Below are 53107 nucleotides of genomic sequence, written 5' to 3'. Positions count from 1 at the left end.
AGTAGGACACCGCCGGACACCATTCACGATGGCCACCCAGAAATGGGTGGCCATCGCTGTTTAACCCGCCCTCCGCACCACCAGGCCCTGCACACGCAGAAGAGCCGGGGTTAGGGTGGACGGTACGACGGCTTCGCGCCGTCCGCCGCTTCGAGCGGTTCAACTCCACAGTGCACGATCACGACAGGCGAGGAACGCATGGACGACAGAGCACCCGACGGCGACGACCGGGGAGCCGGCAAGCGCGACCAGCGGTCGGATCGTGCGGGAGGAGCGGATCGCTCCTCCGCACCGCGCAGCAGCGGGCGCGATGACCGTCCGCGCGGCGACAGGGAGTCGCGACCGCGGCGCGAGGGCGACTTCCGCCCGCGTACGGATGGTCCGTCGCGCCCTCCCTCTGACGGTGGTGCTCGTCCCCAGCGGGACGGCGATTCCCGTCCGCGTCGCGAGGGAGACTCCCGTCCGCGCTCCGATGGGGATTCGCGTCCTCGTCGCGATGGGGACTCGCGTCCTCGTCGTGAGGGAGACTTCCGTCCGCGTACTGATGGTGATTCGCGTCCGCGACGGGATGGGGATTCGCGTCCTCGTCGTGAGGGCGACTTCCGTCCGCGTACTGATGGTGCACCGCGTCCGCGTCGCGATGGGGATTCGCGTCCTCGTCGTGAGGGCGACTTCCGTCCGCGTACTGATGGTGACTCTCGTCCGCGTCGGGAGGGCGACTCCGGTTCGCGTCGTGAGGGTGGGTTCCGTCCTCGCATTGATGGTGACTCTCGTCCGCGTCGCGATGGGGACTCGCGTCCTCGTCGTGAGGGCGACTTCCGTCCGCGTACTGATGGGGATTCGCGTCCGCGTCGCGATGGGGACTCCGGTCCGCGTCGCGAGGGCGGGTTCCGTCCCCGCACCGACGGGGACTCTCGTCCGCGTCGTGACGGGGACTCGCGGGGAGGACGCGACGGCGGTCGCTCCTTCTCGGACGATCGGCGTGGTGGCGGCGACCGTCAGGGCGGGCGCGGGTTCGCCGGCCGCGGGGCTCCGCGCGAGGAGCCGGAGATCACGGAGGAGGAGCGGGAGCGCCGCTCCCTCCAGTCGGTCCGGCCGCGCCACGACGATCCCGAGCTGCCCGACGACGTCCAGGCGAAAGATCTCGACAAGGTCGCCCGCAACGAGCTCAAGACGCTGACCAAGGAGAACGCCGACTGGGTCGCGATGCACCTGGTGATGGCGGGCCGGCTCCTCGAGGAGGATCCGGAGCTCGCGCACCGGCACGTGCTCTCGGCTGCTCGACGAGCGGGTCGGATCGCCGTCGTGCGCGAGTCCCTCGCGATCTCGGCGTACGCGATCGGGGACTTCGCCCTGGCGCTGCGGGAGCTGCGCACCTACCGCCGGATCTCCGGCTCGGACGAGCAGGTTCCTCTGATGGTCGACAGCGAACGCGGTGTGGGGCGGCCCGACAAGGCGCTCGAGCTCGGACGCTCGATCGACCGCAGTGCATTGACGGTCGGGGCTCAGGTCTCGCTCGCGATCGCGATGTCGGGAGCGCGACTCGACCTCGGTCAGGCCGAGCTGGCGCTGATGGAGCTCGAGATCCCTCAGCTCGACCCGAACAAGGCGTTCTCGTACAGCCCGGACCTCTTCGCCGCCTACGCCGCCGTGCTCGAGGAGCTCGGGCGCACCGAGGAGTCCGCTCAGTGGCAGCGCCGCGCGGATGTGGCCGCGCGAGCGGTCTTCGCGGCCGAGGGCGGTGGCGACGACGAGACGATCGAGGTGGTCGAGGAGGAGGGCGAGGCCTTCGCGGACCTTCCGGGCGACGACGCTCCCTCCGCTGCGCTCGACGACGAGTCGGAGAGTGCTGAATCGACGGACGACGACGACGAGGACGACGACGAGGACGACCTGGACGAGCCGAGCGAGGCGGACGAGCCGATCGAGCTCGACGACCCCGCCGATCCGGACGCCGCTCTCGATCAGGACGTCGCCGACGTCGAGCTCGACGACTCCGGACTCGACCCGGTCCACTCGGACTCCGTTCATATCGAAGCCGCGACGGACACCGACTCCGACGCCGCGACCGACGCCGAGTCGAGCGACCGCGCCGCCGCCGACGCCACTGACCCCGACGAGGAGCCCCGTGTTCAGAACCCCGAAGACTGACCCGTCCCCGCTCGAGGGCCGCGACGCGGTCCTCGCCGACCTCGACGGAGTCGTCTACAAGGGCGCCGACGCGATCCCCTTCGCCGTCGACAGTCTGAACAAGGCAGGCGAGACGCTCCGCGTCGGGTACATCACGAACAACGCGTCCCGCACCGACGCCTCCGTCGCGGCGCACCTGTCCGACCTCGGGCTCGTCGTGGCTCCGGAGGACGTCGTCACGTCGCCGCAGGCGGCCGTCGTGCTCCTCGCGGGCCTCGTGCCGGCCGGCTCGACGATCCTCGTCATCGGTGGAGAGGGTCTGACCACGGAGGTGGAGCGTGCCGGATTCCGGCTCACCCGCAGCGCCGAGGACTCCCCGGCCGCGGTGATCCAGGGCTTCGCGCCCACGGTCGGCTGGGAGCAGCTCGCGGAGGCGTCGTTCGCCCTGCGCACCGGGATCCCGTGGGTCGCGACGAACACCGACTGGACGATCCCCGTCGCGCGGGGCATCGCTCCCGGCAACGGCACGCTCGTCTCGGCGGTGCACACCGCGGTCGGCCGACTGCCCGTGGTCGCCGGCAAGCCCGAGCGCGCCATCTTCGACGCGGCGACGGCGCGGTTCGGCTCCGCGAATCCGCTGTTCCTCGGCGACCGGCTCGACACCGACATCAAGGGTGCCAACGCCGCCGGGATGGAGAGCGCGCACGTGCTCACCGGGATCGACCGGGCGAAGCAGCTCCTCGCGGCCGACGCGACGCTGCGCCCGACCTACATCCTGGGCGACCTGCGCGAGCTGCACCTCCCGTACCCGGCGACGTCGATCGCGCGGAACGGGACCCACTCGGTGCGCTCCGCGAAGGTGCGCCTCGAGGGCGACTCCGTCGTGATCGTCGATGCGGGCGACGACGAGCTGGATCTCCTCCGAGCCGCGTGCTCCGTCATCTGGAGCTCGGGCCGGGCGATCTACGGGCTCGAGGTCCCGGAGTCGCTCTACAGCTGATCGCCGACGGTGGACTCCTCGGCACGGAGGAGTCCACCGAGGCGGATCGCCAGTAGCACCGCGAGCAGGGCGATGACGGCTCCGTAGGCGAACGTCGCCGTGAAGACGACCGAGCCCGCGCCGGCGAGGCCGGTCACGGTGGCGGCGAGGAGGCCGGTCAGCGCGAGCGAGACGGACGCTCCTCCTGAATCGGAGATCTGCAGGGCCGAGCTGTTGAAGCCTTCGCGTCCGGGTGCGGATCGGGCGAGCGTCAGCGTCCCCATCCGGGGGAACATCGTGCCCATGCCGCCCCCCGCGGCGAACCAGCCGACGGCGGCGAGGTACGGCGGGAGCGCGAGCGCCGCCGTGAGCAGCACGATCAGCACGCCGACCAGCAGGAGCGACGTGCCCCGACGCATGGCGCCCGCGTGGGTGAGCCGTGTTCCGGGCCGCCCCTGCAGGTTCGAGCCGAGCGCCCACGAGACGGCGCCGGCGGTGAGGACCGCCCCGGCCAGCCACGGCGGCAGGCCGTACTGCTCCGACAGCAGCAGCGGCAGATAGACCTCGGTGCCGAAGAAGGCGGCCGCGACGGCTCCGCGCAGGAGGATCGTGGACGGCAGGACGCCCCGCGCGCGCAGCGTGCCCGGGGGCAGGAGCGCGCGGACGGCGAGGACGACGACCACGATCGCCGCGACGGCGAGCACGCCGGCCGCGTCGGGAGCGATCTCGGCGCTGGTGCTCAGCACCACCACTCCGCCCGCCACGATCACCGCGCGGACGATGCGCACCACGGCCCCGCGATCGAACGGCCGCCGCTCCTGCCGCTCGAGCGCGCGCAGGGTCGGCGTCACGATCGCACTCGCGACGGCCACCAGCAGCACCACCCCGAGGAACACCCAGTGCCAGCTCGCGAGCTCGGCGACGACGCCGGCCGCGAACGGCCCGATGAGCGACGGCACCACCCAGGCTGCGGCGAAGGCGCCGAAGATCCGCGGATGCAGCTCCGCCGGGAAGACCCGCGCGACCAGGACGTACAGGGTGACGGTGATGCCTCCGCTGCCGAGCCCCTGCAGCAGGCGCGCGGCCACGAACACCTCCATCGAGCCGGCGAGACCGGCGGCCACGAGCCCGAGGGTGAAGAGCAGGATCGCCGTCACCAGCGCCGGGGTCGGTCCGCGTCGATCCGCCGACGACCCCGCGGTGACCATGCCGACGATGCTCGCGGCGAGCGTCGCGGCGAAGGCCAGCGGGTAGAGGTCGCGTCCGTCGAGGTCGGCGCTGACGATCGGCATGATCGTCGTCACGGCCAGCGCCTCGAAGGCGCAGAGGAAGACCAGGCTCGTCGTGCCGACCGTGGTCAGGAGGTAGGGCGCGGAGGTGATGCCGCGGCGATCGACTGCACGCACCCGCTCCACACTGCGCCGGGCGCGGGCGCTCAGCGGTAGACGGCCCAGTCGTCCTTGGCGAGGACGGTGGGGGTGCCGTCGACCTCGACGAGCCAGCCGGCGTCGTCGCGCTCGAGGTAGCGGCCCTGCAGGATCTCGGGGGCCCAGCCGCCGTCGCGAGACGAGACCCAGCGCACGAAGCGCACCGTTCCTCCGCGGCGGAAGAGTGTGCCGTTGTGGTCGCTCATGTCTGCACTGCTCTCGCTCGGGACGGGTCGAGCTCCGTGGTCGGCTCGGTGACGAGGTGGAGTCCGCGGCGCCCGTTGGCGGCGGCCGAGAGCTCGCGCAGCCAGTGCGCGTTGACCTCGGGTCCGAGGGGAGCGTCGTACTCGTACTGCAGCGGGATCGCGGGATGCAGCCACAACTCGCTGTGCCTGCCGTCGGCGTCCGCGTCGATCGACAGCACGAAGGCCTCGCTGCGGCGGAGTTTCGCGGTGATCACGAGCTGCAGGTGAGCGAGCGCGCGGTCGTCGAACGGATGCGCGCTCGGCGGCGTTCCGTACAGCAGACGACCCATCACGCTGCCTTCCTCATCCGGGCGCACGGGGAGGGATCCCGCAGCGTCTCTGCAGGACTCTAGGTACTTGCTAAGTCGGTTAGCTAATCAATACTGGTCCCAGTGCGCTTTCGGTACAGAAGCCCCGGAGGAGTGCTCGAGGTGGTTCGATGGAGCCCGCGAGTACCCGCCCGGGGCGCCTGCCTCGTCCCAGGAAGGCGCACACCCATGGACGTCCGTCCCGATCTCTTCGCCCTGCTCACCCGGCTCCGCTCGGCCGAGCGCGAGTACGACGGACGCGTCGAGTCGAGGCTGGGCATCGGCACCACGGACCTCGCGGCTCTGCGCCTGATCGGGATCGGCGCCGATCGCGACGAGGTGGTCCGCGCGGTCGACCTCGCCGCCGCGATCCGCATCACCACCGCCGCGGTCTCGCTGATGATCGACCGTCTCGTGCGCGCCGGCTACGTCGACCGCGTGGCGGACCCCTCCGACGGCCGTGGCAGGATCCTCTGCCTGACCGAGAGCGCGCAGGCGGCGATCCGCGGCACCGACGAGCCGACCTACGGTGCGATCCGCTCGCTCTCGGCCGGCATCCCCGACGCCGAGGCGGTGCGGTTCGCCGCGCTGCTCACCGGTGTCAGCGACATCCTCGAGGGCCACCCGCCGCCCCTGGCCGCCGCCTGATCCGTCCGCCGCGGTCTCAGCGCTGCAGCGTGGCGCTGGGGTACTCGCCGAAGCGCGCGAGGTAGGCCGAGCTGAAGCGGCCGGGATTGCCGAAGCCCCAGGAGTGGGCGATCGCGGTGACGCTCGCCACGCGCGGATCCGCCGCCGCCAGCTCGGCGTGCGCGGCGTCGAGCCGCACCGTGCGGATGTAGGCGATGGGCCGCACCCCGAGCACCCGCTGGAACGCGGACTGCAGACCGCGGACGCTCAGCCCGGCGACGACGGCGACCTCGGTGGGGCCGATCAGCTCCGACGCGTGCGCGTGGATGAACTCGACCGCCCGGCGCAGGCGGGCGTTGCGCGGGAGCAGCAGCTCGGGCGGCGCGACGGCGGCCTCCGGCGGATAGAGCTCGAGCAGCGCCGTGATGGTGCCGCGCGTCAGCTCGTCCCAGAGGAGGTGGCTGACGCGCTCGCTGCGCAGAGCCTGCGCCGAGGCCGACACCGCGGAGCGCCAGTGCTGGACCGCCTGCTCGGTCGGGACGGCGCGGTGATCGAAGCGGAGCGGCCCCAGGAGGCCCTGCTCGGCGGCGACCTTCTCGACGGACTCACGGCCGAGGTGCACGAGCTTCTGCTCGTAGTCGACGTACTCGAAGCCGAACGCGCGGCCGACGGGGAACAGCTGCGGCCGGCCGGGCACCATCGCGAGCGGCTCCGAGCCGTCGTCGACCGTGGCGCGCCCGCCGACGATCCACTGCACGACGACCTCGTCCGTCACTCCGACCGCGCCGCGGAGCTCGCCGGTCATGCGCGAGGTGCGCAGGGTCATGGCGGCGTCGCCGAGGGCGGCGTACCGGTACGAGAAGGCGCTCTCGCTGGGCAGCGCCGACCACTCGTCGCCGTTGTAGAGGGTGGCGAGGCGGTGGCGGGCCTCGTCGGGGTCGCCGCCGCCGGTGTCCAGCCGGACGCGGGTTCGCTCGTCGTTCACGGGTCGTTCCGAGCGGTCGTCAGTGGGTCAGGCGCTCGATGAGCTCGCGGTAGCGGGCCGCGGTCCGCTCGACGATCTCGTGGGGGAGTCTCGGAGGGAGGCCCTGGCCGTCCCAGTTGTCGCTCAGCCAGTCGCGCACGATCTGCTTGTCGAAGGACTGGCCGCGGATGCCGGCGTCGTAGGCGTCGGCGTCCCAGTAGCGGGAGGAGTCGCTCGTCAGCACCTCGTCGCCGAGCGTCACGATGCCGTCGCCGTCGACGCCGAACTCGAACTTGGTGTCGGCGAGGATCACTCCGCGGGCGAGGGCGATCGTCGCCGCCTCCTGGTACACGTGCAGGGAGAGGGTGCGCAGCGCCTCCGCCGCCTCCTCGCCGACGATCTCGACGGTGCGCTCGAAGGTGATGTTCTCGTCGTGCTGACCCTGCGGCGCCTTCCACGCGGGCGTGTAGATCGGCTCGGGGAGGGCGTCGCCGTCGGACAGTCCCTCGGGGAGCTCGACTCCGCAGACAGTGCCGCTCGCGCGGTACTCCTTCCATCCGCTGCCCGAGAGGTAGCCGCGCACGACGCACTCGATCGGGAACATGTCGAGGGTGGTGACGAGCATCGCGCTACCGGCGACCGGCTCCGGGATCTCGCCGCGGACGAGGTGGTTGGGGACGTCCTTCAACTGGTGGAACCACCAGAGGGAGAGCTCGGTGAGCAGCTCGCCCTTGCCGGGGATGCCCGGCTCGAGGACGTGGTCGTAGGCGCTGACGCGATCGCTCGCCACGACCAGCATGCGGTCGGCTCCGAGCACCGGGTCGGCGTCGACCGGGGTGTAGAGGTCGCGGACCTTGCCCGAGTAGGCGTGCTGCCAGCCGGGCAGGGGGATCGAGGAGTCGAAGGAGACGGTCACCGCACCATTCTCCCGGTTTCCGGCGGCGGAGAGGAGCGCTCTCTCGGAACCGGGGCGCTGTCAACCACCGGCGCTCGACGGGGGAGCGCGCCTACCGTCGAAGACATGACTTCCGAGAGCACTGCAGACCAGTACACGTTCCAGGACCCGACGAAGATGTACTCCGAGATCGACACGGAGGAGCAGTACCAGGAGGGCGCCGGCCTGGACTCGAAGATGGACGACCTCGCCGACCGCGGCGAGTCGACCTACCGCGGCTCCGGTCGCCTGACCGGCCGCAGGGCGCTCGTCACCGGCGGCGACTCCGGCATCGGCGCGGCCGTCGCGATCGCCTACGCCCGCGAGGGCGCCGACGTCGCGATCGTGTATCTCCCCGAGGAGGAGAGCGACGCGAAGAAGGTCGTCGCGCTGATCGAGGAGGCGGGCCGGAAGGCCGTCGCGATCCCCGGCGACATCACCGACCACGACTTCGCCGTCGGCGCGGTGGCCACGGCGGTCGAGGGCCTCGGCGGACTCGACATCCTCGTCAACAACGCGGGCAAGCAGCAGTTCGTCGAGGACTTCCTCGAGCTCTCGGACGAGCAGTTCGACGAGACCTTCAAGACGAACGTCTACGCCATGTTCTGGATGACGAAGGCGGCCCTGCCGCATCTCGCTCCCGGCTCGGCGATCATCAGCACCTCGTCGATCCAGGCCTACCAGCCGTCGCCGACGCTGGTCGACTACGCCAGCACGAAGGCCACGATCAACACGTTCTCGAAGGCGCTCTCGCAGCAGCTCGCCCCCAAGGGCATCCGCGTGAACGTCGTCGCGCCGGGCCCGATCTGGACGCCGCTGCAGACCGCGGGCGGCCAGCCGCCCGAGAAGCTGCCCGAGGTCGGCTCGCAGACGCCGCTCGGACGCTGGGGCCAGCCGGCGGAGCTCGCCCCCGCCTACGTGTTCCTCGCGTCGCCCGAGTCCAGCTACGTCGTCGGCGAGACGCTGCACGTGAACGGCGGCATGCCCACTCCGTGATCGCGCTGTAACACTCGACGGCGCTGAAGGCCCGGCGGGCACCCGGGGACCACGGTCCTCCGGGTGCTTGCTGGGTCTTCGCTTTTGGTTGTCGTAACAATCGCTCCGGAGAAGGCGAACTGCGCAAGGCTTTCCCCATGACCGATTCCCTGCCGATCCTCGACCTCTCCCGCCTCGACCAGGGCGAGGAGGAGGCCGCCGCCTTCCGCCGCGACCTGCGCGAGACCACCCACGACGTGGGCTTCTTCTACCTCGTCGGTCACGGCGTGCCGCAGGAGCTCCTCGACGACGTCGTCGCCGTCTCCCGTCGCTTCTTCGACCTGCCGGAGGAGGACAAGCTCGCGATCGAGAACACGGCCAGCCCGCAGTTCCGCGGCTACACCCGCTTCGGCGCCGAGCTCACCAACGGCGACGTCGACTACCGCGAGCAGGTCGACATCGGCATCGAGCGCGAGGTCGTCCCGGCCGGCCCCGACGTGCCCGACTACCAGCGTCTCGAGGGCCCGAACCTGTGGCCCGAGGCCCTGCCCGAGTTCCGCACCCTCTTCGAGCGCTGGCACGCGGAGCTCGCGGCCGTCGCGATCCGCCTCCTCCGCACCTGGGCCGTCGCCCTCGACGCGCCGGCCGACGTCTTCGACGAGGCCTTCGCCGAGAAGGCGTTCCCGCTGGTCAAGGTCGTCCGCTATCCCGGCACCTCCGACCCCGAGCCCAAGCAGGGCGTCGGCGCCCACCGCGACGGCGGCGTGCTGACCCTGCTGCTGGTCGAGCCCGGCAAGGGCGGCCTGCAGGTCGAGCACGACGGCGAGTGGATCGAGGCGCCCGCGCTGCCCGGCGCGTTCGTCGTCAACATCGGCGAGATGCTGGAGCTCGCGACCGGCGGCTACCTCAAGGCCACGCTGCACCGCGTGATCTCGCCGCTGATCGGCACCGACCGCATCTCGATCCCCTACTTCTTCAACCCCTCGCTCGACTCGACCATGCCGTCGCTGCCGTTGCCAGAGGAGCTCAAGTCGGGCCTGTCGGTCGATCCGACCAACAGCCCGATCCTCGAGACGTACGGCGAGAACGCGCTGCGCTACCGCCTGCGCGCGCACCCGAACGTGGCCGAGGTGCACCACGCCGATCTGCTGGCGCCGACCCGCTGACGCAGGGTCTCCTCCGGGACGGGGCGTCCCTCCTCCGCTGCGTGCGGGGCGAGGGGCGCCCCGTTCGCCGTTCCCGCGCCACCGTTCGGCAGGATCCGCTGCTTCTGCGGGTGCGGAGCAGCGAGAAGTGTCCAGCGGTGCCGGCGACTCAGAGCCAGAGCACCACGTGCCGGCCCGCGATCGGCTCGACCGCGACCGGGGTGTCGTAGAGCGCCTCGAGATGCGGCGCTGTCAGCACCTCGGCCACGGGGCCGTGGTGCACCACCCGGCCGTCGCGGATCGCGACGATGTCGTCGGCGAACTGCGCGGCGACGTTGATGTCGTGCAGGACCACGACCACGGTCATCCGCTTCTCGTCGGCGAGACGGCGCAGCAGCTTCATCAGCACGACGCCGTGGCGCGGATCGAGGTTGTTGAGCGGCTCGTCGAGGAGGAGGTGGTCGGTGTCCTGCGCGAGGGCCATCGCGACGAAGGCGCGCTGGCGCTGGCCTCCCGAGAGCTCGTCGAGATAGCGCTCGCGGACGGCGCCGAGGTCGAGGGCGTCGATCGCGGCGTCGACCAGGGCGCGGTCCTCGGGGGTGCGGCCCGTTCCTCCGTGCGGGAAGCGGCCGTACGCGACGAGGTCGTCGACGCTCAGGCGGATCGCGAAGTGGTTGTCCTGGCGGAGGATCGCCAGGCGCTTCGCGATGTCGCGGGAGCGGGTGGTCGCGACGTCGAGGTCGTCGACGGCGACGGATCCGCTCTCGGCCTTGAGCAGGCGGCCGATGGTGGAGAGCAGCGTCGACTTGCCGGAGCCGTTGGGCCCGATGATCGCCGTGAGGCCGGTGCCGAGCTCGAGCGAGACGTCGTCGACGGCGAGGGTGCGGCCGTGGCGGGTGGTGACGGAGGTGGTGCGGATCATGTCAGCGAGCCCTTCCGGTGAGCACGAGAAGGATGAAGAGGACGCCGCCGACGAACTCGACGACGACCGGCAGCTCGGTGCCGAAGCCGAGCACCCGGTCGAGGACGAGCTGCCCGCCGACCAGCGCGACGACTCCGATCGCCACCGCGGCGGGGATGCTGCGCGCGTGCCGGTGGCCGGCCGCTCCGTAGGCGACGTTCGCGACGATGAGCCCGAAGAAGGTGACGGGACCGACCAGTGCGGTCGACGCGGCGACCATGAGGGCGATCGCGACGATCGTGTGCAGCACGACCCGGCGGTGCTCGACTCCTAGCGACACCGCGGTCGCCTCGCCGAGAGCGAGCACGTCGAGGGAGCGGCGGATCGGCCACAGCGACGCGATCGCGGCGACGACCACGAGGCCGGTCGGCAGGAGCAGCTCGCGGTCGACCGAGGTGAAGCTCGCGAAGGTCAGGTTCTGCACGATCGCGAAGGTGTCCGGATCGAGGAGCCGCTGGAGGAACGACGTGACCGACCGCAGCAGCACGCCGAGCACCAGGCCCGCGAGCACGATCACGTGCAGGTCGAGCCTGCGGCGCACGAACAGCCAGGAGTAGAGGGCGACGACGACGCCGGCCATCAGCAGGAGCTCCACCAGCCACGACGCGAGAGGCGGAGCGGCGACGAGGATCGTGGGGCCGATCGCGAACGCGCTCACGACCTGGATCATCAGGAAGACGGCGTCGAAGCCCATGATGCCGGGGGTCAGGATGCGGTTGGCCGTGACGGTCTGGAACAGGACGGTCGCGACTCCGATCGCCGCCGCCGCGATGACCATGCCGAGCACGGTGCGCCCGCGGAGGCCCAGCGCGTACTCCCACTTCCCGGGCAGGTCGGTGAGCAGGTAGAGCGCGATCGCGAGGGCGGCGGCGCCCGTCAGGAGGGCCAGGCGGACGGAGGGGGAGCGCAACGCGGTCACGGGGCGACGCTCCTTCGGCGGCGGCGCGCGGTGTCGGCCGGACCGATGAGCAGGCGGAGGAACACGACTCCGCCGACGACGCCCATCACGAGCGAGATCGGCAGCTCGAAGGGGAAGCGGACGGTGCGGCCGATGAGGTCGCAGAGCAGGACCAGCGCGGCCCCGAGCAGGGCGACGAGCGGGACGGAGCGGCGCATGCTGTCGCCGACCATCCGGCTGACGAGGTTGGGGACGATGAGGCCCAGGAACGGGAGGGCTCCCGTGACCACGATCATCACTCCGGTGACCGCGGCGATGATGACGACGCCGGTGAGCATGACCGCCCGGGTGTCGAGACCGAGACCGCGGGCGGTGTCCTCGCCGAGGGCGGCGACGGTGAAGCGGTCCGCCGCGATCCAGGCGACCGCCGCGGCGGCTGCGGCGACCCAGAGCATCTCGTAGCGGCCGCGGAGGATGCCCGAGAAGTCGCCGATGCCCCAGTTGAGCAGCTCCTGCAGCGTGTCGGTGCGGTAGGCGACGAACGCGGCGACGGCGCCGATCACTCCGCCGTAGAGGATGCCGACGACCGGCACGAGCACGCTCGAGCGCGACGGGATGCGGCGCGCGAGCGCGAGGAAGCCGAGCACGCCGGCGAGGGCGCCGAGCGCGGCCAGGGCGGCCTTCGCTCCGACGGGCAGCTCGGGGGCGAGGAGGAGGACCGCGAGCAGGGCGAGGGTCGCGGCGTCCGTGGCTCCGGTCGTGCCCGGCTCGACGAGGCGGTTGCGGGTGAGCAGCTGCATGATGAGGCCGGTGACGGCGAAGGCCGAGCCGGCGAGCACGAGCGCGAGGGTGCGGGGGAGGCGGCTCTCGACGAGCACGAACGCGTCGAGCTCGGCGACGCCGAGGAACAGCGAGATCGTCGCGAGGACGGCCACGAGGACCGTCCCCGCGACGATCAGCGCGCGGGGGGAGGGGCGGGTCACGCTCGGGAGCGGCTCCGGTCAGCTCTGCATCGCGTCGTGCACGGTCTCGAGCACGTTCTGCACGGCGGTCAGGCCGTTGATGACGATGTAGAGCTCGCTCGCGGGCAGCAGCACGACGTGGTCGTCCTGCGCTGCGGGCGTCTGGGCGACGAGCGCGTTGTCGAGCGTCTGCTCGGCGGTGCTGCCCTCGCCGGTCGCCGCACCGCGGTCGAACGCGAAGATCCACTCCGGAGCGGCGCTGAGGAGGAACTCGTTGGTCACGGTGTCGCCGTGCGGCGATCCCTCGGCGCCGGGCAGCTCGGCCGCGGCGACCGCGGGGGTGAAGCCGAGTCCGTCGAAGAAGTAGCCGAAGCGCGAGCCCTCGCCGAAGGCGCCGTACTCGCCGCCCGAGACCGAGAGGACGAGGGCGGTGCCCGAGGCGTCGGTGGTGATGGAGTCGACGAGCTCCTCGGTCGCGGCCGCGGCCTCGGCGACCTCGTCCTCGCGCTCGAAGATCTCGCCGAGCTGCGTGGCGCGCTCGAGCGCCGCGGCGGGGTCGAAGGTTCCGGCGTAGCTGCCGGTCAGGTCGATCGTGGTGGCGATCTCGGACAGCTCGTCGTACTGGCCGGTGCTGCGGGCCGCCGTGACGATGAGGTCGGGCTCGAGCTCGGCGACGGCCTCGAAGTCGGGCTCGAACAGGGTGCCCACCTTGGGCAGGTCGGCGTACTCCGAGAGGTAGTCGGGGAGCGTGGCGTCCGGGATCGCGACGACCGCGTCTCCGGCGCCGATCGTGTGCAGCGTGTCGAGCGTGGCGATGTCGAAGGTGACGACGGCCTCGGGGGACACGGGCACCTCGACCGACGTGCGGGCGGTCTCGCGGTCCTCCTGGTACGACTGCTCACCGTCCTCGTCGACGAGGACGAGGGTCGGCTTCGCGTCCTCGACGACGATCGTCTCGGCGGTCGCCGGGGCGGCTTCGGAGGCGCCGGAGGAGCACGCCGAGAGGGCGAGCGCGGCGACGGCGAGGCCGGCGAGGGGCAGGGCGGAACGGAGTCTCGATGAGGGGTGCATGAGGGTAGGCTACCCTAAGTGTGAGAGCGGCTCTCAGGGTGCGGCGCCGGATGCGCGGGCTCGGTCGCCGACGGGACGCCGAGGATGTGCGACGGATGAGTGGGCGCGGAACGGGGTTCGCGCCGCCTTCGGAGCCCCTTCCGCGACCACTCATGAGCCGGCGGAGCCGCGAGTGGACGCGAGACGGGCTCTGCAGATGTGTCGGGCCCCTTCCCGCGTCGTCTCGTGCGTGCATGCGGCGCGCTCGCCGGCGATCGGCCTGAACGGGGGACGCCGCCGCGATCGCGGAAGCGGCAGACTCAGGTGCCGCCGCTCGGCGCCCCCGCAGGAGGAGACCGCCATGACCGCGACCGGCCAGCGCCCCGCCGACGACGGCATGGCCGAGTTCGGCTACCGGCCGTCGCTGCGACGCGGCATCGGGCGTTTCGGCAGCTTCGCGGCCGGGGTCAGCTACATCTCGATCCTGACCGGCACGTTCCAGCTCTTCTACTTCGGCTTCGGACTCGGCGGCCCCGCCTACTGGTGGTCGTGGCCGATCGTGTTCGCCGGGCAGCTCATGGTCGCGCTCTGCTTCGCCGAGCTGGCCGGCCGCTACCCGGTCGCCGGCTCCGTCTACAACTGGAGCAAGCGCATCGCGGGGCCGACGGTCGGCTGGCTCGCGGGCTGGATGATGGCCACGGCCTCGGTCGTCACGCTCGCGGCCGTAGTGCTCGCGTACCAGGCGACGCTGCCGCGGATCTGGAGCGGCTTCCAGCTCGTCGGCGACGGCACGGGCACGAGCTTCGGCGTCAGCGCGGTCATCTGGGGCGCGATCCTCATCCTGTTCACGACCGTCGTGAACGCGGTCGGTGTGAAGCTGATGGCCCGGATCAACAGCACCGGCGTGCTGATCGAGCTGATCGCGGCCGTGCTGCTCGTGGTCGTCCTCGCGGCGAGCATCGTGAATCCGCCGACGGTGCTGCTCGACACGGCGGGCTACGGAGACGCGGGCGGCTACGCGGGCGCGTTCCTGATCGCCGCGATCGCCTCCGCCTATGTGATGTACGGCTTCGACACGGCCGGCTCGCTCGCGGAGGAGACCGTCGACCCGCGCAGGACCGGCCCGGCGGCGATCCTCCGCGCCGTGATCGCCTCGTTCGTGCTGGGCGGGCTGATCCTGCTGCTCGGGATCCTCGCGGCGCCCGACCTCGGCGATCCGGCGCTCGGCGAGGCCTCGGGCGGACTGCAGCTGATCGTGCTGCAGGCGCTCGGCGGACCGCTCGGCACGGTGTTCCTGCTCTGCATCGTGGTCGCGATCACGGTCTGCGCGCTCGCGGTGCACACGGCGGGCATCCGGCTGGTGTTCGCGATGGCGCGTGACAACGCCCTGCCCGGAAGCGCGGTGCTCGCCCGCATCGATCCGCGGCGACGCACCCCTCTCGTGCCCGCGATCGTGATCGGCGTGCTCGCGGTGCTGATCCTCGCGGTGAACATCGGCACGCCCGAGATCTTCACGGCGGTGACGAGCGTGGCTGTCGTGCTCATCTACCTGGCGTACCTGCTGGTCACGGTGCCGCTGCTCGTGCGGCGCCTCCGCGGAGAGTGGCCGCGGGTCACGGGCTCGTTCTCGCTCGGGCGGCTGGGGCTGCCGGTGAACGTCGTCGCCGTGCTGTGGGGCGCGGCGATGACGGTGAACCTGGCCTGGCCGCGCGTCGAGGTCTACGGCGACGCGGGGGCGCTGCAGTACATCGCGCTGATCGCGGTCGCGGCGGTCGTGGTGCTCGGGCTGGGCTGGTACCTGCTGCGGGGCCGCCACCGCCTGGGCACGCTGCCGGAGCACGCTCGGGAGGAGTGACGCGGGATCGCTGCGCTGCGCCGGACGTCGCGCCTCAGTCCTGCAGCTCTTCGTTCGGATCGAGCAGCCGCCACGCGGTGACTGACACCGTGGACCCGTCGACCACGTCCGTCTGCACCGGCCAGGAACCGCGCTCGGCCGAGGGGTAGGGCGCGGCGAAGAGGGTGCTGCCCACCAGCGCCCCCGCGGTCGAGTTCGCCTTCCAGCCGAGGAACGCGACCGCGGATCCCTGCGCGGGGATCTCGATCCGCTGAGCGCCCGGATCCGTGGTCATCGTCGTGCTGCCGGGCTCGAAGACGACCGGCAGCTCCGACCCGTTCTGGTCGGCGAACGCGAGGTCGATGTAGCCCTCGATCGTGCAGGGAGCCTCGGAGAAGTTCAGCAGGGTGATCGAGAGGCTGCGGCTCCCAGCGGCGGCGTCCTGTCCTCCGAGCAGGAGCGTCGAGACGTCGCTCGTGCAGAGCGTCGGATCGGCGGGGGGCTCGCCGGGCGCAGCCGTGGGGGGTGGCGTGCCCTCGGCGTAGGGGTCGGGCAGAGCCCCGTCCGCCTCGTCGAAGCCACCGGCGATCGCCTCCGCCTGCACGGCAGCAGTCAGCGCACTGCGATAGCCCCCGACGCCGACCACGACGACCGCGAGGAGCGCGAGGACGGCAGCGAAGGGCACGAGAGGTCTCCTCGTCGGCGTCCCCGTGGGAGCGGATTCGAGGCGTTTCGCGAGCACTGCGGGCAGCCACCCCAGCACGAGCCCCCAGTACGCGCCCAGTCCCGCTTGAGTGCCGAGCCCGTTCAGCAGCCACTGCAGCCGGGGGGCGGGGAGCGAGACGAGGATCGTCACGAGGTCCGCGGCCAGCCCGACGACCGCTCCCGCGATGATCGCGGCGAACCACCCGCCGACGATCGTGGTGCTCGTGCGGTCGACGACACGCGTGGTCGCGAGGTGGACGAGGGCCACGGCGACGGCTCCGATCGCCGCGGCGACGAGGGGCCAGGGGAGCGGTTGCGCCCACACGGTCGTCGGGATCGTGGCGGGGAGCGCAGCCCCGATCGAGCCGCTGAGATACCCGTTCCAGGTCATTCCGCCGTTCACGGCTCCGCTCGCGATCCAGAGGACCCCGGCCGCGACCGCACCGATCCAGTTGCTGTTCCTCAAGCGCACCTCCGCCCGCAGGCTAGTCGACCCGTCCCGCGTGTCCGCCGCCGTGCGTCAGCGCCGACTGGCGCCGAGTTGCCCGGAACGGTTGTCGCTCGCGGCGTGTCGGAGACCTTTTCGGGCGACTCGGCGGAGGTGGGCGCTCGCGCCAGGCAGGGGTCACTCCGGGCGGACCTCGCTCGCGGACTTGTCGGCGCGCCAGCCGCGCCAGACGGGTTGGCGGAGGGTGCCGGAGGAGGTGCGCTCGCGGTAGCGGACCTCGCCGACCAGCACCGGGTCGACCCAGTGCACGCCGCGGGCGTCGAGCGGCGGCACCGACACGGCGGGCTCCTCCGTCTCGTGCTCGCCGAGGCGGGCGACGAGGCCGCGGCGCTCGCGGTCGCTGAAGCCGGTGCCGACGCGGCCGGAGTAGGCGAGGCGGCCGTCGTCGGCGGGGATCGCGGTGAGGAGCGAGCCCACCGAGCCCTGCAGGCCGCCCTCGCCCGGGCGCCAGCCGACGATCACGACCTCCTGCACGCGGTGGTGGGTCAGCTTGACCCAGTCGCCCGAGCGCGCGCCGACCCGGTAGCGGGAGTCGCGGCGCTTGGCGACGACGCCCTCGAGACCGAGCGTGAGGCTCGTGGCCATCGCCTCCTCGAGGTCGCCGTCGAAGACGTCGGGCACGTGCACGCGCTCGTTCTCGGCGACGAGCTCGACCAGGGCCTCGCGGCGAGCGGAGTAGGGGGAGCCGGTGAGGTCCTCGCCGGCGCGCTCGAGCAGGTCGAACACCATCAGGTGCACAGGGGTCGAGCGGGTGGCGACCTCGATCTCGCGCGCCTTCGTCAGGCCGCCGCGGGTCTGGAGGGCGCCGAAGTCGGGGCGTCCGCGGGCGTCGAGCGCGACGATCTCGCCGTCGAGAACCGCGTCGTCGACGGCCTCGGCGAGCGGGGAGTGCAGGTCGGGGAAGGCGGGGGTGAGGTCGTTGCCGTTCCGGCTGGTCAGGGTCACGGTTCCGTCGTTCACGCGCACGATCGCGCGGTACCCGTCCCACTTCATCTCGATCGCGGAGTCGTCGCCGATGTCGAGCGGACGGCCCTTGGTCGCGAGCATGGGGCGGTACTCGCGGCGCGGCTCCGATGCCTCGTCGTCGACGGGAGACTCGTCGAGCGCAGCCTTCGGGGTCGCGGCGGCGCGTCCCTTCCCCGCCGCCGGCCGCCCGTGAGTCCCGTGCCCCCCGTGCGCCCCCGGCGCCATCAGGTGCAGCAGCCAGTTCTTCTCGTCCCCGCGCCCGCCCTTCGCCCCCGTGTGCAGCAGCGCGTACCGCCGCGGCTCGCCGCCGAGCCCGCCGTCGGGCCGCCCCGTCAGCACCGCGATGACCTCCTCGCCCTCGCGCCACTTCTCGAGCGCGAACGTGCCCTCGTCCCAGATCCGCACCTCTCCGCCGCCGTACTCGCCCGCCGGGATCGTGCCCTCGAAGGTCGCGTACTCGAGCGGATGGTCCTCCGTCTGCACGGCGAGCCGGTTCGGATCGCCCTCGAGCGGCGGCCCCTTCGGCACCGCCCAGCTCACGAGCACCCCGTCGTGCTCGAGCCGGAAGTCGTAGTGGAGGCGCCGCGCGTGGTGCTCCTGGATCACGAACGAGTCGCCCGACGAGGTCGCTCCGGTACCCGGCTCGGGGACGGGCTCGGGCGTCTTCGCGGAGTCGCGCATGCTGCGGTAGGCGGCGAGGCGGTCGGCGGAGGCGTCCGTCGCCGCGAACCCGGCGAGCCGCTCCGGACTGGGCTCGAGTCCCGCCTCGCGCGCGGCGAGCACCGGCCGCAGCAGGTCGCCGCTCTCGCGCAGGCGCTCGACGACCTCCTCCGGCGCGAGATGGCGCAGTCCCTCCGCGCCGATCTCCTCCCAGGTGCGCGGTGCCGCGGCGAACGGCCGCAGCCGGCCCCGGAGGGAGTAGGGCGCGATCGTGGTCTTCGCCGCGTTGTTCTGGCTCCAGTCGACGAGCACCTTGCCCTCGCGCAGGGTCTTCTTCATGTCCGAGACGACGAGGTCGCGGTGGTCGGCCTCGAGCGCCTTGGCGAGCTCGTGCGCGACGGCCGAGATCTGGTCGCTCGAGGCGGAGGCGTCGAGCGGGCAGTAGAGGTGGAGGCCCTTGCTGCCGCTGGTCACGGGAGAGGGCTCGAGTCCCATCCCCTCGAGCAGGTCGCGGGCGAGGAACGCGACCTCGGCGCACTCCGCGAGCCCCGCGCCCTCGCCCGGGTCGAGGTCGAGCACGAGGCGGTCGGGCGGGCGGCGCTCGCCGCCGGATCCGACCCGCCACTGCGGCACGTGCAGCTCGAGTGCGGCCTGCTGCGCGAGCCAGGTCAGGCCCGCGACGTCGTCGACGAGCGGGTACTCGACGTCGCGCGAGCTGTGCGCGAGGCGCGTGCGGCTCAGCCAGTACGGGGCGGAGGAGGGCAGGTTCTTCTCGAAGAAGACCTCACCCGGGTGCTCGGCCGTGCCCACTCCGTCGACCCAGCGCTTGCGGGTCACGGGCCGGCGGGCGAGGTGCGGCAGCAGGGCGTCGGCGACGGACGCGTAGTACGCGAGGACGTCGGCCTTGGTGAAGCCCGCCTCCGGGTACACGATCTTGTCGAGGTTGGTCAGCTTCAGCCGCCGCCCGCCGACCGAGACGAGCTGCTGCGGGGATGCCATCCCCTCATGGTGGAGCCCCGCACCCGCCGTGGGAACCCCGCCCCGCCCTCGAGGGAACCCCGGATCGTCGAGGGAGCCCCGGCCTGCGGGTTCCCTCGACGGTTCGGGGTTCCCTCGGCGACGGCGGGTAGCGTCGAGCCACCACTTCGAAGGAGACCCCGTGCTCACCGACATCCCCCTGACCACCATCGACGGAGCCGCGTCGACCCTCGCCGACTACGCGCCCGTGAAGCTCATCGTCAACGTCGCCTCCCGCTGCGGCCTCGCTCCGCAGTACGAGAAGCTCGAGGCGCTGCAGAAGACCTACGGCGACCGCGGATTCACGGTCCTCGGCTTCCCGAGCAACCAGTTCCTGCAGGAGCTCAGCGACGAGGACAAGATCAAGCAGTACTGCTCGACGACCTGGGGCGTGACGTTCCCGATGTTCGAGAAGGTGCGGGTGAACGGCAAGTCCGCTCACCCCCTCTACGCGGAGTTGACGAAGGCCGAGGACGAGGCGGGCAAGGCCGGCAAGGTGAAGTGGAACTTCGAGAAGTTCCTGGTCACGGCGGACGGCACCGTCCACCGCTTCCGCCCCACGGTCGAGCCGGACGACCCGCGGATCGTCGAGCTGATCGAGGCATCGCTGCCCGCGCAGTAGTCGCTGCAGAACGACTGCCGAGAAGGGGAGGTGACGGCTGACAGCCGCTGCCTCCCCTTCTCAGCTGATGTTCTGCAGCGCAGGGACGCGTGAGCCCGTCAGCCCGCCCGCAGCCCCGCCTCGACGCGGGCGTCGGCCGGTGCCGTGCCCTCCGGGCAGACGATGTCGGTCACCTCGAACGGCGTCCGCCGTGTGATCGGGATCATCTCGATCCCGTCCACGTGGCGCAGCAGCACGAGTCCGCCGTCGCCCGCCCGCAGGCTCCGGCGCACCTGGCGCAGGAAGATGCCCGCCATGTCGAGCTCCACGACGAAGCTGCGCCCGTTGATCGTGATCCTCGAGCCGATGACCGGCTGCGACGAGGTCGAGACCGAGTCAGGGAGCCGGCGCACGTCCGACGCGTCCTTCCGCGAGAACGGTGCGGGAGCGGTCAGGGTGCCGGGTGCGGTCGCCCGTGCGGTGTCGGTCATCGTCGTCTCCGTCCGTGACGCGCCCGGTGTGGATCTCGACGAGCGCTGTCACCTCAGGCTAGGATCCGGGCCCCCGTCGCGGCACGGGCTTGACGGATGCGCGAGCGCGAGGCAGCGGGGTCAGCCCCGCGGCTCCTGCGGCTCGGGAGTGACGGCGAGCTCGCCGTGCATGCTCGCGGCGCTGAGCATCTGCTCGATCCAGGCGCGGTTCAGCTTCTGCTGGTGGGCCTCCCGGAACCGGAAGTGCAGCGGCACGGCGGGGTGCAGCCAGACGGAGCTGCGGCCGTGGCCGGTCGAGGCGTCCTCGGTCCAGGACAGGGAGAAGGCCTCGTTGCGCCGGAGCTTCGAGAGCACGGCGACCTTCAGGTGGGCGAGGACGCGCTCCTCGAACTCGATCTCGAGGTTCTGCGGTCCGTAGGTGAGAGTGGCCACGGGCCCCCTTCGTGTCTGCGGGCGGCCCGGCGCGGGCGGCTCCGCAGGGAAACTAACGTCTCGAGGGCCCGGGGCGGGAATCGGCGCACAGACACGCCGTAGCCCCATTGACACCCCGCGGCGGATGCCGCAATCAGCCCTCGTCCCACCCCGTCTGCGGAGTGGCGCACGTGCCGCGGAACACGTACTGCGACGCCGCCTTGCGCTGGTGCGAGGACCAGTCGATGGCCGGGCGCCGCTGCTCCGGAGGCAGGTAGCCGAGCCGATAGACCGCCATCAGCTCCAGGTCGTCCGGCACCGCCAGGAGCGACTCGATCCTCGCCCAGGCGCCCGGCACCTCCATCGGGAACGAGACGAACTGGATGCCCATGCCGAGCTCGACCGTGCTCAGCCAGACGTTCTCCATCGCCGCGCCCATGCTGAAGACGGAGTAGAAGGACGACAGCTCGCCCGGCCGGTACTCGGAGCGGTCGAGCATCACGCCGAGCAGCAGCGGCGATCCGGCGACGAGCTTCCGGTTCTCCTCGCCGAGGGTCTGCGGCACGCGCAGCGAGTTCATCAGGAACTGCCCGCGCTTGGTGAACACCTGCTTCGTGAACGGGCGCAGCGGAGCGGGCAGCTTGTCGAACAGCATGCCGTCGCGGCGCTGCTCCATCTCCTCCTGGCTGAAGCGGAAGTAGGGCTTGTAGCGCTCGAAGAAGGTGCCGTTCGACATGGCGGTGGTCATGCTCGAGCCGCTGATCTCGGCGATCCGGTCGATCGTGTCCCGCTCCTCGATCAGCACGAAGCGCCACGGCTGGCTGTTCAGCTGCGAGGGAGCGCGTCCGGCGACCTCCATCAGGAGGCGCTGGTGCTCCTCGGAGACGGGATCGGGCAGGAAGGGGCCGTTGGTGGTCTTGCGGCGGCGCACGACGTCGAGGAACTCCATGCCCTCATCCTGCCCACCCGTCCCGGGAGGGGGCAGGGGGTCGGACCGGGTACGATTTCGGAGCCCGCGCCTCGGCGGGCCGACAGGAGCGGTGCCCGATGAAGAACTCCCGAGTGGTCTTCTACCTCATCGGAGGCGTCCTCATCCTCGGCTCCGGCATCTCGTCGGCGATGCGGGGCGACGTGTCCGTCCCCGACATCATCACGATCGTGTGCGGACTGGCGATCCTGGCGCTCGCCGCGTGGGAGTACTTCCGCGCGCAGAAGCGCGGGTCGGGCTCGGACGAGCCGAAGGTCGGGCCTCCGCACTGAGCCGCCCTCCCACGAGTCAGCGCCTGGAGAGCACGACACCGGCGACCACGAACGGAGCCGCGGCCAGCGCGATCGCAAGATGCCGGCGTCCGTGCGTCCCCGCGAACGGGATGACCGCGAGCGGCACCACCGCCGGAGCGAGTGCCGCGGCCGCGCGCGGATCCGACCTCAGCAGGGCGGCGAGGGCCGCGCCGGTCAGCGCCGACGTCGCGATGTACAGCGCGTGGTGGATCCAGTGCCAGCGCCCCGTCCGCACGGCACCCGTCGCGACCGCGGTCCCGAGCGCGCAGTTGGCGGAGTAGCTGACGGCGGCCGCGCTCATCCAGCCGCGGGCGGCGCTCACTCCGCAGGGCCCCGCGTCAGCAGCAGCCGGTACGGAGCCGCCCGCTCCACCCGCCAGCCCTCGGGCGCGACGGCGCGCAGCTCCGCCGCGGTGTAGCTGCGGCGCACCGACAGCGAGCCGTCGTAGTGCAGGAACGAGCCTGAGGCGAGCGGGCGCGTGGCGACGGAGTAGGCCGTGTAGGCCAGGCGCGAGCGCTCGATGTCGTTGTGGAGCGCGCGGGGAGCGAGCCGCGCGCTGTCCTCGAGGAGCGACGCGAGCGCCTCGGGAGTCAGATGGTGCAGCAGGTGGTTCGACACGACCAGGTCGAACTCCTCGCCCTCGTCGACCAGGTCGGCGCTGCTCGCCCGGCGGAACTCGACGCCCGGGGTGCCCGGCCGCGCGGTCGCGAAGGCGAAGGCGCGCTCGTCAGGATCGACGGCGGTGATCGCGAGTCGCATCCCGTCCTCGCGAGCCCAGCCCGCGAGGGCGAGAGCGACGTCGCCGCCGCCCGAGCCGATGTCGAGCAGCCTCGTGGGCTCGTGCTCGTCGAGCAGCGGGCGGATGCGGGAGCGGTACAGCCCGCGCCAGCCCGACACGAGGCGGTTCACGGCGCCGAAGCGCGCGTAGGTCGCGTCCAGGAGCGCCCGGTCGCACGCCGGGTCGTCCATCAGCTCCTGCGCCTCGAGCTCGCGGTGGCGGAGGTCCGGGGCGAGCGGCGCCCTCACTCCCCGCCCCGCTTCGTGAGCAGGCCCATCTCGACGGTGAGGCCCGGCCCGAACGCCATGGCGCCGATCCGCTCGCCGTCGGCCGCCTCGCCGTGCAGCAGGCGACGCAGGATGAACAGCACCGTCGCGCTCGACATGTTGCCGGCCGTGCGCAGCACCTCGCGCGACGGGTGCATCTGCTCGTCGTCGAGCTCGAGCGCGGTCTGCACGCGGTCGAGGATGCTGCGCCCGCCCGGGTGGACGGCCCAGCGCTGCACGCCCCGCGGTCCGGCCTCGCCGAGCAGCGGGGCCAGGGCCCCCGTGATGTTCTGGCCGATGATCGCCGGCACGTAGGTGCTCAGGCGCATCGTGAAGCCGTGGTCGCCGATCGTCCAGGCCATCTCGTCCTCGCCCTCGGGGGTGAGGGTCGTGTCGAGCGCGTCGATCTCGAGGACAGCGGTGCCCGGCTCCGGAGCGCGCGCGGTGACGACGGCCGCCGCGCCTCCGTCGGCGAACACCGAGGTGGCGACGATCTGCTCGGGATCGTTGGAGGACGTCAGGTGGATCGTGCAGATCTCGACGGCGACGACGAGGACGACCGCGTCCGGATCCGCCTCGCAGAACGCCTTCGCGGCGCGGAGCCCGGGGAAGGCGCCGTAGCAGCCCATGAAGCCGAGGTGGAAGCGCTGCGTCGACGGCGACAGGCCGAGGGCGCGGACCAGCTGGTAGTCGGGGCCCGGCGCGTAGAAGCCGGTGCACGAGACGGTGACGACGTGGGTCACGTCGTCGGCGGTCAGCGCCGCGGCCTCGAGGGCGCGTCGGGCGGAGTCGGCGAACAGCTCGGGCGCGCGGGCGGCGTAGAGCGCGTTGCGCGCCGCGGTGCCCGGATTCAGCACGGCGTTCGAGCGGGCGTCGTAGAAGACGCTCGCCCCCTCCCGCACCTCGCGGTCGAGCTCGTCGACCACGGTGTGCCGGGTCTCGATCGCCGACGCGTCGAACGCGGCGCCGAGGAGCCTCGAGCCGAGCCGGCTGATGCCCTCCTGCGAGGCGAAGAGGTCGCGCACGTCCCCCTGGCGCAGCACCGTCGCCGGTACGGCCGTCTCGATGCTGCGGATGTGCACGCTCACCCGCAGGAACCTATCCCAGGAACCTGCGGGTGAGCGCCGGTCGCCCGGATCAGAGGATCGGCTTCCCGCCGGTGACGGCGATCGTCGCCCCGCTCATGTAGCTGCCCTCGTCGGACGCGAGCAGGACGTAGGCGTGCGCGACCTCGGCCGGCTGGCCGGGACGGCCCAGCGGCACGTTCTCGCCGAACGAGGCGACCGCCTCCGGAGGCATCGTCGACGGGATCAGCGGGGTCCAGATCGGCCCGGGAGCGACCGCGTTCGCGCGGATGCCCTTCTCGCCGAGCGCCTGCGCGAACGAGCCGGTCATGCTGAGCATCGCCGACTTCGTGGCGGCGTAGGGGAGCAGCTGGTACGACGGCTGGTCGGACTGCACCGAGCTCGTCGCGATGATCGACGCGCCGGGCCGGAGGTGCGGGATCGCCGCCTTCACCAGGTGGAAGTAGGCGCTGAGGTTGGTCGCGATCGTCCGGTCCCACTCCTCGTCGGGGATGTCGGTGATCTCCTCGTGGCTCATCTGGAAGGCCGCGTTGCTGACGAGGACCTCGAGGTGGCCGAGGGTCTCGACGGTCTGCGAGACGGCGGCGCGGCACTGGGCGGGGTCGCGCAGGTCCCCGGGGAGCAGGAGTGCCTCCCGGCCCGCCTCGCGGACCCACTTAGCGGTGTCCTCGGCGTCCTCGTGCTCGTCGAGGTAGGCGATGGCCACGTCGGCGCCCTCGCGCGCGAACGCGATCGCGACCGCCTTGCCGATGCCGCTGTCCGCGCCGGTGACGAGGGCGACCTTGCCGCTGAGGCGGCCGGTGCCGCGGTAGCTCTCCTCGCCGTGGTCGGCCTTCGGGGTCAGCTCGGCCTCGGTGCCGGGCGGGGTCTGCTCAGGGGATTCCGGAGTCATGACTCTCCCTCTCGTGTCGGTGGGTGGGTCGTTCCATGGAAGCCGACAGCGGAGGGGGAGGGCAGGGGGTTGACGCTCCTCCGGGCTCGCACGAGCGGTGCGGATACGGACCGGAACGCCGCCGTTCCTCGTCAAGCCCGCGACACCGGGGCCCTGCAGGGCCTTGACTGTGCTCACCGCCGAACCCCGTCGGCGGTCCCCCAGGAGGTCGTCATGAGCATCCCCACCGACTCCGGTCGCGACAGCAGCGACCCGCGCCGCGACGACACGACGGCGCACGCCGCCGGAGAGACGCGCCGCTTCGAGACCGCCCCGCAGAGCGGGAGCGCGTCGAGCACCACCTCGTCGAGCACATCCGACCGGTCCGACTCATCGGGCGCCCCCGAGCACCGCGCGCCCGTAGATCGCGACTCGGCCGAGGCCAAGCAGGCCCGCGCCGCCACCCGCAAGGACATCCACGACCGCGAGCGCGAGCGCTTCGGCGGGCTCAAGATCGGCTGCGCCTTCTTCGGCTGGCTCGCCGCGACCGGCCTCGCGGTGATCCTCACCGCCCTGGTCACCGCGATCGGAGCGGCCGTCGTCGGCACGCAGGACGTCACCGCCGACCTCGCCGCCGACCCGGTCGCGTTCGGCTGGGCGGGCGCGATCGCGCTGCTGGTCATCCTCTTCGTCGCGTACTACTGCGGCGGCTACGTCGCCGGCCGCATGGCGCGCTTCAGCGGAGCGAAGCAGGGTGTGGCCGTGTGGGCGTGGGCCGTCGTGGTCACGATCCTCGTGGGCATCGCCTCGGCGCTGACCGGAGGCACCCAGGTGCTCTCGGCCGTCAGCAGCTTCCCGCGCATCCCGCTCGACGGGAGCGACGCGACCATCGCCGCGGTGCTGACGGCGCTCGCCGCCCTCGTCGTCGCGCTGATCGCCGCAGTGCTCGGCGGACTCGCCGGCATGCGCTTCCACCGCCGCGTCGACCGCGAGGGACTGGCCGGCCTCACCGTCTGACGCCTTCCGCGAGATGCCACTTCAGTACGGCCCGCCCGGCGGGTCGCGTACCGGAGTGGCATCTCGCCTACGCTCGCGGAGTGATCCCCCGCGCCGGTTCTCTCGCCCTCGACCTGCAGGAGTGGGCGGCCCCTGCTCCGCTCCTCGGCCTCCGTGACGAGTACCTCGCGTTCGTCGCCGAGCACGGGGAGGGGGCTCTCGAGCGCAGCCTCGGGCCCGAGCACATCACCGCGAGCTGCTTCGTGCTCTCGCCGGAGCTCGACCGCGTGCTGCTGTGCTTCCACGGCAAGGGCCGCTTCTGGGTGCAGCTGGGTGGACACATCGAGCCGGACGACGCCTCCGTGGCCGAGGCGGCTCTGCGCGAGGCGCGTGAGGAGAGCGGAGTCGCATCGCTCACTCCGCTTCGATCGCTGCCCCTCGACCTCGACCGGCACGGACTCGGCGACGGCTTCGGACGCTGCTCCCGGCACTGGGACATCGGCTACGGTGCGATCGCGGACCCGTCGGCACTCGTCGTGGTGAGCGACGAGAGCGAGGACGTGGCCTGGTTCCCCGTCGACGCCCTGCCCGAGGAGGTTCCGCCCGGATTCGCCGAGAGGCTGGCGGGTGCGGTGCGGGCCGCTCACGCGATCGAGCGTTCGTAACCGAGGACGGATCGCGCCGGACCAGCGCTGAAGAGGGCCTCAGCCACGCTCACCCTCGGTTGCGGGCGGGTCGCGCATCGCAGGTGGAGGACGATGGGGCGATGAGCACCCCGCAGCGCCCCGTCGTCGTCCTCGCGGGAGCGAGCGGCTTCCTCGGCACCGACCTCTCCCGCCGCTTCGAGCAGGCGGGCTGGACCGTGCGCCGCATCGGCCGATCGGGTCCGGATGCGCGCTGGGGCGACTCCGCCGGGCTCGTCCGCGCGGTCGACGGCGCACGCCTGCTCGTGAACCTGGCGGGGAAGAGCGTCGACTGCCGCTACACGGCCGCGAACCGCGCCGAGATCCTCCGCTCGCGCGTCGAGACCACCGCCGAGCTGCACCGCGCGGTCGCGGCGGCCGCGACTCCGCCGCCCGTGTGGATGAACTCGAGCACCGCGACGATCTACCGGCACGAGGAGGAGCGCGCGAACACCGAGGCAGACGGCGTGATCGGCGAGGGCTTCTCGGTCGACGTCGCCACGGCGTGGGAGCGGGCGTTCTTCTCGGGCGAGACGCCCGGCACGCGCCGCGTCGCGCTCCGGATGGCGATCGTGCTGGGCGACGGACCCGCGACCGGGATGCTGCTGCGCCTCGCGCGCCTCGGCCTCGGCGGACCGCAGTACGACGGCCGCTGGCCGGCGACCCGCGCGCGCCGGGCGGCGGGGGTGCACCACGAGTACCGAGCGACGCACGGCCGCCAGCACTTCAGCTGGATCCACGTCGAGGACGTGTTCCGCTCGATCCTGTTCCTGGAGGAGTCGTCGCTCGAGGGCCCGGTGAACCTCGCGTCCCCGAATCCCAGCGACAACACGGAGCTGTCGCGCCTGCTGCGCGCCGCCGTCGGTCGGCGGATCGGCCTGCCCGCGCCGCGCTTCGTCCTCGAGCCCGCGATGCTGCTGCTGCGCACCGAGCCCGAGCTCCTCCTCAAGAGCCGCTGGGTCGTCCCCGGCCGCCTGGAGGACGCCGGCTTCGCCTTCACCCACCCGGACCTCGGTGAGGCCCTTCGCGACGTCGCCGCCCCCGCCTGACCCGTCGTCTTATTCCGAGAGCCCGCGCAACGAAGGCCCACCGCTCCGATCCCAACACTTCCCCCGCTTCCGAGCCGCCCAGCCTTACTTCTGCAGCTCCGCCGTCGCGCGAGGCATCGGCCAGGCGAGCCGCCAGCCTCCGCAGGCACCAGTTCCTGGCTGCACCAGTCCCGGAAACCAGTAGTCCCGGGAGGCACTCGTCCCGGGCTGCATCAGTCCCGGGAGGCACTCGTCCCGGGCTGCATCAATCCCGGGTGGCACTAGTCCCGGGCTGCATCAGTCCTTGGGAACCTCTAGTCCCGGTAGGCACCGGTCCCGGGTTGCATCAGTCCCGAGAGGCACTAGTCCCGGGAGGCTCGAGTCCCGGGAGGCTCGAGTCCCGGGAGGCGCGCCTCCCGAATCCCCGCCCCGCGACGAGGCGAAGCCGAGAACGCGTGCGAGCGTTGTCGGCGAGCCGGACGCAGGACGCTCCTAACAACGCAACCGCTTTGAGAAGCCGACTGCGCCACGCCGCACAGGGGGCGGCGTGGACGACATCACGCGAAGCGGTCGCGCTACTGCGCGACGCGAAGCGCGATGTCGCGACGGTACTGCCCGCCGTCGAGGTGGATCAGGTCGAGGGCCTTGTAGGCGCGCGCCCGGGCCTCCGCGAAGTCCGCGCCCCGCGCGACCACGTTGAGCACGCGTCCGCCCGTGGCCACGAAGCGCCCGTCGACCAGCTGCGTCGCCGCGTGGGCGATGGTGACGCCGGGGACGGCCTCGGCCGCTTCGAGTCCGCTGATGCCGCGGCCGGTGACGGCGTTCTCGGGGTAGCCCTCGCTGGCGAGCACGACGGTCACGGCGACCTCGTCGGTGAAGGCGGGCCAGGGCACTGAGGCGAGCGAGCCCGTCGACGCGGCGAGGAGCAGCGCCGAGAGGGGCGAGGCCAGGCGCGGCAGCACGACCTGCGTCTCGGGGTCGCCGAAGCGCGCGTTGAACTCGATCACGCGGATGCCGGCCTCGGTGACGATGAGTCCGCAGTAGAGGAGTCCGACGAAGGGGGTGCGCTCGCGCTCGAGCTGGCGGATCGTCGGGATGGCGACGGTGTCGATGACCTCGTCGACGAAGGCGCGCTCGCTCGCCCAGCGGTCGGCGAGCCAGGGGAGGGGGGAGTAGGCGCCCATGCCGCCGGTGTTCGGGCCCTCGTCGCCGTCGCTGAGGCGCTTGTAGTCCTGGGCGGGGGAGAGCGGGACGACGTCGTGTCCGTCGGAGAGGAGGAAGAGCGAGACCTCCTGGCCGTCGAGGAACTCCTCGATGAGGACGTCGCCGGACTGCAGCCAGAACTCGGCGTGCGCGACGGCCGCGCTGTGCGACTCCGTCACGAGGACGCCCTTGCCGGCGGCGAGGCCGTCGGCCTTGACGACATACGGGGCGCCGAAGCCGTCGATGACGCGGGTCGCGTCGACCAGGGTCGAGACGCGGGTGGCGCGGCCGGTGGGGACGCGTGCCATGTCCATGACGCGCTTCGCAAAGGTCTTGGAGCCCTCGAGGGCGGCGGCGGCCTTGTCGGGGCCGAAGGTGGGGATGCGGCGCTGACGGAGGGCGTCGGCCACTCCGGCGACCAGCGGCGCCTCCGGGCCGATGACGACGAGCTCGATGCCCTGCTCGAGCGCGAAGTCGGTGACGAGGCGGGGGCTGTTGGTGTCGAAGTGGATGACCTCGACGTCGCGCGCGATGCCCGCGTTGCCGGGCGCGGCGATGATCTCGTGCTGCTCCTCCTCTGCGAGGAGAGCCGTGATGATGGCGTGCTCACGGGCACCCGAACCGAGGACGAGGATCTTCACCTGAACAGGATAGGCCCGGGTCGTCGCGGGGCGGACTCACTCCGTCACGCCTCCTTCATGCCGGGATCGCACGCCCGCGAGATGCCACTCCGGTACGCCTCCTGCGGCGTGTCCCGAGCGCAAGTGGCATCTCGCGGAGCGGGATTCCCGGGCGGTGGGCACGGCAGGATGGACGCATGGCCAAGGGGAAGATCGACGAGGCGTCCGGTCAGGGCGCGGTGCGCGCGGCGCTCGCCGGAGCGACGGACCGCACCACCACCGCGACCGCCGTGCGGTTCCTCCTGCAGATCATCGAGACGCGGGTGCCCGGCCGCAGCGTCGAGGTGCGCGTCCCTCCGTTCGGCGCCGCGCAGTGCGTCGAGGGCCCCGGGCACACCCGCGGCACCCCGCCCAACGTCATCGAGATGGATGCGGCGACCTGGCTGCGCCTCGCGACCGGCGACCTGCCCTGGGCCGAGGGCCTCGCGAGCGGCCGGATCCACGCGTCGGGGGTGCGGGCGGACCTCACGCCGTTCCTCCCCCTCCTCCGCGTCGGCTGACCGCGAGCGCACTCCCTCCGCGTCGGCTGGGAGAACCCCGGCAGTCGTCGGATTAACTTCTCGTAAACGACCCCCGCGGACCGCGGACAGGCGTTTGACCTGAGGCCGACCCTCGGCTTGGCTGGGAAAGTTCCCCTCATGCGGCCGGAGTCCTCTCCGAATCGCCGCTCGACGCTTGGAGATCTCGACCAGATGCGAAGCACTACCCCCGGCCGTCGACGCGGCCTGATCAGAACACTCTCGGTGACGGCAGTCGGTGCCGTCGCCGGCGCCGCGATGCTCGGCGCCGCTCCTGCGATGGCCGCCGAGGGCGACATCGCGATCGACGTCCTGTCGATCAACGACTTCCACGGCCGGATCGAGGCCAACGGCACGGTCGCCGGCGCGGCGGTCCTCGCCGGCGCGGTCGACTCCTACCGTGCCGCCAACCCCAACACGCTCTTCGTGTCGGCCGGCGACAACATCGGCGCCTCGACCTTCACCTCCAAGGTGCAGGACGACCAGCCGACCCTCGACGTCCTTAACGAGATGGGCCTGGACGTCAGCACGCTGGGCAACCACGAGTTCGACAAGGGCCGCTCGGACGTCGACGGCCGCGTGAGCGACGAGTCCGACTTCCCGTACGTGAACGCGAACCTCTTCGACACCGCGACGGGCGAGCGCGCGTACGACCCCTACTTCCTCGCCGAGCAGGAGGGCGTCTCGGTCGCCTTCATCGGAGCGATGACCGAGGACCTCGGCACGCTGGTCAGTCCCGGCGGCATCTCGACCCTCTCGATCGAGCCGATCGTCGAGAACGTCAACGAGGTCGCGACCGCGCTCCAGGACGGCGACGACGCCAACGGCGAGGCCGACGTGATCGTGCTGCTCCTCCACGAGGGCGCCGACGCCGGTGCGGCGGACGCGGGCACCCCCGCCGCCGACCCCAAGTTCGGTGCGATCGTCACCGGAGTCGCTCCGAACGTCGACGCGATCGTCTCGGGTCACAGCCACCAGGAGTACAACGCGACCGTCGACGGCGGACGCGCGTTCCCGACGATCGTGTCGCAGACCGGCAGCTACGCCGAGAACATCGGCCACATGGCGCTGACCGTGGACCCGACGACCAAGGAGCTCACCTCGCTCACCAGCGAGGTCGTGCCGCTGACCGTCGAGGTCGACGACCCCGAGTCCGACGACGCCGCCGACACGATCTTCGTCGGAGCCTTCGACGCCGATCCCGCCGTCACCTCGATCGTCGAGGCCGCTCAGGCCGTCGCCGTCGACGAGGGCAGCGTGAAGGTCGGCACCATCACCGATGACATCTCCCGCGCCTACCGCGAGGACGGCCAGACCAACCGCGGCTCCGAGTCGACGCTGGGCAACCTCGTCGCCGACGCGCAGCTCTGGGCCACCAGCGAGCTGGGCACCGAGATCGCCTTCACCAACGCCGGCGGACTCCGCGACGACCTGCTCTTCGCGGGAGACTCCACCGTGCCCGGTGACGCCGACGGCGTCGTGACCTACGCCGAGGCGTCCGACGCCCAGCCGTTCGCCAACACGCTCGTCACGCTGCAGCTGACCGGCGCGCAGATCAAGGCCCTGCTCGAGGAGCAGTGGGTCGGGAGCGCCGCGCACCCGCAGCTCAAGCTCGCCACCTCGGCCGCGCTGACCTACGTCTTCGACCCGGCCGCCCCGCAGGGCGAGCACATCTCGGAGGTCTTCTTCGAGAACGTGCCCGTCGACCCGGCGCAGACCTTCACCGTCGTGACGAACAACTTCCTCTCGACCGGTGGCGACGGATTCAGCACCTTCACCGAGGGGACCGGCACCGCCGACTCCGGCCGGATCGACCTCGACGCGTTCGTCGCCTACATCCAGGACCTCGGCACCGTGAGCCCGGACCCCGTCCAGCGCTCGATCGGCCTCACCGAGAACATCCCGGACTCGGGTGAGTACGCCGTCGGCGACACGATGACGGTCGACCTCTCGTCGCTCCTGTTCAGCACGGGTGCGCCGACCGACACCACGGTCACCGCGAGCGTCGACGGCACCGAGGTCGGCACCGCGCCGATCGACCCGACCCGCGCCGTCACCGACGACTCGACCGGCCGCGCATCGTTCAGCGTCCCGATCGCCGAGAGCCTGGCCGGCGGCACGCACACCGCGTCCTTCGCCCTCGAGGAGACCGGCGTCACCGTGAGCGTCGACTTCGCGGTCGCCGACGCGGGCGTCGCGCCGGCCCCGGTCCCGGAGCCGACCGAGACCACGGTCCCGACGACTCCCGCCGCCCCGACGAAGCCCGTCGCCGGCAGCCCGACCGGCGGTGGCGCGCACCAGCTCGCCGCGACCGGATTCGACACGACCCCGGCCCTGCTGGCCGGTGCCGTCGCCCTCCTGCTCGGAGCGGCGATGAGCGTGGCGCACCTGCGCCGCCGCACCGTCTCGAAGTAGTACTGCAGCGCACGACGACGGGCCCTCGACTCCGGTCGGGGGCCCTTCGTCGTCCCGGGAACGCGGAAACGCCGCCTCCCCGAGGGGACGGCGGCGTTCGGGCGCGAGTGCTGTCGCGGAGCGCGGGGCTCAGCGCTGCGTCGGGACCTGACGGTAGCCGTCGCGGCGGGTGACGAGCACGGTCGCGACGGCGCCCCAGGCGGAGACTCCGGCGAGGAGGGCGACGATTGCGATGCTCATGACTGTTCTGCCTTTCGTTGTGGCGGAACGTGATCCATCCGCCGGGATGCTGTGTACAACGTCCACTCTGGCCACTCCTGTTCCTTAGGACAATCGACGTGTTCTTGCCCTGACGTGTAGCGTTGCTTCATGGACGTGCGGCGGCTGGAACTGCTCAGGGAGCTCTCGATGCGGCGCTCGATCACCGCGGTCGCGGAGGCGACGCACCGCACTCCCTCCGCCGTCTCGCAGCAGCTCAAGGTGCTCGAGCGCGAGGCGGGCGTGCCCCTGATCGAGCGGTCGGGCCGCGGAGTGGTCCTCACGGGAGCCGGCCGCGAGCTCGCCCGGAGCGCCACCGAGATCGCCATCGCGCTCGAGCGCGCGGACGCCGTCTGGCAGACCTTCAAGAACAACCCGATCGGCGAGGTCACGATCGCCACCTTCCCGACCGCGGGGCAGATGCTCCTGCCCGAGGCGCTCGTGGCGCTGCGGAGCGTGGAGGGACTCGTCGTGCAGTGCGAGGACGTGGATCCGGGCACCGACGAGTTCGCCGACCTCACCGCCGACTTCGACATCGTGCTCGGCCACTCGCCGACCGGCCGCAGCGCCTGGGCGGGCCGGGGTCTCGCGATGGCGGAGCTGATGGTGGAGCCGCTGGACATCGCCCTTCCGATCGGGCACCGGCTCGCGGAGCGGGCCACGGTGACGGCCGCGGACCTGGTCGGCGAGACCTGGATCGGCGTACCGGACGGATTCCCGTTCGAGAGCGTCATGCAGGAGATCGAGACGGCGTCGGGCGAGGCCGTGCGCGTCGAGCAGCGCTTCGCGTCGACCCGCGTGACGGAGGCGTTCGTCGCGGCCGGGCTCGGCATCGCGGTGCTGCCGCGCTACACCGCGGGCGCTCCCGGTATCGTCGTGAAGCCCCTCCGCGGGGTCAGCTCGGTGCGGCACATCGTGGCGCTCATGCGGCCCGACCGCGCCGAGCGGCTGTCGGTCCGGACGGTCGTGCGCGAGCTGCGCGCGCAGGCGGGGCGCCTGGTCCACGCGATGTGAGCCGCTCCTTCGCTGGGTGCGGGCTGTCGTGCCGACCGCCGAGGGACTGATGGACGCCCGGTCGCCGAGGTGCGCGGGCGAGTGGTCGCGGAACGGGGCCTGCAGTGTCGACCGAGCCCGTCGGGCGTCCACTCACGGCACCAGGTCGGGCCGAGTGGTCGCGGAACGGGGCCTGCGGTGTCGATGCAGCCCGTCGGGCGTCCACTCGCGGAGCCGGACGGTGCCGAGGGTGGAAGCGGCCCGATGCCGCGCGCTGTTCGCCCGCACCGGACACGGTCCCCTCCGAGGCCGGCACAGGGGAGAATGGAGGCATGACCGATCCGCTCGACACTCCGCAGCACTCCGACGACGTCGAGGTGACCCGCGAAGAGGTCGAGGTGCGCCGGAGCCCGCGCATCTGGCGCATCCTGGCGCTCGGCGCCGGACTCGGCGCGATCACCGCGTTCGTGCTCACCTTCGCCCTGCCCGAGACGCAGGGCTTCTCGCAGGGCCAGGTCTTCGGCTTCAGCCTGCTGCTGTTCGTGACGCTCTTCGGGGCCCTCGCGGGGCTGATCGTCGTGATCCTCGACCGCGTCGTCGGACGCAAGGTGGTCCGCCGGACCGCCGAGCGCACGGTCGCCCGCGAGGGCGCCTCCGAGGACCCGGAGGCGGACGGCGGCTCCGCGCAGGAGCCGGGCACCGCCGTCCGCTGACGGATCGGCTCAGCGGCCCTTGCGCGCGGTCCTGCGCGCGGCGTTCTGCATCGTGCGCTTCGCCTTCTGCGACTTCGTCAGCTTGCGTGCGATGAACATCAGCACGTAGGGGATCAGGCGGTAGATCACGGGAGGCTCCTCGTCTGCGCGCCCGGGTGGCGCACGCAGACGAGTCTGGACGCCGCGGAGCCGACCGGGCACCCGGTTGCGGAGGCTCGGAGCGTGTGCTGGTGGCGAGCGCGCTCAGCGGCCTCGATGCGCGGGATCAGCTGAGCTGCGTGCGCTCGACCCAGTCCAGGTACTCCGGAGTCACGGTGCCCGTGATGTACTCGCCCGTGAAGCAGCTGGTCTCGAGATCGGTGACGTCGGACCCCTCGAGGATCGCCGCCTTCATGTCGGCGACCTCCTGGTAGATCAGGTAGTCGGCGCCGATCGCCTCCGAGATCTCGGGGATCCGGCGGTTGTGGGCGACGAGCTCCTGCCGCGAGGGCATGTTGATGCCGTACACGTGCGGGTAGCGCACGGGCGGGGCGGCGGAGGCGAACGTGACCGTGTTCGCTCCGGCCGTGCGCGCCATGTCGACGATCTCCTTCGAGGTCGTGCCGCGCACGATCGAGTCGTCCACGATCAGCACGTTCTTGCCCTTGAACTCGCTCGACATCGCGTTGAGCTTCTGGCGCACCGACTTCTTGCGCACCGCCTGCCCGGGCATGATGAACGTCCGGCCGACGTAGCGGTTCTTGTAGAAGCCCTCGCGGTACTCGATGCCGAGCTTCTGCGCGACCTGCATCGCGGCGGGGCGGGACGAGTCCGGGATGGGCATGACGACGTCGATCGCTCCGCCCGGCGTGTAGGCGGCGATCGTGTCGGCGAGGCGGTCGCCCAGGCGCAGGCGCGCCTCGTAGACCGAGATGCCCGACATCACGGAGTCGGGGCGCGCGAGGTAGACGTACTCGAACGAGCACGGGATGAGGCGGGGGTCCTTCGCGCACTGGCGGCTCGCCATGCGGCCGTCGGGAGTGATGAAGATCGCCTCGCCGGGAGCGACGTCGCGCACGATCTCGAAGCCCTGGGCCTCGAGCACGAGCGACTCGGAGGCGACGACCCAGTCGTCGGTCGCGCCGACGTTGGAGCGGCGGCCGACGATCAGCGGGCGGATGCCGAAGGGGTCGCGGAACGCGAGGAGGCCCACCCCGGCGATCAGCGCGATGGTGGCGTAGGAGCCCTCGACGCGCTCGTGCACGCGGGCGACCGCGTCGAACACCTCGTCGGCGTCGAGGTCGCGGCCCGAGATCGACGCCTGCAGCTCGTTGGCGAGGACGTTGACCAGCAGCTCGGTGTCGGACGTGGTGTTGAGGTGGCGGCGGTCGACGCGGAAGAGCTCCTCGGTGAGCTCTCGCGTGTTCGTCAGGTTGCCGTTGTGGACGAGGATGATGCCGTACGGCGCGTTCACGTAGAACGGCTGCGCCTCCTCCTCGCGCTCCGCGTTTCCCTTCGTGGCGTAGCGGACGTGCCCGAGGCCCATGGTTCCGAGCAGCGAGCGCATGTCGCGCGTGCGGAACGCCTCACGGACCTGCCCCGCCGCCTTCTTGATGTGGAGGGTGCTGCCGTCGGCCGTCGCGATGCCGGTCGAATCCTGACCGCGGTGCTGCAGGAGCGACAGGCTGTCGTAGATGGACTGGTTGACGGGTCCCGAGGAGACGATTCCTACGATTCCGCACATGCCGGATGGGCTCCCAATCGGGTAGCAGGGGGGGATGACGGTCCATCCTGACACGTGGGGGACGCATCCCCTAATGGTTCGCCCTGGGCGGATCGGCCGGTGCGCGGCGGTGCGGAGGCACCCTGTCGGGCGGATCCGCCGGGCCTGCGTCGAGGCGGAGGAGGCCCCTCGCGGACTCTCGGCGAGGCGGGCCAGTCGGTAGGGTCGTCGCGTGAGTGATGAGACGAGCAGCTACGCCCGCGCCGGAGTCGACACCGCGGCGGGTGATCTCGCGGTCGAGCTGATGAAGTCGGCCGTGTCGGCGACGCACGACCGCCACGTGCTCGGCGGAGTCGGCGGGTTCGCCGGCCTCTACGACGTGTCGTTCCTCAAGGACTTCCGCGCGCCGCTGCTCGCGACCTCGACCGACGGCGTCGGCACGAAGGTCGCGCTCGCGCAGGCGATCGACAAGCACGACACGATCGGCCAGGACCTCGTGGGCATGGTCGTCGACGACATCGTCGTGGTCGGCGCCCGTCCCCTCTTCATGACCGACTACATCGCCTGCGGCAAGGTCGTCCCGGCGCGCATCGCCGACATCGTGGCCGGCATCGCGCGGGCATGCTCCGCTACCGGCACCGCGCTCGTCGGCGGCGAGACGGCCGAGCACCCGGGGCTCCTCGGGCCCGACGACTACGACGTGGCCGGAGCGGCGACCGGAGTCGTCGAGGCGGACGCCGTGCGCGGGGCCGACCGCGTGCAGGACGGCGACGTCGTGATCGCGATGGCCTCCTCCGGACTGCACTCGAACGGGTACTCGCTCGTGCGCCACATCCTCGCCGAGCGCGGCATCGGCTTCACCGACCGCTCGGCCGAGCTCGGCGGAGTGGTGGGCGAGGTGCTGCTCGAGCCCACCCGCCTCTACACGCGGCCGCTGCTCGACGTGCTCGAGCACGAGACGCTCGGGTCGGCCGTGCACTCGATCAGCCACGTGACCGGAGGCGGCATCGCCGCGAACCTCGCTCGCGTGCTCCCGCGGGGCTCGTGGGTCGAGGTCGAGCGGTCGACCTGGAGCCCGTCGGACGTGTTCCGCGCGCTCGCCGGAATGTCGGGCGCGACACTCGAGAGCACGGAGGGCACCTGGAACCTCGGCATCGGGATGTTCGCCGTGGTCGACGCGGAGGCGGCGGCGCCGGTCATCGCCTCACTCGAGGCGTCGGGCGTGCCGTCGTGGATCGCGGGGCGCGTGTCGACGAGCACCCGCTCGTTCGAGGGCTTCGAGCAGGGCGCCAAGGGCGTCGACGGCGGCGCGGTGCGCCTGGTCGGGGCGTACGCGGGCTGACGCCGGGGCAGTTCTCGCTGGTCGAGTAGCCGCCGCAGGCGGCGTATCGAGACCGGCGTCTCCGGGAGGGTGGATCTCGATACGCCCGCTAGGCGGGCTACTCGATCAGCAAGGACGGGCGGGCGTCAGGCCGGGCGGTGGTGCTGGGAGCGGGCGTGCGCACGCTCCCAGGCGTGCTCGTGGCGGGTCAGCAGCCAGGAGCCCCAGGCGCAGAGGGCGAAGGCGGCGGCCGTCGCCAGCAGCACCGTGATCCAGGTCGGAGCGTCCCGGCTGACCAGGAGTTTCGCCGCCGCGATGAGCACGCCCAGGGCCGAGCCCGAGCTCGTGCCGAGCACGAACGCGGAGTCGCTGCGGTTCACGGCGCGGACGGACACCATGCCCGCCACCGCGCCGACTCCGCCGCAGAGGCCGATGCCCGCTCCCGAGAGGACGCCCATCAGCATCCCGAAGCTCACGAGCGCCGACGGGTCGAGCGGACCGGACGCGAGCGCGGCCGGCAGGTAGAGCACCAGGGCGACGGCGGCGCCGACAGCGCCTCCGACGAGGACCGCACCCACCAGGAGGGCGGCGGTGACGTAGCTGAGCCGTGCGACAGGGTGCACGGATCCTTCGGGTTCGAACATCGCGGCTCCATCGACGCGAGCGCGCGGACCGTTCCACGCGCCGTCCTCGGACACTACGCCGGGCGGAGTCGGCGCGGAACGGGCTTGCGGCGGCGCCGGGTCACTCTTCCGTCTGCCGCGGGGGGCTTCGGCTGCTCCTCGAGGCGCTGGGTAGTTCCCCGTGATGCACGAGCAGCGCGCGCCGGAGCCGGACGACGGGCTCGCTCCGATGCTCCGAGTGCGTCGGGCACCCGGATCCCCTGACGAACCAGGCGGTTCCGCGATGCCGACCGCGGCCCCCTGAGAGGACGCACCCCTCCGGAGCGATGCCGAGCGGCCCCCTCTGTCACGGCGGGAACGACACGGGGGAGAGCGCTCCCAGATACGGCCGAAAGGGGGGTCGGTCGCCTCCTCATTCCGCCGATAGGTTGTGGCCCGCGCGGTCGGAAGACGTTGTCCTCGAGGTCCGTCCCCCGCGTCCCCACCCTCTCGCCTCCCGCTGATCACCCGATCGCAGCGGGCGGCGCTCACCCGATGACTCGACGGCGCGCAATTATGCGCCGCTCGTCGCGCACGCTGATTTGGAGACGAACCCATGGAGCGAAAGCCCCTCATCCCGCGATGGCTCACCGCCGTCGCCGCTGCCGCCGCGCTCGCGCTGGCGGCGCCCTCCGCGGCGGTGGCCGCGGAGGTGGAGCCGACCGCGCTGAGCACCGCCGCCGTCACGGCTCCGACCGAGGCGGCCACGTCGGCGGCCCGTGCCGGCACTCCGTGGGAGCCGCTCAACGTCTACTCCTCGGCAGACGGCTCGACGCGCTCGACGACCCTGTACTGGGAGGCGCCCGACTACGACGGCGGATCCGCCATCACCGGCTACCGCGTGTCGCGCAACGGGACGGATGCCTCCGGCGCCGGACCGTGGTCGACCATCGTCTCGGCCTCCGCTCGGTCGCAGAAGTTCACCAACCTCGAGGCGGGCTCGGAGTACTACCTCACCGTTTCCGCGATCAACGCCTACGGCACCGGCTACGCCTCGGCGTCCTGGTCGTACATCCCCTACGTGAGCGCGCCCGACACCCCGGCGAACGTCACTGCGACCAAGAACGACAGCGCTCGCACCGCCACGCTGACCTGGGACGCCCCCTACGACGGCGGCGGAGCCATCACCGGCTACGAGGTCTCCCGCAACGGCGTCGACGCGTCGGGCAACGGCCCGTGGTCGATCATCGTCTCGGCGTCCACCCGCTCGCGCACGTTCTCGAACCTCGCGCTCGGCTCCACCTACACGCTCTCGGTCCGCGCCATCAACTCGGCCGGCTCCAGCATCGCCTCCTCCAGCTCGGTCCGGATGGGGAGCGCCGCTCTCACGGCCGCGACCCCGACCGTCACCGGCACCGCGAAGGTCGGCTCGACCCTCACCGCGAACCCGGGCGCCTGGGGTCCGGCTCCCGTCGCCTACGCGTACCAGTGGAAGGCCGACGGCACGGCGCTGAGCGGCGCCACCGCCTCCACCTACAAGCCGACCAGCGCGACGCTCGGCAAGCGGATCACCGTCACCGTCACCGGCAGCAAGACCGGGTACACCGCCGCGAGCCGCACCTCTGCCGCGACCGCCGCGGTCGCCAACGGCACCCTCACCGCCGTGAAGCCGACCATCAGCGGCACCGCGAAGGTCGGCTCGACCCTCACCGCGAACCCCGGCGCCTGGGGTCCCGCCCCGGTCTCGCTCGTCTACCAGTGGATGTCGAACGGCACGGCCATCAGCGGCGCGACGGGATCGACGTACAAGCCCACGAGCGCCGTGCTCGGCAAGACGATCACCGTCACGGTCACGGGCAGCAAGACCGGCTACACCCGGGTGACCCGCACGTCCGACGCGACGGCCGCGGTCGTCGCCGGCACGCTCGTCGCCCCGACGCCCATCGTCTCGGGCACCGCCAAGGTCGGGTTCACCCTCACTGCGAACCCCGGAGCATGGGGTCCCGCTCCCGTCACCCTGACGTACCAGTGGAAGGCGAACGGCGTCGCGATCAGCGGAGCGACGTCGTCGACCTTCAAGCCGACCAGCAGCACCGTCGGCAAGAAGGTCACCGTCACCGTGACGGGCAAGAAGACCGCGTACACGACGGTCTCGCGCACGTCCGCGGCGACCGCCACCGTCGTCAAGTAGCCGCTCCGGGCCCGCGGTCCTCCTCCCTTCCCTGCGGAGGAGGACCGCGGGCCCGCGTGCGCCGCACGACCCCTCCCCGTTCCACTCCGATCTCGATGCGCCGGCCCTCGGGGTCGACGTGGAGGCACCTGTGCGCTCGCTCCCCTTCCTCCGCCGCGGACTCGCCGCGCTCGCCGCGGTCGTCCTCGTCGCGACTCTCGCTCCGGCCGCGCCGGGAGCCGTTCCCGCGGGCAGCGCCGTCGCCGCGAGCACCGCCGTCGCCGCGAGCAGCGCCGTCGCCGCGGGCAGCGCCGTCGCCGCGGGCAGCGCCGTCGCCCAGGCCGCGGACGTGTCCGCGAGCGCCGTCATCCCGGCGAAGTTCACCGACACCCTGGTCGCCGACGTCCCGTCGCCGACGGCGCTCGCCTTCGCCCTCGACGGGCGGGCGCTCGTCGCCTCCCGCGGCGGGCCCATCCGCATCGTCAAGAACGGCGTGCTGCTCGCCACTCCGGCGATCGACCTGCGCGCCAAGATCTGCGCCAATGGCGAGCGCGGCGTGCTCGGGCTCGCGGTCGACCCCGACCCCTCGACCCGCGCGGTCTTCGTCTTCTACACGGCACGCGGATCCGATGCGGCCTGCCCCACGAATGCGAACGGCACGAAGATGCCGACCGGAGCCCCGCGCAACCGCGTCTCGCGGTTCGTCCTCGGCGCCGACGACCGGATCGACCCCGCCTCCGAGACGATCCTCCTCGACGGCATCTACTCCCCGGCCGGGTACCACAACGCCGGCGACCTCGCCGTCGGCAAGGACGGCCTGCTCTACGTCAGCATCGGCGACGGCGGCTGCGACTACCGCGGCGGCGTCGGCTCGACCGGCGGCAGCGGCTGCGGCGGCAAGAACGACGCGGCGCGCGACCGCAACATCCTGAACGGCAAGATCGCGCGGATCACCAAGTCCGGCGGCGTTCCCGCGAGCAACCCGTTCCTCGGAACCGGGACCGCCTCGTGCCGCCTCGCCCCGGTCGCGAGCGGCACGGTCTGCCGCGAGATCTTCGCGCAGGGCCTGCGCAACCCGTTCCGCATGGCGTTCGACCCCAACGCGACCGGCACCGTGTTCCGCATCAACGACGTCGGCCAGGACGCGTGGGAGGAGATCGACGCCGGCATCAAGGGCGCCGACTACGGCTGGAACACCCGCGAGGGGCACTGCGCCCAGACCGGCTCGCCGACGAACTGCGGAGCAGCGAAGCCCGCCGCGTACACCGATCCCGTCTTCGACTACTCCCACGCCGACGGCTGCGCCTCGATCACCGGAGGCGCGTTCGTGCCGAACGGCGTCTGGCCCGCCGCCTACACGGGCGCGTACCTCTTCGGCGACTACGTCTGCGGCAAGATCCGGACGCTCAGCCCGAGCGGCACCGCGACCGACCTCGTCAGCGGTCTCGGCACCAGCAGCGCCGTCGCCATGGCGTTCGGACCCTCGCGGGGCACGCAGGACCTCTTCTACACGACCTACGCGAACGGCGGCCAGCTGCGCCGACTCGCCTACACCGGCACCGCGAACCGCGCGCCGACCGCCGTCCTGACCGCCTCGCCGGCGTCCGGATCCGCGCCGCTCGCTGTGACGCTGAAGGGTGCGGGGAGCAGCGACCCGGACGGCGGCGCGCTCACCTACCTCTGGTCGTTCGGCGACGGAACCGCCTCGAAGACCACGACGGCCTCCAGCTCCACCCACACCTACGCCCGGGGCGACTGGACGGCGACGCTGCGGGTCCGCGACTCCGCGGGCGCCCTGTCCGCTCCGGTGACGCAGCGGATCTCCTCCGGGAACCGCGCCCCGACCGTCTCGATCACGTCGCCGGCCGCCGGAGCGACCTTCACCTCGGGCACCACCTACCGGCTGCGGGCCACCGCGACGGACCCGGAGGACGGCACGCTGCCCGCGTCGTCGCTGTCGTGGACCGTGCAGCGCCGGCACGCCGAGCACACGCATCCGTTCTTCGGTCCCGTGACCGGCAACGACGTGCCGTTCACCGCGCCGGGCCCCGAGGATCTGGCGGCGGCCGGGAACAGCGATCTGCTCGTCACCGTGACGGCGACGGACTCGAAGGGCCTCGTGCAGACGTCGACCCGGGTGTTCGCGCCGAAGAAGGTGTCGGTGACGATCGCGACGAGCCCCGCCGGTCGAACGGTGCTCGTGAACGGCACGCCGTTCACCGGGCCCGCCACCGTCGTCTCGTGGGCGGGGTCCCCGCTCCAGCTCGAGGTGCCGGCCCAGTCGACCGCGTCGGGCACGCCCTACGTCTTCTCCCGCTGGTCGGACGGCGGCGCCGCGGCGCACAGCATCACGACACCGGGCGCGGCTGCGACGTACACGGCGACGCTGCGGCCGGCCGTGCTCGCGGGCCCGCCGACGGCGGTGACCGCGACGGCCTCGGGATCGGGAACGGCCGTGCTGTCCTGGGCGCTGCCCTCGGGCGGGCCGACCGTGACGGGGTACCGGGTGTCGCGCGACGGAGTCGACGGGAGCGGCGCGGGACCGTGGGCGGCGGTGGTCGCCTCGACGAAGCGCTCGCAGACCTTCACGAACCTCGTCCCCGGGCAGAGCTACCGGCTGTCGGTGCAGGCGGTCACGGCCGACGGCGCCGGCGGGGTCGCCGGCGCGACGGTGCTCGCGAAGTAGCGGGCGTCAGCGGCGCAAGGTCTGCCGGGGGAGCTCGCCGAAGCGCTGCGCGTAGTGCTGGGCGAACCGGCCCGCGCCGACGAAGCCCCAGCGGGCGGCGACGTCGCCGACGACGAGCTCTCCGGGGGAGGCGGTGCTCAGCTCGTCACGGGCGCGGTCGAGGCGCACTCCGCGCAGGTAGTGGCGCGGAGTGGTGCCGAAGGAGCGCTGGAAGGCGAGCTGCAGCCCGCGGATCGTGAGGCCGGCGGCCTCGGCGATGTCGGCCACTCCGAGGGGCAGATCGGCGTTCGCGTGGACGAACTCGACGGCGCGGCGCAGGCGCCGGGCGCTCACCGACGGCGGAGTGACGGGCATCGGAATGATCCGGTGGGCGAAGGTGCGCAGAGCGGCCTCGGCCGCGAACCTCGATGCGGAGTCGCGCTGCAGCTCGGAGGGGGCCGCCGACACGGCGAGGGTGTCGCGGAGTCCGCGCACCGCGGCCCACCACGGAGCCGGATCGCCCGCCACGGGCGAGAAGCGGATCGGGCCGGGCTCGCTGCCGTGCAGCTCGGCCGCGGCGCGCTCGAGGTAGGCCGCGTCGAAGTGCACGAGCGCATCGCGGTACTCGAGCGCCTCGAAGCCGAAGGGCCTCCCCGTCGGGAACATCGCGGGGCGCCCCACGACGAGTCGGTTCTCGTCGCGCCCGAGATCGACCGAGGCGCGGCCCTGCGTGAGCCAGAGCACGACGTAGACGCCGCTGGGATCGACCGTGCCGCGCACGTGCCCGAGGAACGAGGCCGAGTGCAGGCTGACCGGCCCGCCGCCCGTCGAGGCGTAGCGGTACTCGAACGGGGTCGTCGTGCGCTCGGCGCGGAAGCCGGAGCCGTTGTACCCGCGCTGGTAGAAGTCGCGGGCCTCGTCGAGATCGGCACCGCGCCGGTCGCTGCGCCAGACCGGGAGGCGCGCGCCGCGAGAGCCGCCGGAGGGGGCGCTCGGAACGGCGACGGGACTCATCGCCCCAGCGTGGCAGAGACCACCGACATCGACCGTCCGGAGCGGGTCGGGGGCCCGGAATCGGGGCGGATGTGCACGTCGGGAGCCGATCCCGCTAAGGATCCGCTCACGGGACCAGGCCGCGGTCCATCCAGAAGAGCCCGAGTGCCGCGACCGCGGCCGTCTCGATCATCGCGCCGCTGCGGATCAGCTCGACGACCTCGTGGTCCGGGAACCACTGCTGCACCATGTCGGACTCGGTGGCCTCGCGGGCGTGCTCGCCGTGCTCGAGCTCCTCGGCGAGGAAGACGTCGACGGACTGGGCGACGAAGCCGTACGCCTCGCTCAGCCGGCCGAGGTGCCGGAGCCGTCCCGCCCGCAGACCCGTCTCCTCGCGGAGCTCGGCGCGGGCGAGCGCGAGGGCGTCGCCGCCGGGGGAGCCGTGCGGCCAGCCGCCCGCTGGGAACTCCCAGGCGCGGCGGCCGATCGGGTAGCGGAACTGCTCGACCAGCCAGAACCCATCGCCCTCACGGGGGAGGACCAGGGCGTAGTCGTCGCGTTCGACGACGGAGTAGACGCCCGTGCTGCCGCCGGGCCAGAGCACCTCGTCCTCGCGGACGCGGATCCACGGCGTCTCGTAGGCGACGCGCGTGGACAGCTGCTCGACCACTCCCGAAACGACATCGGGGCCGCCCGAACCGGACGACCCCGACGACGACGATGCGTCACGCACGCTTCTGGTGCTGCTCCTCGACGAAGTCGGTGTCGTCGCCGTCGTCCTCGGCGTCGATCCACTTCGAGTAGTCCGGCTCGTCCGGGTGGCTGAGCTCTCGCTCCAGCGCGCTGTAATCGACCGCCGGGCTGAACGACTTCAGCTCACGGGCGATCTTGGTGTTCTTCGCCTTCTGACGGCCGCGCCCCATGGGTGACCCCCTCACGATGACAGGCCAGACGGGCGATGAAGCCGGCTGGGGAAGTGGTTATCAACGACGTGGTTACGAACGATGAACTGAGAACAGTGAAATCTACCCGGTAGTTTAGCAGACGGGGCACACGCCACTCCGGGCCCTGGGCATCCGGATCGAGGCGGCCCCTCGACGACGGGGGGAGCAGCGTGGACCGTGCCTCCGCGCCGCGCTCCGTCGTGGTGATCGGCGCCGGTCAGGCCGGTCTCGCCGTGGCCTACTACCTGCGGCGTCTGGGGCTCGAATCCGGCCGTGACCTGGTGGTCCTCGACCGCGGGCCCGAGCCCGGCGGTGCCTGGCAGTTCCGCTGGGAGGCGCTGCGGCTGGGGTCGGCGCACCGCGTGCACGATCTGCCCGGCATGGACCGGATGGGCCTCTCGTTCTCGACCGCCGATCGGCGCCGTCCGGCGCGCGACGTGGTCACCGAGTACTACGGCGCCTACGAGCGGGCCTACGAGCTGCCCGTCCGGCGTCCCGAGGCGGTGCGGAGCGTCACGAGTGCGACACCGGGCGACCGCTCCTCCGCTCTGGTGATCGAGACGGACCGCGCCGTCGAGCACGCCCGCCTCGTCGTGAACGCGACCGGGACCTGGGGCTCGCCGTTCGTGCCCTACTACCCGGGCCGCGACCGCTTCAGGGGCGTGCAGATCGACACCACGGAGTACGTGCGGGCCGAGGACTTCGCGGGCAAGCAGGTCGTCGTCGTGGGCGGCGGCACCTCGGCGATCGGCTTCCTGCTCGAGCTCGAGCGGGTCGCCCGCTCGGTCACCTGGGCGACGCGCCGCCCGGTGGAGTTCCGCGACGGCGAGCAGCTCGCCTTCGAGTCGGCGGTGGAGGCGGTGGCCGAGCAGGACCGCGCGGCGCGAGCCGGCCGCGCGCTGCCGAGCATCGTCGGCGGCACCGGTGTGCAGCGCACCCGGAGGGTCGTGGCCGGGATCGAGCGCGGGGTGCTCCGCGAGCGGGGCGTGTTCCGCTCGATCGAGGAGGACGGCGTGCGCTGGCCCGACGGGAGCTTCACGCGCGCCGACGCGATCATCTGGGCGACCGGGTTCCGACCGGAGCTGCGCCACCTGGCGCCGCTCGGGCTGCGCGAGCGCGAGGGCGGAGTCGCCGTCGCGAACGGCGCGTCCCTCACCGACCCGCGGGTGTTCTTCGCGGGCTACGGACCGACGGCCTCGACCATCGGGGCGAACCGCTCCGGTCGCACCATCGCGCGCGCGGTGGTGGCGCGGCTGCCGTGACGACGGCTGCCGTGACGAAGGCTGCCCTGTCGGCCGGGGCTCAGACGCGCCCGTCCCAGTCGACCGGCACGACGGACCCGCGGTGGCGGATCCCGTCGACCCGGATCGGCCCGGCGAGGGCGGGCGAGATCGGAGCGACGACGAGCGACTCCCCGCCCGGCGCGAGCCCCAGTGCCGCCGACAGCACCGCGACGGCCGCGGCCGCCGACCAGGCCTGCGGACGGCAGGCGGCGGGGTAGGGCACCGGCGCGGGTGCCTCGGCGGCGGAGTCCCCCGAGTGCAGCTCGGGCATCCGGTAGTCGAAGCCCTCGGCGGCGGCGAGCAGGCCCCGCGCGAGCGTCGTCGCCTCGGCGCCGAAGCCCTCGCGGGCCAGCCCCGTGACGGCGATGGCGGTGTCGTGGGCCCAGACCGTTCCTCCGTGGTACGAGAGCGGCCAGTAGCCGTCGGAGTCGGTCGACATCGTGCGCAGCCCGTAGTCGGAGGAGAGCTCCGGCGAGACCAGCAGCTCGGCCACGCGCGCGGCGCGGTCGGGCGGCAGGATCCCGGTGCCCAGCAGGTGGCCGATGTTGCTCGTGACCGTGTCGACGGGGCGCTTCCGCGCATCCAGTGCGATCGCGGGGTAGCCGCCGTCGGCCGTGTCGATCCAGAACGACTCGGCGAACCGCTCCTTCAGGTCCGCCGCCCAGTCGCGCCACGCGGCTCCGTCGCGGCCGAACCGCTCGAGCAGCGCCGCGCCTCCGATCGCCGCCTCGTAGGCGTAGGCCTGCACCTCGCAGAGCGCGATGGGGCCCTCGGCCAGGGTGCCGTCGCGCCACTGGATCGAGTCGCCCGAGTCCTTCCAGCCCTGGTTGGCGAGGCCGTGCCCGGTGGTGTCGACGTACTCGAGCAGGCCGTCGCCGTCGGAGTCGCCGTCGTCGCGGAGCCAGCGCAGCGCTGCCTCGAGCGCGGGCAGCAGCGCCTCGACCTCGGAGTCGGGGAGCCCCCAGCGCCAGGCGTCGTGCAGCAGGCAGACCCAGAGCGCGGTGGCGTCGACGGTGCCGAAGTAGAGCGGCGGGAGCGAGACGCCCTCGCCCGGGATCTCGAGGGTCGTCGAGCGCAGCTCGTGCATGATCTTGCCGGGCTGCTCGGCGGTGCCGGCCACGTGCTCGGTGCCCTGGAGCCCCGCGAGCACGCGCAGGGTCGAGCCGGCGATCCCGGTTCCCAGCGGGAGGAGCATCCGCGCAGCCCAGATCGAGTCGCGGCCGAAGAGGGTGAAGAACCAGGGGGCGCCGGCGGCCAGGAACGGCTCGTCGGGACGGTCGACGGTGACCATCCGCAGGGCGTCGAGGTCGTCGAGGGCGACGCGGCACCAGGACGCGAGGCGCGAGTCGCCCGCCTCGACCGTCGTGCCGCTCCACTCCGCGGGGCCGGGGGCTCCGGCGACGACCGCGGCGGAGTCCTCCATCGCGACGCTCCACTCGACCTCGACGGTGCCGCGGGCCGGGATCACGACGTCCCAGGAGAGCGTGGTGCCCGCTCCGATCGCGATCACGGCGCCCGGGGCCCGCACCTCGGCGCGGGCGCTGCCCGAGGTCCACACGACGGAGCCGTCGCCCGCGTCGGTGCGCACCTCGACGTCGTCGCGCAGCCCGGCCTTCACGACGTGCACGAGGGAGAAGTCGGGCTCGAGGGCGAGGTCGAGTCGCGTGGCGACCTCCTCGGCCAGGGCGGACTCGAGGCGGATGCTCTCGCGGAGCGATCCCGCCGAGACGGTGCGCGTGCGGACGATGCGGAACCGGGGGTCGGCCGAGGAGTCGTCGAGGCGGCGGGCCAGGCCGGTGAAGCGGGCGGAGGAGGCTCCGTCGCGGCCGGCTGCGATCGGCTCGAGGGGGAGTCCGCCGACGAGGAGGGACGCTGCGGCGAGCACGCGGACGTCGCCGTGGTAGAGCCCGTGGATCGGCTGCGCGCCGAGCTCGCCCGTCTCGTCGCACCACAGCTGCGAGGGGGCGCGGAGGAGGACGACGGCCTCGTGGAGGAGGGGCTGGAGGGGCGTGCTGCTGCGGTCGTCGCGCTCGGTCGTCACGGTCGACTCCTCACTGAATCATCGGTGCGGGCCGCGTCGTGCAGCGCCTGCGGGATCGGGCCGTCGGTGGCTGCCGGTTGACAGCATCGCGGTCGGAGGTAATGTAGCACTCGCATTTGATCGATCAAATCGGCGCTCGCCGCGTCGTTTGAACGATCGAACCGCACCCGGACCCGTCGAGGAGGACGCATGGCACTGCCGACCGTCGAAGACGTGGCCCGCGCCGCCGGAGTCTCGCGCCAGACCGTCTCGAACGTGCTCAACAGCCCGTCGATCGTGCGTCCCGGCACCCGCGAGCGCGTCGAGAAGGCCATCGCCGACCTCAAGTACCGGCCGCACGCCTCCGCCCGCCGCCTGCGCACCCGCAAGTCGGGCACCATCGGCGTGCGGATGGACCGCGTGCTCGACGGCATCTCGGGCAGCCTGCTCGACCGGTTCCTGCACGCCGTGACCGAGCAGGCGGATGCCCGCGGCATGCGGATCCTGCTCTACACGGCGAGCACCCCCGAGGACGAGATCGCGCAGATCGGACGGCTCCGCGACGGTGCCGACGTGGACGCCTTCGTCCTCACCTCGACCTTCTACGGCGACCCGCGCACCGCGTGGCTCCGCGAGCAGGGCGTGCCCTTCGTGACGTTCGGCCGCCCCTGGGGGCTGGACGACCAGGGCGATCCGCAGCACCTCTGGGTCGACGTCGACGGCGCCTCCGGAGTCGCGCAGGCCAGCCGGCACCTCGCCGATGAGGGATGCGCGACCGTCGCGTTCTTCGGCTGGCCGAGCGGATCCGCGACCGGCGACGACCGCCGCAGCGGCTGGGAGCGGGTGATGGGGGAGCGGTCCCCCGGAGTCGCGCTGCTGCAGGCCGAGGCGGAGGACGACGTGCAGCAGGCGCGGTCCGCCGCGATCGCGTTCCTCGAGGCGAACCCCGGGATCGACGGACTCGTCTGCGTCTCCGACTCCCTCGCGCTCGGCGCCTCGATGGCCGCCGTCGCCGTCGGCCGCCCCGACCTCTCGATCGTCGGCTTCGACAACACCCCGGTCGCCGCCGCCGTCGGCCTCTCGAGCGTCGAGCAGGACCTCGGCGCGGTGGCGGCCGGCGCCCTCGAGCTGCTCCTCGGCGAGCGCGGCGACGACATCGTGCACCGCGAGCTCGCCTCCGGAGAGGCCCACCGCCTCGTCGAGCCGCACCTCGTCGTGCGGACTCCCCTCCACCTCTGACTCCCACAGCCCCGAGCACCTCCCGGTGCACCTCCCGATCACGAAAGGTCAGGCCATGACATCCACCTCCACCGCGGCACGCTGGGGTGCCGCGATCCTCGCGAGCGGCCTCGCGGTCACTCTCGCCGCCTGCTCGAGCGGCGGCTCCTCCTCCGACTCCTCGTCCGACGCCGGACTCACGGTGATGATCGGCTCGTCCGGTGACGCCGAGACGACCGCGGTCACGGATGCGGTGAACGCCTGGGGCGAGGAGAACGGCGCCACGGTCGAGGTCGTCGCCGCCAGCGACCTGACCCAGCAGCTCGGCCAGGGCTTCTCGGGCGGCAACCCGCCCGACCTCTTCTACATGAGCTGGGACCAGTTCCAGACGTACGCGAGCAACCGCTACCTCGAGCCCTACGCGCAGGACGCCGGCAACGCCGACGCGTTCTACCCGGCGCTGCGCGAGGCGTTCACCTACGACGACCAGTTCTACTGCGAGCCGAAGGACTTCTCGACGCTGGGCCTCGTCATCAACACCGACCTCTGGGCGGCCGCCGGTCTCACCGACGCCGACATCCCGACCGACTGGGCGGGCCTCGAGTCCGCTGCGGCGAAGCTGACCGCGAACGGAGTGACCGGACTCTCCTTCGGCGCCGAGTACGCGCGCATCGGCACTTTCATGAACCAGGCCGGCGGCTCGCTGCTGTCCGAGGACGGCGAGACGGTCACCGCGGACACCCCCGAGAACGTGGCCGGACTCACCGAGGTGAGGAAGCTGCTGACCGACGGGACGCTGAAGTTCCCGGCCGACCTCGACTCCGGCTGGTCCGGCGAGGCGTTCGGCAAGGGCGCCGCAGCGATGGTCATCGAGGGCCCGTGGATCAACGGCGCGCTCGAGGCCGACTACCCCGACGTGAACTACACCGTCGCCGAGCTCCCCGCGGGCCCCGGCGGGAAGTCGACCTTCACCTTCAGCAACTGCTGGGGCATCCCGGTCGGCAGCGAGACGGCGGAGCAGGCGCAGTCGCTCGTCGAGTCCCTCACCGCCGACGAGCAGCAGCTCGCCTTCTCGGACGCGTTCGGAGTGATTCCCTCGACCGAGACGGGCGCCGCGGAGTACGCGACGAAGTACCCCGAGAACGCCGCCTTCGTGTCGGGCAACGACTACGCCGTCAGCCCCGTCGCCTTCGCGGGCGCCGCCACCGTGATCACCGACTTCAACTCGGCCCTCGAGGGCCTGGCGTCGGGCGACCCGGAGGCGATCCTCGCCGACCTGCAGACGAACCTGCAGGACGCGCTCGACACCGCGAACGCGAAGTAGCCGCGGGAGGGCCGGGGCTCCCCGCTCCGGCCCTCCTCCCCGAGGCACGGCGGTCCACCCGAGGGCCGCCTCCGACACGTCGAAGGAGACGCATCGATGACCGCCCCCGCACCCGCCCGCAGGCGCCGCTCCGGCATCCGCGGGCACGAGGCCCGCTACGGCTGGCTCTTCACCCTCCCCGCGATCCTCGTCATCGGCGTCTTCCTCGTGCTGCCCATCGGCCTCGCGCTGTGGGTCAGCGTCAGCAACTGGAACGGCCTCGGCTCGCCGCTGGGTCCGACCGCGCAGTTCGTCGGCGCCGACAACTACCAGGCGGTGCTCACCGAGCCGGGCCTGGCGCAGAAGGACTTCGGCACCTCGATCCGCAACAACCTCTACTACGTGCTGCTCGTGGTGCCGCTGCAGACGGCCCTCGCGCTGTTCCTCGCGGTGCAGGTGAACCGGCGCATCCTGCGCGGGCGCGGGTTCTTCCGCACCGCCTTCTACTTCCCCTCCGTCACCTCGTCGATCGCGATCACCGTGATCTTCCTGTTCCTCTTCAGCGCCTCCGGCGTCGTGAACGCGGTGCTCGGCTGGTTCGGCGCCGACGGCCCCACCTGGATGGCCGACCCGTCCGGGATCCTGCACAGCGTCCTCGGCGCCGTGGGGGTCGACGGCTCCGGCCCGCTCGCCGCCGCAGCTCCGCTCGGCCTCACCTGGTGGGACTGGCTGTCGGGCCCCTCCGTCGCCATGTGCGTGCTGATCACGATGGCGGTGTTCACGACCTCGGGCACCTTCATGCTGCTGTTCCTCGCGGCGCTGCAGAACATCGGCGCCGAGATCGACGAGGCGGCGCTGATGGACGGAGCGGGGGCGCTCCGCAAGTTCTTCTCGGTCACCCTGCCGATGCTCAAGCCCACGCTCTTCACGGTGCTGACCCTCGGCCTCATCGGCACGTGGCAGGTCTTCGACCAGATCTACCTGACCGGAGGAGGCTCGCCCGGCAAGACGCTGCTCACGCCCGCGTTCCTCGCCTACGAGTCCTCGTTCACGGACCTCCGCTGGGGCCAGGGCGCGGCCATCGCGTTCATCCTCTTCTTCATCATCGTGGTGCTCACGCTGCTGCAGCGGGCGCTGCTGCGAGACAAGGGCGAGCCCCGCAGCCGCCGACGTCGCGCGGCCCGCGCCGATGCTGCCACGACCCTCACCACGGGAGGCGTGCGATGAGCACCCTGATCGACTCCGGCACCCGGGCCCTCGACGAGACGCCCGCCGCACCGCTCCCGCGCCGCCGCGTGCACCTCGGGGCCCGCGGACGCGCCTCGCTGATCGGCGGTTACCTGCTGCTGATCGCGCTCGCGCTGGTCTACATCTACCCGTTCCTGATCTCGGTGGCGTCGTCGTTCAAGACCGATGCGGATGCGACGTCGAACCCGCTGTCGCTGCTCCCCGCGACGTGGTCGTTCGCGTCGTACGAGCGGCTCTTCACCGATGTGCCGCTGCCGCTGTGGACGCTGAACTCGGTGATCGTGACGGTGTTCGTGACGATCGGGCGCGTCTTCTTCGACTCGCTCGCCGGGTACGCGCTGTCGCGGCTGAACTTCCGCGGGCGGGGCTTCCTGTTCGCGCTGTTCATCGGAGTGATGAGCGTGCCGGCGGTCGTCCTGCTGATCCCGCGGTTCCTGATCCTCAAGCAGCTCGGGCTCTACGACAGCTACGCGGGGATGATCGTGCCGCTGATCGTGGACGCGGCGGGCATCTTCATCATGAAGCAGTTCTTCGACTCGATCCCGCTGTCGATCGAGGAGGCCGCGCGGATCGACGGGGCCGGGGTGTTCCGCACGTTCCGCTCGATCGTGGTGCCGATGGCGCGGCCGGCGATCGTGACGCTGTTCATCCTGTCGTTCCAGGGCTCGTGGAACGAGTTCTCGCACTTCGTGGTCTCGCGGCAGTCGCCGGAGCTGAACACGCTGACGACCGGAGTCGCGTCGCTCGTCTCGGGGCAGCTGGGCACCGGCAACCAGTACCCGTTGCAGCTGGCGGCGGCGGTGCTGATGTCGATCCCGGTGGCGGTGCTGTTCTTCGTCTTCCAGAAGCGGATCATGAACACCACCGAGGGCGCCGAGAAGGGCTGACGCCGCGACTGCGGGCGGTGGTGGATCTCGATACGGCCGCTGCGCGGCCTACTCGATCAGCGGGAGGGGGGTGGCGCGCCCGCTGCTCCCGCTCGGGTGGGCGCTGCTTCCTTGCTGGTCGAGTAGCCCCGGAGGGGCGTATCGAGACCTACGGGCACCGGGCGGTGGTGGATATCGATACGGCC

48 protein-coding genes are annotated in these 53107 nt (G+C 72.2%); 23 read left to right on the top strand and 25 right to left on the bottom strand.

What is annotated here, in order from left to right; genetic code table 11:
• Positions 1 to 1218 precede the first annotated feature (1218 nt).
• Both ASF46_RS19800 and ASF46_RS16485 read left to right on the top strand, forming a co-directional pair.
• A complete protein-coding gene (locus ASF46_RS19800; RefSeq protein ID WP_235576980.1) occupies positions 1219 to 2151 on the top strand; it encodes an MSCRAMM family adhesin SdrC in 933 nt (310 codons plus the stop codon).
• Complete coding sequence (locus ASF46_RS16485; protein WP_056868528.1) at positions 2129 to 3130, top strand: HAD-IIA family hydrolase; 1002 nt, start codon at positions 2129 to 2131, stop codon at positions 3128 to 3130. Before ASF46_RS19800 ends, ASF46_RS16485 begins: the two co-directional genes overlap by 23 nt.
• Here the strand turns inward: ASF46_RS16485 and ASF46_RS16480 are convergent.
• Genes ASF46_RS16480 through ASF46_RS16470 form a run of 3 tightly spaced genes read right to left on the bottom strand, consistent with a single transcriptional unit; the run spans position 3121 to position 5074 of the window.
• On the bottom strand, positions 3121 to 4515 hold the full coding sequence (locus ASF46_RS16480; protein ID WP_056868527.1) for an MFS transporter: 1395 nt from the start codon (positions 4513 to 4515) through the stop codon (positions 3121 to 3123). The genes ASF46_RS16485 and ASF46_RS16480 overlap by 10 nt on opposite strands.
• A 29-nt stretch (positions 4516 to 4544) precedes the next feature.
• The gene (locus tag ASF46_RS16475; RefSeq protein WP_055789142.1) at positions 4545 to 4742 is read right to left on the bottom strand and encodes a hypothetical protein; all 198 of its coding nucleotides are present in this window, start codon (positions 4740 to 4742) and stop codon (positions 4545 to 4547) included.
• Positions 4739 to 5074 (bottom strand): hypothetical protein, encoded by a 336-nt coding sequence (locus ASF46_RS16470; protein ID WP_416351498.1) that lies wholly within the window; start codon positions 5072 to 5074, stop codon positions 4739 to 4741. The genes ASF46_RS16475 and ASF46_RS16470 overlap by 4 nt, the downstream gene beginning before the upstream one ends.
• Positions 5075 to 5278: 204 nt before the next feature.
• Here ASF46_RS16470 and ASF46_RS16465 point away from each other — a divergent pair, with 204 nt between their 5' ends.
• The gene (locus ASF46_RS16465; RefSeq protein WP_056868525.1) at positions 5279 to 5737 is read left to right on the top strand and encodes a MarR family winged helix-turn-helix transcriptional regulator; all 459 of its coding nucleotides are present in this window, start codon (positions 5279 to 5281) and stop codon (positions 5735 to 5737) included.
• A gap of 16 nt (positions 5738 to 5753) precedes the next feature.
• On the opposite strand, the gene ASF46_RS16460 is transcribed toward ASF46_RS16465, so the two are convergent.
• Both ASF46_RS16460 and ASF46_RS16455 read right to left on the bottom strand, forming a co-directional pair.
• Positions 5754 to 6701, bottom strand: coding sequence for an AraC family transcriptional regulator (locus tag ASF46_RS16460; RefSeq protein WP_056868524.1), 948 nt, complete (start codon positions 6699 to 6701; stop codon positions 5754 to 5756).
• Positions 6702 to 6720: 19 nt separating this feature from the next.
• A complete protein-coding gene (locus tag ASF46_RS16455; RefSeq protein WP_056868523.1) occupies positions 6721 to 7596 on the bottom strand; it encodes a phosphoribosylaminoimidazolesuccinocarboxamide synthase in 876 nt (291 codons plus the stop codon).
• 105 nt (positions 7597 to 7701) lie between these two features.
• On the opposite strand from ASF46_RS16455, the gene ASF46_RS16450 reads away from it, so the two are divergent.
• Together ASF46_RS16450 and ASF46_RS16445 are read left to right on the top strand one after the other, a co-directional pair.
• Positions 7702 to 8610 carry a glucose 1-dehydrogenase gene (locus tag ASF46_RS16450; RefSeq protein WP_055789161.1) on the top strand — a complete coding sequence of 303 codons (909 nt, stop codon included), beginning with the start codon at positions 7702 to 7704 and terminating at the stop codon, positions 8608 to 8610.
• Positions 8611 to 8747: 137 nt separating this feature from the next.
• On the top strand, positions 8748 to 9755 hold the full coding sequence (locus ASF46_RS16445; RefSeq protein ID WP_056868522.1) for an isopenicillin N synthase family dioxygenase: 1008 nt from the start codon (positions 8748 to 8750) through the stop codon (positions 9753 to 9755).
• Positions 9756 to 9903: 148 nt separating this feature from the next.
• On the opposite strand, the gene ASF46_RS16440 is transcribed toward ASF46_RS16445, so the two are convergent.
• The 4 genes from ASF46_RS16440 to ASF46_RS16425 are packed head-to-tail and all read right to left on the bottom strand — an operon-like array spanning position 9904 to position 13626.
• The gene (locus ASF46_RS16440; protein WP_056868521.1) at positions 9904 to 10656 is read right to left on the bottom strand and encodes an ABC transporter ATP-binding protein; all 753 of its coding nucleotides are present in this window, start codon (positions 10654 to 10656) and stop codon (positions 9904 to 9906) included.
• 1 nt (position 10657) lies between these two features.
• Entirely contained in the window at positions 10658 to 11614 is a 957-nt protein-coding gene (locus tag ASF46_RS16435) for an iron chelate uptake ABC transporter family permease subunit (protein ID WP_056868520.1), read from the bottom strand.
• Entirely contained in the window at positions 11611 to 12576 is a 966-nt protein-coding gene (locus ASF46_RS16430; protein ID WP_056868519.1) for an iron chelate uptake ABC transporter family permease subunit, read from the bottom strand. Before ASF46_RS16430 ends, ASF46_RS16435 begins: the two co-directional genes overlap by 4 nt.
• Positions 12577 to 12594: 18 nt before the next feature.
• Complete coding sequence (locus tag ASF46_RS16425; protein WP_056868518.1) at positions 12595 to 13626, bottom strand: siderophore ABC transporter substrate-binding protein; 1032 nt, start codon at positions 13624 to 13626, stop codon at positions 12595 to 12597.
• A gap of 340 nt (positions 13627 to 13966) precedes the next feature.
• Between ASF46_RS16425 and ASF46_RS16420 the strand changes: the two genes are divergently transcribed.
• Complete coding sequence (locus tag ASF46_RS16420; protein ID WP_056868517.1) at positions 13967 to 15460, top strand: APC family permease; 1494 nt, start codon at positions 13967 to 13969, stop codon at positions 15458 to 15460.
• 34 nt (positions 15461 to 15494) lie between these two features.
• Here ASF46_RS16420 and ASF46_RS16415 read toward each other — a convergent pair whose 3' ends face one another.
• Together ASF46_RS16415 and ASF46_RS16410 are read right to left on the bottom strand one after the other, a co-directional pair.
• The gene (locus ASF46_RS16415; protein ID WP_056868516.1) at positions 15495 to 16610 is read right to left on the bottom strand and encodes a DUF4232 domain-containing protein; all 1116 of its coding nucleotides are present in this window, start codon (positions 16608 to 16610) and stop codon (positions 15495 to 15497) included.
• 159 nt (positions 16611 to 16769) lie between these two features.
• Positions 16770 to 19277, bottom strand: a complete 2508-nt coding sequence (locus ASF46_RS16410) for an ATP-dependent DNA ligase (protein ID WP_056868515.1) — start codon at positions 19275 to 19277, stop codon at positions 16770 to 16772.
• Between the two features lie 160 nt (positions 19278 to 19437).
• On the opposite strand from ASF46_RS16410, the gene ASF46_RS16405 reads away from it, so the two are divergent.
• Positions 19438 to 19917, top strand: a complete 480-nt coding sequence (locus ASF46_RS16405) for a glutathione peroxidase (protein WP_056868514.1) — start codon at positions 19438 to 19440, stop codon at positions 19915 to 19917.
• Between the two features lie 98 nt (positions 19918 to 20015).
• Here ASF46_RS16405 and ASF46_RS16400 read toward each other — a convergent pair whose 3' ends face one another.
• The 3 genes from ASF46_RS16400 to ASF46_RS16390 form a co-directional block, all read right to left on the bottom strand.
• Complete coding sequence (locus ASF46_RS16400; RefSeq protein ID WP_056868513.1) at positions 20016 to 20387, bottom strand: hypothetical protein; 372 nt, start codon at positions 20385 to 20387, stop codon at positions 20016 to 20018.
• A 120-nt stretch (positions 20388 to 20507) separates the two neighbouring features.
• Positions 20508 to 20819, bottom strand: a complete 312-nt coding sequence (locus tag ASF46_RS16395) for a hypothetical protein (RefSeq protein WP_056868512.1) — start codon at positions 20817 to 20819, stop codon at positions 20508 to 20510.
• 133 nt (positions 20820 to 20952) lie between these two features.
• Positions 20953 to 21747 carry a nitroreductase family protein gene (locus ASF46_RS16390; protein WP_056868511.1) on the bottom strand — a complete coding sequence of 265 codons (795 nt, stop codon included), beginning with the start codon at positions 21745 to 21747 and terminating at the stop codon, positions 20953 to 20955.
• Positions 21748 to 21845: 98 nt separating this feature from the next.
• Here ASF46_RS16390 and ASF46_RS16385 point away from each other — a divergent pair, with 98 nt between their 5' ends.
• Positions 21846 to 22058, top strand: coding sequence for a hypothetical protein (locus ASF46_RS16385; protein WP_056868510.1), 213 nt, complete (start codon positions 21846 to 21848; stop codon positions 22056 to 22058).
• A gap of 16 nt (positions 22059 to 22074) precedes the next feature.
• Here the strand turns inward: ASF46_RS16385 and ASF46_RS16380 are convergent, their stop codons facing one another.
• From ASF46_RS16380 to ASF46_RS16365, 4 genes are read right to left on the bottom strand one after another with little or no spacing between them, the layout of a single operon-like run.
• Positions 22075 to 22401, bottom strand: coding sequence for a hypothetical protein (locus ASF46_RS16380; protein ID WP_235576979.1), 327 nt, complete (start codon positions 22399 to 22401; stop codon positions 22075 to 22077).
• Positions 22398 to 23105 carry a class I SAM-dependent methyltransferase gene (locus tag ASF46_RS16375; RefSeq protein ID WP_235576978.1) on the bottom strand — a complete coding sequence of 236 codons (708 nt, stop codon included), beginning with the start codon at positions 23103 to 23105 and terminating at the stop codon, positions 22398 to 22400. The genes ASF46_RS16380 and ASF46_RS16375 overlap by 4 nt, the downstream gene beginning before the upstream one ends.
• Complete coding sequence (locus ASF46_RS16370; RefSeq protein ID WP_056868508.1) at positions 23102 to 24211, bottom strand: type III polyketide synthase; 1110 nt, start codon at positions 24209 to 24211, stop codon at positions 23102 to 23104. Before ASF46_RS16370 ends, ASF46_RS16375 begins: the two co-directional genes overlap by 4 nt.
• A gap of 49 nt (positions 24212 to 24260) precedes the next feature.
• Positions 24261 to 25100: an SDR family oxidoreductase gene (locus tag ASF46_RS16365; RefSeq protein WP_056868507.1), complete on the bottom strand. Its 840-nt coding sequence runs from the start codon at positions 25098 to 25100 to the stop codon at positions 24261 to 24263.
• Between the two features lie 213 nt (positions 25101 to 25313).
• On the opposite strand from ASF46_RS16365, the gene ASF46_RS16360 reads away from it, so the two are divergent.
• The 3 genes from ASF46_RS16360 (at position 25314) to ASF46_RS16350 (ending at position 27807) form a co-directional block, all read left to right on the top strand.
• Positions 25314 to 26096: a hypothetical protein gene (locus ASF46_RS16360; protein ID WP_056868506.1), complete on the top strand. Its 783-nt coding sequence runs from the start codon at positions 25314 to 25316 to the stop codon at positions 26094 to 26096.
• A gap of 80 nt (positions 26097 to 26176) precedes the next feature.
• The gene (locus ASF46_RS16355) at positions 26177 to 26740 is read left to right on the top strand and encodes an NUDIX hydrolase (RefSeq protein ID WP_235576977.1); all 564 of its coding nucleotides are present in this window, start codon (positions 26177 to 26179) and stop codon (positions 26738 to 26740) included.
• 101 nt (positions 26741 to 26841) lie between these two features.
• Positions 26842 to 27807 carry an epimerase gene (locus ASF46_RS16350; RefSeq protein ID WP_056868505.1) on the top strand — a complete coding sequence of 322 codons (966 nt, stop codon included), beginning with the start codon at positions 26842 to 26844 and terminating at the stop codon, positions 27805 to 27807.
• Positions 27808 to 28361: 554 nt separating this feature from the next.
• On the opposite strand, the gene purD is transcribed toward ASF46_RS16350, so the two are convergent.
• The gene (gene purD, locus ASF46_RS16345) at positions 28362 to 29630 is read right to left on the bottom strand and encodes a phosphoribosylamine--glycine ligase (RefSeq protein ID WP_056868504.1); all 1269 of its coding nucleotides are present in this window, start codon (positions 29628 to 29630) and stop codon (positions 28362 to 28364) included.
• A gap of 176 nt (positions 29631 to 29806) precedes the next feature.
• Here purD and ASF46_RS16340 point away from each other — a divergent pair, with 176 nt between their 5' ends.
• From ASF46_RS16340 to ASF46_RS16325, 4 genes are all read left to right on the top strand, one after another.
• Entirely contained in the window at positions 29807 to 30169 is a 363-nt protein-coding gene (locus ASF46_RS16340) for a sterol carrier family protein (protein WP_055789224.1), read from the top strand.
• A gap of 243 nt (positions 30170 to 30412) precedes the next feature.
• Positions 30413 to 32602, top strand: coding sequence for a bifunctional metallophosphatase/5'-nucleotidase (locus ASF46_RS16335; RefSeq protein ID WP_235576976.1), 2190 nt, complete (start codon positions 30413 to 30415; stop codon positions 32600 to 32602).
• A gap of 369 nt (positions 32603 to 32971) precedes the next feature.
• Positions 32972 to 33874, top strand: coding sequence for a LysR family transcriptional regulator (locus tag ASF46_RS16330; protein ID WP_056868503.1), 903 nt, complete (start codon positions 32972 to 32974; stop codon positions 33872 to 33874).
• 311 nt (positions 33875 to 34185) lie between these two features.
• Positions 34186 to 34566, top strand: a complete 381-nt coding sequence (locus tag ASF46_RS16325; RefSeq protein ID WP_056868502.1) for a hypothetical protein — start codon at positions 34186 to 34188, stop codon at positions 34564 to 34566.
• A 265-nt stretch (positions 34567 to 34831) separates the two neighbouring features.
• On the opposite strand, the gene purF is transcribed toward ASF46_RS16325, so the two are convergent.
• Positions 34832 to 36289, bottom strand: coding sequence for an amidophosphoribosyltransferase (gene purF, locus ASF46_RS16320; protein WP_056868501.1), 1458 nt, complete (start codon positions 36287 to 36289; stop codon positions 34832 to 34834).
• 211 nt (positions 36290 to 36500) lie between these two features.
• On the opposite strand from purF, the gene purM reads away from it, so the two are divergent.
• Entirely contained in the window at positions 36501 to 37610 is a 1110-nt protein-coding gene (gene purM / locus ASF46_RS16315) for a phosphoribosylformylglycinamidine cyclo-ligase (RefSeq protein WP_056868500.1), read from the top strand.
• A 125-nt stretch (positions 37611 to 37735) separates the two neighbouring features.
• On the opposite strand, the gene ASF46_RS16310 is transcribed toward purM, so the two are convergent.
• Positions 37736 to 38212, bottom strand: a complete 477-nt coding sequence (locus ASF46_RS16310) for a hypothetical protein (RefSeq protein WP_157602627.1) — start codon at positions 38210 to 38212, stop codon at positions 37736 to 37738.
• A gap of 595 nt (positions 38213 to 38807) precedes the next feature.
• Between ASF46_RS16310 and ASF46_RS16305 the strand changes: the two genes are divergently transcribed.
• Together ASF46_RS16305 and ASF46_RS16300 are read left to right on the top strand one after the other, a co-directional pair.
• Positions 38808 to 40382 (top strand): fibronectin type III domain-containing protein, encoded by a 1575-nt coding sequence (locus ASF46_RS16305; protein WP_056868498.1) that lies wholly within the window; start codon positions 38808 to 38810, stop codon positions 40380 to 40382.
• A gap of 130 nt (positions 40383 to 40512) precedes the next feature.
• Positions 40513 to 43047 (top strand): PQQ-dependent sugar dehydrogenase, encoded by a 2535-nt coding sequence (locus ASF46_RS16300; RefSeq protein WP_056868497.1) that lies wholly within the window; start codon positions 40513 to 40515, stop codon positions 43045 to 43047.
• 6 nt (positions 43048 to 43053) lie between these two features.
• Here the strand turns inward: ASF46_RS16300 and ASF46_RS16295 are convergent, their stop codons facing one another.
• The 3 genes from ASF46_RS16295 to ASF46_RS16285 all read right to left on the bottom strand — a co-directional run bounded on the left by ASF46_RS16295 (position 43054) and on the right by ASF46_RS16285 (position 44942).
• A complete protein-coding gene (locus ASF46_RS16295; protein WP_056868496.1) occupies positions 43054 to 44040 on the bottom strand; it encodes a helix-turn-helix transcriptional regulator in 987 nt (328 codons plus the stop codon).
• Between the two features lie 106 nt (positions 44041 to 44146).
• Entirely contained in the window at positions 44147 to 44689 is a 543-nt protein-coding gene (locus tag ASF46_RS16290; RefSeq protein WP_056868495.1) for an NUDIX domain-containing protein, read from the bottom strand.
• Between the two features lie 55 nt (positions 44690 to 44744).
• Complete coding sequence (locus ASF46_RS16285; protein WP_055789263.1) at positions 44745 to 44942, bottom strand: DUF3073 domain-containing protein; 198 nt, start codon at positions 44940 to 44942, stop codon at positions 44745 to 44747.
• A gap of 191 nt (positions 44943 to 45133) precedes the next feature.
• On the opposite strand from ASF46_RS16285, the gene ASF46_RS16280 reads away from it, so the two are divergent.
• On the top strand, positions 45134 to 46225 hold the full coding sequence (locus ASF46_RS16280; protein ID WP_056868494.1) for an FAD-dependent oxidoreductase: 1092 nt from the start codon (positions 45134 to 45136) through the stop codon (positions 46223 to 46225).
• A gap of 40 nt (positions 46226 to 46265) precedes the next feature.
• Here the strand turns inward: ASF46_RS16280 and ASF46_RS16275 are convergent, their stop codons facing one another.
• Positions 46266 to 48287, bottom strand: a complete 2022-nt coding sequence (locus tag ASF46_RS16275) for a glycogen debranching N-terminal domain-containing protein (RefSeq protein WP_056868493.1) — start codon at positions 48285 to 48287, stop codon at positions 46266 to 46268.
• 189 nt (positions 48288 to 48476) lie between these two features.
• Between ASF46_RS16275 and ASF46_RS16270 the strand changes: the two genes are divergently transcribed.
• From ASF46_RS16270 to ASF46_RS16255, 4 genes are all read left to right on the top strand, one after another.
• Entirely contained in the window at positions 48477 to 49505 is a 1029-nt protein-coding gene (locus ASF46_RS16270) for a LacI family DNA-binding transcriptional regulator (RefSeq protein ID WP_056868492.1), read from the top strand.
• Between the two features lie 55 nt (positions 49506 to 49560).
• Complete coding sequence (locus ASF46_RS16265) at positions 49561 to 50808, top strand: sugar ABC transporter substrate-binding protein (RefSeq protein WP_056868491.1); 1248 nt, start codon at positions 49561 to 49563, stop codon at positions 50806 to 50808.
• Between the two features lie 96 nt (positions 50809 to 50904).
• Positions 50905 to 52014 carry a carbohydrate ABC transporter permease gene (locus ASF46_RS16260; protein WP_056868490.1) on the top strand — a complete coding sequence of 370 codons (1110 nt, stop codon included), beginning with the start codon at positions 50905 to 50907 and terminating at the stop codon, positions 52012 to 52014.
• A complete protein-coding gene (locus ASF46_RS16255) occupies positions 52011 to 52922 on the top strand; it encodes a carbohydrate ABC transporter permease (RefSeq protein WP_056868489.1) in 912 nt (303 codons plus the stop codon). Before ASF46_RS16260 ends, ASF46_RS16255 begins: the two co-directional genes overlap by 4 nt.
• Positions 52923 to 53107: the final 185 nt, after the last annotated feature.

Source organism: Rathayibacter sp. Leaf296 (assembly GCF_001423045.1).
Classification (GTDB): domain Bacteria; phylum Actinomycetota; class Actinomycetes; order Actinomycetales; family Microbacteriaceae; genus Rathayibacter; species Rathayibacter caricis.
This window is presented reverse-complemented; position numbering and strand designations above follow the sequence as displayed.

Coding starts and splice junctions, on each gene's coding strand:
- ASF46_RS19800 (WP_235576980.1), top strand. CDS start 1,219: ATGGCGGGCCGGCTCCTCGAGGAGGATCCGGAGCTCGCGCACCGGCAC.
- ASF46_RS16270 (WP_056868492.1), top strand. CDS start 48,477: ATGGCACTGCCGACCGTCGAAGACGTGGCCCGCGCCGCCGGAGTCTCG.
- ASF46_RS16265 (WP_056868491.1), top strand. CDS start 49,561: ATGACATCCACCTCCACCGCGGCACGCTGGGGTGCCGCGATCCTCGCG.
- ASF46_RS16465 (WP_056868525.1), top strand. CDS start 5,279: ATGGACGTCCGTCCCGATCTCTTCGCCCTGCTCACCCGGCTCCGCTCG.
- ASF46_RS16260 (WP_056868490.1), top strand. CDS start 50,905: ATGACCGCCCCCGCACCCGCCCGCAGGCGCCGCTCCGGCATCCGCGGG.
- ASF46_RS16255 (WP_056868489.1), top strand. CDS start 52,011: ATGAGCACCCTGATCGACTCCGGCACCCGGGCCCTCGACGAGACGCCC.
- ASF46_RS16400 (WP_056868513.1), bottom strand. CDS start 20,387: ATGACCGACACCGCACGGGCGACCGCACCCGGCACCCTGACCGCTCCC.
- ASF46_RS16285 (WP_055789263.1), bottom strand. CDS start 44,942: ATGGGGCGCGGCCGTCAGAAGGCGAAGAACACCAAGATCGCCCGTGAG.
- ASF46_RS16475 (WP_055789142.1), bottom strand. CDS start 4,742: ATGAGCGACCACAACGGCACACTCTTCCGCCGCGGAGGAACGGTGCGC.
- ASF46_RS16450 (WP_055789161.1), top strand. CDS start 7,702: ATGACTTCCGAGAGCACTGCAGACCAGTACACGTTCCAGGACCCGACG.
- ASF46_RS16350 (WP_056868505.1), top strand. CDS start 26,842: ATGAGCACCCCGCAGCGCCCCGTCGTCGTCCTCGCGGGAGCGAGCGGC.
- ASF46_RS16360 (WP_056868506.1), top strand. CDS start 25,314: ATGAGCATCCCCACCGACTCCGGTCGCGACAGCAGCGACCCGCGCCGC.
- ASF46_RS16445 (WP_056868522.1), top strand. CDS start 8,748: ATGACCGATTCCCTGCCGATCCTCGACCTCTCCCGCCTCGACCAGGGC.
- ASF46_RS16390 (WP_056868511.1), bottom strand. CDS start 21,747: ATGGAGTTCCTCGACGTCGTGCGCCGCCGCAAGACCACCAACGGCCCC.
- ASF46_RS16410 (WP_056868515.1), bottom strand. CDS start 19,277: ATGGCATCCCCGCAGCAGCTCGTCTCGGTCGGCGGGCGGCGGCTGAAG.
- ASF46_RS16385 (WP_056868510.1), top strand. CDS start 21,846: ATGAAGAACTCCCGAGTGGTCTTCTACCTCATCGGAGGCGTCCTCATC.
- ASF46_RS16365 (WP_056868507.1), bottom strand. CDS start 25,100: ATGACTCCGGAATCCCCTGAGCAGACCCCGCCCGGCACCGAGGCCGAG.
- ASF46_RS16305 (WP_056868498.1), top strand. CDS start 38,808: ATGGAGCGAAAGCCCCTCATCCCGCGATGGCTCACCGCCGTCGCCGCT.
- ASF46_RS16325 (WP_056868502.1), top strand. CDS start 34,186: ATGACCGATCCGCTCGACACTCCGCAGCACTCCGACGACGTCGAGGTG.
- ASF46_RS16440 (WP_056868521.1), bottom strand. CDS start 10,656: ATGATCCGCACCACCTCCGTCACCACCCGCCACGGCCGCACCCTCGCC.
- ASF46_RS16330 (WP_056868503.1), top strand. CDS start 32,972: ATGGACGTGCGGCGGCTGGAACTGCTCAGGGAGCTCTCGATGCGGCGC.
- purF (WP_056868501.1), bottom strand. CDS start 36,289: ATGTGCGGAATCGTAGGAATCGTCTCCTCGGGACCCGTCAACCAGTCC.
- ASF46_RS16295 (WP_056868496.1), bottom strand. CDS start 44,040: ATGAGTCCCGTCGCCGTTCCGAGCGCCCCCTCCGGCGGCTCTCGCGGC.
- ASF46_RS16340 (WP_055789224.1), top strand. CDS start 29,807: ATGGCCAAGGGGAAGATCGACGAGGCGTCCGGTCAGGGCGCGGTGCGC.
- ASF46_RS16425 (WP_056868518.1), bottom strand. CDS start 13,626: ATGCACCCCTCATCGAGACTCCGTTCCGCCCTGCCCCTCGCCGGCCTC.
- ASF46_RS16420 (WP_056868517.1), top strand. CDS start 13,967: ATGACCGCGACCGGCCAGCGCCCCGCCGACGACGGCATGGCCGAGTTC.